The organism is Gemmatimonadaceae bacterium, from assembly GCA_036273715.1.
Lineage (GTDB): Bacteria > Gemmatimonadota > Gemmatimonadetes > Gemmatimonadales > Gemmatimonadaceae > JADGGM01.
This window is the reverse complement of record DASUHB010000018.1, coordinates 1-54677: the sequence shown is the minus strand read 5'-3', so window position 1 is coordinate 54677 and position 54677 is coordinate 1. Positions and strand designations below refer to the sequence as shown.

Genomic DNA, 54677 nt, shown 5'->3' with positions numbered 1-54677 from the left:
GTCATGTTGAGCGAGCCGTCGTCATCGCAGCACTTGGTGGCGCTCAGGAGCGCCGTGTAGTGCTCGCCTAACGACTGGAGGACCTGCTCCTCGGGGAACTTGTCGTGTCCGGCGGGGACCGGGGTGTGCGTCGTGAAGATGCAGCGGCGCCGGACCGCCTCGAAGTCCGCGTCGCCGGCATCCCACGGCTCGCGTCCGCCGAGCTGCCGGTCGAGCAACACGAGCGTGAGGAGTGCGGCGTGTCCTTCGTTGATGTGGTAATGGATGCCGTCGTCGTAGCCTAACGCAGCGAGCATCGCCGCGCCGCCCATGCCGAGCACCATCTCCTGCGCCAGTCGGTAGCGCCGATCGCCGCCGTAGAGGACGTCGGTCAGCGTGCGGTCCCAGGCATCGTTGTCGTCCAGATTGGTGTCGAGCAGGAATACCGGAATCGTGTGGCCGGTGATTCCCTGCACGGCGTAGCGGAACGCACGGATGTGTACGGTGCGTCCTTCGATTTCGATCGTGACGCGCGCATCCGCGGCCTCGAGAATGTCCTCGGGGCGCCATTCCTCGGGCGTCTCGGTTTGCTGTCCCTCGGAGTCGAGCTTCTGGTGGAAGTAGCCCTTGCGGTGCACGAGCGAGACAGCGACCAGCGGCAGCTCGAGGTCCGCGGCGGAGCGGAGGGTGTCGCCGGCGAGCACGCCGAGTCCGCCACTGTAGGTGGCGATGCGTTGCTCGAGGCAAATCTCCATGGAAAAGTACGCGACGATTCCGTTACCGAGCTCGGGCATGCGGGATCGGGTAAGGGTCAGAGGATACTGACGCACGGCCGTGTCCGGCACGTGCGCATCAACCTTGAAGAAATATCGCTGGTCACTGTTTGGCGCCACGATCACACTGAAGCGATTCGCGGACCGTTGGGCTGGAATCGAGTGACTCGATGGGCATCTGCATGCGGCGGGTCCAGCTCGGATATCGGTCCTGGGCGAGACCGGGCATGTTCACGGGTTCGGTTTCGCCCGCGAGGTCGTCGAGGGCAAGGCCCGCGAGCAGTGCGGGGGTGGAGCACAGGAACCGGTGGACGGCCCCGGTGAGGGAGGGTCCCGCGACGGCATCCGGACCGGGCGCGAGCACGCCGTCGGCGGTTAGGAAGCTGACCAGGGACGCGCGATCTCTGGCGCGGGCGGCCAGAGCCGGCGCGAGGTCGGGATCGTCGCGGCGGGTGAGGCCGAGCTCGAGGTCGCGGCCGCGCCAGTATCCCTCGAGGGGCGGCATGTCGTGCGTGTCGGCGGTGACGAGCGACAACGGCTCGTACTCCGCAGCTCGCTTGAACGCGCCCTGGTCATCGCGCTCGAACAGCATGACGCGGGAGCCGAGGATGCCCCAGGAGCGCAGGGTGGCGGGCACTTCGGGCGGGACGGTGCCGAGGTCTTCGCCGACGATGATAGCGCGATGGCGTGCGCTCTCGAGCGCGAGAATGCCGAGGAGGTCGTTGGTCGGAAATCGGACATAGGCGCCATCGCGTCCGGGTCGGCCGGCGGGGATCCAGAATTGCCGGAACATGCCTAACGCGTGGTCGATGCGGAGGGCGCCGCCGTGGCGGAGCGAGGCGCGGATCAGGGCGATCCAGTACGCGTACGCGTCGTCGTGGAGCTGGTGCGGGGAGATGGGCGGCAGGCCCCAGTTCTGTCCATCCCGGGCGTAGGCATCGGGCGGCGCGCCGACGTCGACGCCGGAGAGGAAGAGGTGCTGGTAGGCCCAGGCGTCACTGCCGTCGCCTGACGATCCGACGGCGAGATCCTGGTAGAGGCCGATCGCGAGGCCGGCATCGCGTGCGCGTTGGGCGGCGCGCTCGAGTTGGCGATCGAGCTCGAACTGGATCCATCGATGAAAATCGACCTGCGCCGCGTGCTCGGCGCGGAACTGGGCCACGTGGGCCGAGGCAGGGGTGCGGAACGCGCGCGGCCAGGCCTGCCAGCCGCCATCGATGCCTAACGCAGCGTAGTGGTCGTCCAGCGCGCAGAAGGTGGCGTGCGCGGTGAGCCTGTCGCCTTCGCGCGCGACGTAGTGGTCATACGCGGCGCGCCGCGGATCATCGGGCGACGCATGGGTGGAGACGAACGTGCGGTGCAGCGCCTCGAGGATGGGGCGCGCGAGGCGGGTGGCGCGCTCGTACTCCACGCGGTCGCCGGCGCGGAGTTGGGCGAGCTCGGCGCGAAGGGCGTCGCTCGCGAGCAGCGCGCGGGCTTCTTCGCTGTGCTCGAGCTCGGGGATGGCCTCGACGGCCAGGTAGGCGGCGCTTCGGTAGAGGCGGCTGACGGGGCTGTAGGGCGAGATGGCGGCGCCGCGGTTGCGCAGTGCGTGCAGCGGGTTGATGCCGACGAACGCGGCGCCGTGGGAGGCGCTCCATTCGGCGAGGGTGCCGAGATCGTCGAGGGTGCCGATGCTCCAGTTGGCGGCGCTGCGGACGGCGTAGAGATTCGCTTCGATGCCGAAGTGTTTGGCGGTGGGGGTGACGCAGGCGGGCGGGGCGACGATGAGGGTTTGGCGGGCGTCGGCGCGCGCTCCGCGTCCGCGGAGCGCGAGGTGCAGCCGATAGTAGCCGGCGCCGACGAGCGGCGCGAGGCCGACGTCGACGACGTCGGCCGCGTGCCGCTCGACGGCGCCGGTGTAGGAGGTGCACGCGCCGCGCTCGTCCTCGAGGGTGCACGTGTACTCGACGCGCGCGATAGCGTTAGGCGGAGCCAGGGTGTCGGGCACGCGGAAGCGGAGCGTGCGGTCCCACGCATCGGATTCGCGCACCACGCGCACCGGGGCGAGGATCTGGCGCCGCTCGCGCTCGTCGAGCGCGCGCAGCGCCTTGGCGATCCGCGTTTCGCTCGAGGCGTCGACGCCCATGGCGGCGAGCAGCGCGGTGCTCGTGGCGTCCGAGGTGACGCGGGTTTCGCGTCCGGTCTGGTCGACGTACCGATCGAGAATGCCGAGACGGGCCGCGAGCGCCTGGAGCGACGACACCGCCGTCAGCCGGCGGCGGGGCGCAGCACGAGTGCGCCTAACGGAGGCAGCACGAGCGCCATCGAGTGCTCGAACCCGTGGAGGGGCAGCGGGTCGGTGGCCACGCGCTCGAGCGTGGCCACGCCGCTTCCGCCGTAGCGTTGGGCGTCGCTGGACAACACCTGGACGTACGCGCCCGACGACGGTGCACCGATGCGGTACTGCTCGCGCGGCACCGGGGTCATGTTGAGCACCACCACCAGGTGCTCGTCGCCCGCTCGGCGCACGTAGGAGACGACGGAATTCGCGGCGTCGGCGACGTCGATCCACTGGAATCCGTGCGGATCGTAGTCCTCGCGCCAGAGCGGCGCGCGCTCTCCGTAGAGTTTGCCGAGGTCTTCCACGAACGCGCCGAAGGCCGCGCGCGTGGGATCGGCGGCGAGGTGCCACGGCAGGCTCTCGTCGTGATTCCATTCGCCGGGCGGAGCGAGCTCCGAACCCATGAAGAGCAGCTTCTTGCCGGGCCGCGTGTACAGATACGCCAGGAGCAGGCGAAGATTCGCGAACTGGCGCCACGGATCGGCGTCGTTAGGCATCTTGCCCAGCAGCGACCGCTTGAGGTGCACCACCTCGTCGTGTGACAGCGGCATGATGAAACGCTCGCTGTACTCGTAAATCATCGCGAACGTGAGGTCGTTCTGGTGCCACGAGCGGTACATCGGGTCGCGCGCGAAGTAGCCGAGCGTGTCGTGCATCCAGCCCATGTTCCACTTGAACGAAAAGCCCAGTCCGCCCTGCTCCACCGGCTTGGTGACGCCGGGCCACGCCGTCGATTCTTCGGCGACCGTGATGCAGCCCGGGTGCCGCTCGTGCACCACGCGATTCATCGTCTGCAGAAACGCGATTGCGTCGAGATTCTCGCGTCCGCCGTACTTGTTGCGGAGCCATTCGCCGGGTCGGCGGCTGTAGTCCAGGTAGAGCATCGACGCGACCGCATCGACGCGCAGGCCGTCGATATGGAATTCCTCGAGCCAGTACAGCGCGTTGGCGACGAGGAAATTGCGCACTTCGTTGCGCGCGTAATTGAAGATGAGGGTGCCCCAGTCGGGGTGTTCGCCTAACCGTGGATCGTCGTGCTCGAAGAGCGCCGTCCCGTCGAACCGGCGCAGCGCGAAATCGTCGCGCGGGAAGTGCGCCGGCACCCAGTCGATGAGCACGCCGATGCCGGCGGCGTGCAGCGTGTCCACGAACGCGCGGAAGTCGTCGGGCGAACCGTAGCGCGCGGTGGGCGCAAAGTAGCCGGTCACCTGGTAGCCCCAGCTGCCGGTGAACGGATGCTCGGCGATCGGCATCAGCTCGACGTGCGTGAACCCGAATTGCTTGACGTGCTCGGCGAGGCGGGGCGCGATCTCTCGGTAGGTGAGCACTCGATTGTTTTCTTCGGGCGCGCGCATCCAGGATCCGAGGTGCACCTCGTAGATCGCCATCGGGCGGCGTGCCGGGTCCGCCGACCGGCGCGACGCGAGCCACGCGTCGTCTGCCCAACGGAACCGCGATTCGGCGACGCGCGACGCGCTCGCAGGCGGCATTTCCATTGCGAACGCGAACGGGTCGGTCTTGAGGCGCAGATCACCCTGCTGCGTGAGGATCTCGAACTTGTAGAGCGCGCCCGCGTCCACGCCGGGCACGAAGAGCTCGAACACGCCCGAGCTGCCGAGCGATCGCATGGGCAGGAGGCGGCCATCCCATCCATCGAAGTCGCCGACGACGCTCACGCGTTTCGCGGTGGGCGCCCAGACGGCGAACGACGTGCCGCGTTCTCCGTCGATCTCGCGCACGTGGGCGCCGAGCACGTCCCAGAGGCGCCAGTGCGTGCCTTCGTTGAACAGGTGCAGGTCCACGTCGCCTAACGTCGGCAGAAACCGGTACGGGTCGCCGCGCTCCCAAGAGCCCCCGCCGGCGAAGGCGAACCGGAGCCGGTAGCGGAGCGGGAGCGTTGCGTTGGGCACGAACGCCTGGAAGAGGCCCAGCCCAATGGGATCGAGCGGCACCGTGCCGCCATCGGCGAGCACCGAGTCGACGCCGCTCGCGTCGGGGTGGAACGCGCGGATCACGACGCCGCGTTCGGCGCCGCGCACGGCCGCGTGCGCGCCGAGCATGCGGTGCGGATCGGTGTGCTCGCCGGCGGCGAGGCGCGCCGCATCGGCGCGCGACACCGGCGGCTCGGAGATGATCTCCGGCGCGCGCGACGCGCCCGACTGGCGAGACGCGTCGGCGTAGCGGCGTCGCGGCGGCCGGCTCATGTCCTAACGGTCGCCGCCGCCCGCCGGCCCGTACCGCAGGAGCACGAGGGAGAACGGCGGCAGCGTCGTGTCGTGCTCTCCCGTCGTCGCACCCTGCCGGCCGGCCGTGTGCAGCATCTCGACCCACGTCCCGAGCATCGGCATCGTGGGCAGCGTGAACCGACGCATTTCCTCCTGGTTGTTCACGATGAGCAGCAGGCTGTCGCCCTTGATCGGACGGCCGTGGTCATCGATGTCGTCGGAGGCGTCGCCGTTGATGAGCATGCCCAGCACGTGTGCGCCAGCATCGTGCCAATCGGCATCGGTCATCTCGCGTCCATCGGGATGGATCCACGACAGGTCTTTCGCTCCAGATGCGTCGAGCGCTTGTCCGCGCAGGAAGCTGCGGCGGCGAAGCACCGGGTTCTTCTGGCGGATCGAGAACACGCGGCGCGTGAAGTCGAGCATCGCGCGCTGGCGCGCCTCGAGCGACCAATCGACCCAGGTGGTTTCGTTGTCCTGGGCATACGCGTTGTTGTTTCCGTATTGCGTGCGGCCCATCTCGTCGCCGTGCGACAGCATGGGAACGCCCTCGGAAAACGCGAGGGTGGCCATGAGGTTGCGCATCACGCGCTCGCGGCGGGCCAGGATGCGCGGGTCGTGCGTCGCGCCTTCGACGCCCCAGTTGCGGCTGTAGTTGGCGTCGGCGCCGTCGCGGTTGTCCTCTCCGTTAGGCAGGTTGTGCTTCCGCTCGTAGCTCACCAGGTCGCGCAACGTGAAGCCGTCGTGCGCGGTGACGAAGTTGATGCTTGCGTAGGTCGGCCGGTCGCTCCATTGATAGATGTCGCTGCTGCCGGACAGCCGCGATGCGAGATCGCCCACCATGCCCGAGTCGCCGCGCCAGAAGCGCCGCACGTCATCGCGATACTTGCCGTTCCATTCCGCCCACCCGATGGGAAAGTTGCCCACCTGATAGCCGCCGGGTCCGATGTCCCACGGCTCGGCGATGAGCTTGACGCGCGAGAGCACGGGATCCTGGTGGATGATGTCGAAGAACGTCGCCAGCCGATTGACTTCGTACAGCTCGCGCGCGAGCACGGGCGCGAGGTCGAAGCGGAAGCCATCGACGTGCATCTCGGTCACCCAGTAGCGGAGCGAGTCCATGATGAGCTGGACCGTCCGCGGATGCTGCATGTTGAGCGAGTTCCCGGTGCCGGTGAAGTCGACGTAGTAGCGCGGATTCTTCGGGTCGAGCCGGTAGTACGCCGAGTTGTCGATGCCGCGGAGCGACAGCGTTGGGCCGAGGTGGTTGCCTTCCGCCGTGTGGTTGTAGACGACGTCGAGGATCACCTCGATGCCGGCGGAATGGAGCGTCTTGACCATCGACTTGAATTCACCGACTTGGCGGCCCATGGCGCCGCCGGCGTACCGCACATCGGGCGCGAAGAAGCCGATGGAATTGTACCCCCAGTAGTTCGTCAGGCCGTGTTCGGCCAGCCGATGGTCGATGGCGAAATGGTGGACGGGCAGCAGCTCGACGGCGGTTACGCCTAACGAAAGGAGGTGATCGATGATCGCGTCCGAGGCCAGGCCGAGGTAGGTTCCCCGGACGTGCTCCGGCACCTGCGGGTGCCGTTTGGTCAATCCTTTCACGTGGCACTCGTAGATCACCGTGCGATGCCACGGCGTGCGCGGCGGCCGGTCGCCGCTCCAGGTGAACGCCGAGTCGATCACCACGCTCTTGGGAACGTGGCCCGCGCTGTTGGAGTGATTCATTTCGAGATCTTGCAGCGGGCTGCCGACCTGATAACCGAACAGCGCATCGCTCCACCGGATCGCGCCGCCGATCGCTTTCGCGTAGGGATCGATGAGCAGGCACGATGGATTGAAGCGATGGCCTTCTTCGGGACGATATGGGCCGTGCACGCGATAGCCGTAGAGCTGGCCCGGCCGCACGTCGGGCAGGTAGCAGTGCCAGATCTGGTCGTTGCGCTCGCGCAGGGCAATGCGCGTGCTCTCGACGGCATCATCGGGTCCGCTGAACAAGCACAGCTCGACGCCGCTGGCGTTCTCGGAGAAAATGGCGAAGTTGGCGCCTTCGCCATCCCAGGTCGCGCCGAGCGGGTACGGTTGGCCGGGCCAGACGCGCATGGTCAGCGTTCCTCGAGGCGATAGAGCGCGGCGCTTTCGGGGAGCACGCGGACGCGCGGGGCCCCGTCCATCCGCTTCGTTAGGCGCGGCGTGTCGCTCGGCCCGCCGTAGCGTGCGTTGCGGGTGGAGAACCGGAGCCGCCACAATCGCCCGGAGGGCGGCGTCGGGACGGGGACGAGGTGGTCGGTGTCCGAGAAGTTGTACGCGGCGAAGAGCGTGTGGGCGTGGCCGTCCGTTGGGCGCAACTCGACGGTGAGCCACGCGCCATCCGGAGCGACGGCGGCCGTCAGTGCCGCGCGGCCGGGTTGGAGCGCGCGCTCTTCGCGCCGGATGGCGAGGAGGTCGCGGAACAGCGCGAGCGCCATGCGCGACGTGGCGCCGGCGCCCGCGCGATCGAGACGCGATCGCTCGAACGTCATCGGATCGGCTGGATCGGGCGGCGGCACATCGACGGACTCGCCGCGCTCGACAATTTCGCGCAGCCGGCCCTGGCGGACGGACGCACAGAGCGCGTCGCTCTCGTGGCTCACGAAATACAGGAACGGGCGCGTCTCGCCGTATTCCTCGCCCATGAAGACTAACGGAATGTACGGCGACAACAGCAGCAGCGCCGTTGCCGTGGCGCGCCGCTCGGGCGACACGAGCGCGGCAAGCCGTTCGCCGCGCGCGCGGTTGCCCACCTGGTCGTGGTTCTGCACATAGAAGATGAAGCGGTCGGGCGGCACGTCGGCGGCCGGCGCGCTCGATGCACCGCGCGGCGATCGCTGGGTGGAGCATCGCTCGAGCGCGGCGGCAACGTCGGCGGCGCCGCGCACGCCGCGATACCACGCGGTGCGTTCGCCCGTCAGCGCGACGTGCGCGCCGCGCTGGAAGTCGTCGCTCCACTGCGCGTCGAGGCCGAGCCCGCCTAACGTGACCGGCCGCACGAGGCGCGGGTCCATCACGTCGTTCTCGGCGATCACCTGCACGCGCCGGCCGAGCACTGACGACTCGGCGTGCACGGCAGCCGCGATCTCCTGGACGATGTGCGGCGTGCTGTCGTCGCGGATCGCCGGCACGGCATCGAGCCGCAAGGCATCGATGTGGTATTCGACGATCCAGTAGAGCGCGTTGTCGATCACGTAGCGCCGCACGTCGGCGTGCGATGGCGACGGGCCGTCGAGGTCGAACGATGCCCCCCATGGAGAACGATGTACGGTCGAGATGTACGGCCCGAACTCGTGGAGCGGCGACCCCTCCGGTCCGATGTGGTTGTAGACGACGTCGAGCACGACGGCGAGGCCGAGCGCGTGGGCCGCGTCGACGAACCGCCGCAACCCGTCCGGGCCGCCGTAGCTGTTCTGCGGCGCAAAGAGGTGCACGCCATCGTAGCCCCAGTTGCGCGTCCCCGGAAACTGCGCAACCGGCATGAGCTCGACCGCGGTGATGCCTAACTCTGCCAGCGGGGCGAGGGGCTCGATGGCCGCGTCGAAGGTACCGGCGTGCGTGAACGTGCCGACGTGCATTTCGTAGATGACGTACTCCGACCCGGCGCGCCCGGTCCACCGGGCGTCGTGCCATTCGAACGCGCGCGGATCGACGATGCGCGACGGTCCGCGCACCCCATGGGGTTGGTGCCGACTCACGGGATCGGGCCATGGCGGACCGCCGCCGAGCGAATACGCATAGTCATCGCCGGCGGCCAGGTTCGCGACGACGCCCTCGAAGATGCCGCCGCCTGCCGGCTCGAGGGGGAATCGGCGATTGGACGCGACCACGTCCACGGTTGGTGCGAACGGCGCCCACACACGGAAGGCCGTACCGGCGCGCCGAACGGATGCGCCGCGGTCGAGGGCCCAGGAAGCGCCGGACGCGGCCGCACGCGGGCTCAGCAGCGGAGCATTCAAGTCGGATTGATCAGTATGCATAGTTCCCACGCGCACGGATTCCGCCGCTGAATGTTCAAAACAACCTCGCGATGCCCCGGAGCGGTATCCAGACCCACTCCGGTCGGTTATTGAGCTCATAGCGCAATTCGTAGAACAGCTTTTCCATCTCGAAGAGCGTCACGAGCGGGTGGTCGGACGTGGCGCCGTATCCGGAGAGAAACGCCGCGCGCATCTCGCGTTCCCAGTGCGCAGCGGCGATTTCCGTCTTGGCGTCGATGCCTAACCCACCGTGCTCGGCGGCCGCGGTTGCGGCGGCGTAGGCGAACGACCGCAGCATGCCGGCGACGTCGCGCAGCGGGCTGCTCATTCCACGGCGCTCGGCCAGCGGCCGCGACGGCTCTCCCTCGAAATCGACGACGAACCACACGCCTTTCTCGCCGCGCAGCAACTGGCCGAGGTGGTAGTCGCCGTGGTGGCGCGTCTTGCGGAGTCTCGCGTTGGGTGCATCGAGGATGTTCCGCACTTCCGCCGACACCGCCTGGAGGCGCTCGAGCGCCGCGGCGCGGCGGCCGGCGATGGCGCGGGCCATGGCGCGGTGGGCGGTGGGCAGCGTCGCCGCGCGATCGGCGAGGAGGGCCATCGCATCTTCCACGGTGCGGGTGGCCGCGCGTTCCCAGTCCTCGACATCGCCTAACGCAACGGGGTCGTTGCGGAAGCCCGGCGTATCGGGCGACGACGCGAGCGCGTCGTGCAGCTCGCACGTCACCGTGCCGATGCGACCGGCTTCACCGGCAAACGCATCGGGCGCGCCGTCGCCGCGCAGGGCCGCGCGCGCCGCGTCGAGGGCGATCGCCCATCCGTCGCGGGCGCCGACCACGAAGCGCGACAGCATGCCGGTGACGTAGCTCGCGCCGGCGGAGTCGCGGTACCGGACCACGCCTAACACTGCCGGCGTGTGCTGGAAATGGGTGCGCGTCGTGAGGAACGTGCCGATCTCGACGTCGGGGTTCTCGCCGTGCTCGAGGCGCCGGAACAGCTTGAGCATGGCCCGCTGGCCGAAGCGCACCGAGCTGTTGCTCTGCTCGGCGCGGCTCACCTCCGTGGGAAGGGCATCGAGTCCGCGCGCCGGCGCGCCCACGGGCTCGACGGTCCAGCGCGCGCCGTCGCCCTCGAACACCGCCCCTTCGCCTAACGCAGCGCCGAGCAGCCGGCGAAAGCCCGCGTCCTCGATCGCGTCGACGAGCATCCCGGGCCCATCGTCGGCCGCGATGCGCGCGACGACCGCAGCGGCCGTGCGGTCGTCCGCGGGGTCGCCGGCGCGCGCCACGAGCGGCAGTTGATAACTCTGGTTGGCACTGCTCGCGTGCGTGGTCACGATGCGGGTCACGACGGCGCGTTCGTCGCCCCACCGCACGGGGATGACTTCGGTGATGCGCGCGTCCGTCGGCGGCCGTCCTTTGGCGCCCGACCACCGGCGCGTCACGAGCCAGCCGGCGAGATCGTGCGGCGCCAGCGCGCGCAGCACGGCGGAGTCGAGCGCATCGGTCACGCTGCCGTGCACGCGGAGCACCGGCGCAGGCGCGGTCACGACCCCGCGCCGTCCGGCTGTGGCGCGACGAGCAGAAACCAGTAGAACGTGTGCGGGCCTAACGACAGAAAGTACGGCTGGTCGCCGATCACCGGGAACCGCACGGTGCCGATGAGCTCGAGCGGCGTCCACCCTTTCCATCGCTGCAGGTTGATCTCCACCGGCTGGACGAAGCGCGACAGGTTGTTCACGCAGAGGATCACCTGGTCTTCGTGACGCCGCAGATACGTCAGCACGCGCCGGTTCTCCGGCAGCAGCATCTCGAACTTGCCGCGCCCGAATGCGTGATACTGTTTGCGCACTTTGATGATCCGCCGCATCCAGCGCAGCAGCGACGTCTGCGTGCGCTCTTCCGATGCGACGTTGATCGCCTGGTATCCGTAGGGCGGATCGACGATGAGCGGATAGTACAGGGCCTGTTGGTCGCCCTCGGAAAAGCCCGCGTTCCATCCCGGCGTCCACTGCATTGGCGTGCGCACGCCGTTGCGATCGCCCAGATAGATGTTGTCGCCCATGCCGATCTCGTCGCCGTAATAGATGATCGGCGTGCCGGGCATGGTCATGAGGAGGGCATTCATCAATTCGATCTGGCGGCGACCGTTGTCGAGCAGGGGCGCGAGGCGGCGGCGGATACCGATGTTGATGCGCATTCGCGGATCGCGCGCGTACTCGCGGTACATGTAGTCGCGCTCCAGATCGGTGACCATCTCGAGCGTGAGCTCATCGTGATTGCGCAGGAAGATGGCCCACTGGCAATCGTTAGGCAGCGCCGGCGTCTGCGCGAGAATTTCGATGATCGGGCTGCGGTCTTCCTGGCGCAGCGCCATGTACATGCGCGGCATGAGCGGGAAGTGGAACGCCATGTGGCATTCGTCGCTGTCGCCGAAGTACGGGATCACATCGCTCGGCCACTGGTTTGCCTCCGCGAGAAAGATCCGCCCGTCGAACTCCTCGTCGAGGGTACGGCGCAGCTCCTTGAGCACCGCGTGCGTGGCGGGAAGGTTTTCGCAGTTGGTGCCATCCCGTTCGACCAGGTACGGGATGGCGTCGAGTCGCATGCCGTCCACGCCCATGCGAAACCAGAACCGCATCACATCTTTCACCGCTTCGACGACGGCGGGGTTGTCGAAATTGAGGTCGGGCTGGTGGCTGAAGAAGCGGTGCCAGTAGAACTGGCCGGCGACCGGGTCCCATGCCCAGTTGGACTTCTCGGTGTCGGTGAAAATGATGCGCGCGTCGCCGTACCGCGTGGGATCGTCGCTCCACACATAGAACGCCCGCTCGGCCGAGTCTTTGGGAGCGAGGCGCGCGCGCTGGAACCAGGGGTGCTGGTCCGACGTGTGGTTGATGACCAACTCCGTGATGATGCGGATGCCGCGGGCGTGTGCTTCCTCGAGCAGCCGCTGAAAGTCCGCCAGGGCGCCGTAGTGCGGGTGGATGGCTTCGTACTCCGCGATGTCGTATCCGTCGTCGCGCAGCGGCGAGGGATAGAACGGCAGCAGCCAGAGGCAGTTGACGCCTAACGATTCGATGTAGTCGAGCTTCTCGATCAGTCCGGGGATGTCGCCGTAGCCATCGCGGTTGCTGTCGCGAAACGACTTGATGTGGATCTGATAGATGACGGCGTCCTTGTACCAGAGCGAGCTCATAGTAGCGAGTTGGTGGTCCGCCTAACGCCGCACGAGGAAGACGTGTCCGGGTTCGTTGCGCGGGTCGAGGCGAACGTAGTTGCGGGCGCCGCGCCAGGTGTAGCGCACGCCGGTGAGGAGATCTTCGACGACGTACGTCGCATCGGGGCCCACGCCGAGGGCGTCGAGCGGGACCTCGACCACCGTGTCCTGGGCGCGCAGCGGGTCGAGGTTGACGGCGATGAGCAGATCGTTAGGCGCGCCGAGATCGCCGGCCGTCTTGTGGTAGAAGAGGATCCGATCGTTGTCCGAGTGGTGGAAGGTCAGATTCGTGGCCCGCTGCAGCGCGCGGTTCTCGCGGCGCAGGCGATTGACGCGCACGATGTCGAGGTCGAGGCTCGCCGGCGACGCCCAATCGCGCGCCTTGAGCTCGTACTTCTCCGAGTCGAGGTACTCTTCGCTGCCCGGCCTGAGCGGCACGTTTTCGGCGAGCTCGAATCCGCTGTAAATGCCGTAAAGCGGCGACAGCGTGGCGGCGAGCAGCAACCGGACGCGGAACGCCGCGCGTCCGCCGAGTTGCAGGTACTCGTGCAGGATGTCCGGCGTGTTGGCGAAGAAGTTGGGCCGCAGGTATTCGCGCGCCGGCCGCTGCGTGAGCTCCTCGAGATATTCGCGCAGCTCGTACGACGTGGTCCGCCACGTGAAGTACGTGTACGACTGTGTGAAGCCGAGTTTGGCGAGGTGCTTCATGCGCTTGGGGCGGGTGAAGGCCTCGGAAAGAAAGATCACGTCGGGGTGTCGGGCGTGGATGTCGTCGATGAGCCACTGCCAGAAGGCGAACGGCTTGGTGTGCGGGTTGTCGACGCGGAACGTATTCACGCCATGAGAGATCCAGAACAGCAGAATGTCGCGGCAGGCATTCCAGAGGTTGTCGCGATCGTCGCACCAGAAGTCGAGCGGATAGATGTCCTCGTATTTTTTCGGCGGGTTCTCGGCGTACTTGAGCGTGCCGTCGGGGCGGGCAAAGAACCAGTCGGGGTGCTCGCGCAGCCAGGGGTGGTCGGGCGAGCATTGGAGCGCGTAGTCGAGCGCGACCTCCATGCCTAACCGATGGGCGACGACGACGAACCGGTCGAAGTCATCGATCGTGCCTAACCGCGGCTCGATGGCCGTGTGGCCACCGGCGGGGCCGCCGATGGCCCACGGGCTGCCGGGATCATCGGGCGACGCCGCGAGCGCGTTGTTGCGCCCCTTCCGCTGCGTCACACCCACCGGATGGATGGGCGGCAGGTAGACGACGTCGAAGCCTAACTCGGCGATGCGCGCCAGCGCACGCGCGGCGTCGGCAAAGGTGCCATGCCGCGACGCATCGCCGCTCTGCGAGCGCGGAAACATCTCGTACCAGGCGGCGAAGCGCGCCCGCTCGCGGTCCACCCACACGCGCAGCTCGCGGTCGTACGACGTGAGGTCGTCGGGCGCCAGGTGCTGCTCCATGAGCGCCAAGAGCTCGAGGCCGAGTCCTTCGCGTGCGCGCTCGCGCCACGCGCTCGACGCATCGCGCAGCCGCGCCGACCACTGCGCCAGCTCGCGCCGCGTGTCGCCAAAGCGCACACGGTGCGTTGCCGTGTCCACCAGCTGCGCGCCCTCGAGCAGGTCGAGCGAGACATCCTGTCCCGCATCGATCTTCTTCTCCAGTTGGGCGCGCCAGGTCGCGAAGCGATCGGTCCACGCGTCGACCGTGAAGCTCCAGCCGCCGATGGCATCGAGCGGAAAGCCTCCCGTCCAGCGATCAGAGTCGTAGTCGAAGACCATCGGCGCCGTGCGCCACTCGGCGAGGCCGGGCGGCTTGAAGCGTACGCGCGCCGAGAGGACGTCGTGACCATCTTTGAAGATGTCGGCGCTCACCTCGAACGAATCGCCGAGGATGCGTTTGACTGCCCAACGCGCATCATCGAGCGACGGCGACACGCACTCGATGGCGATGTGCGGCGGCTTGCGGGGCGGTGGGTTGGCGCCGGCGGGAGTGCGGCGCGAGCGCGCCTGTGGCGAAGTGCGTGCGGGGCGAGGTGAGGGTGAAGACGAACGCGGCGCCGCCATGCGATGACAGAGTGTGAAATGGATGCTGACGGGTCTCCACGGCGGACGGCCCGCTCGTGAAACCTTCTCCCCGTATCAGCGTGCGCGCAAGGCAGGGCGTTCTTCGCGTGGGAACTTCCGCGGATCGTGGTGGAGTATGTACTGTGTGGCCATGCTCTCGCCCGACATCTCGGCAATGCTCTCGTCGCGGCCCGTGGTTGCGGTGCCGTTGGTGTTCCTCGGGGGGGTGCTCACCAGCCTGACTCCGTGCATCTATCCGATGATTCCGATCACCGCGTCGTTGGTCGGCGGGCAGTCGACGGCGGCGGCGGCATCCCGATGGCGGCCGCTGACGCTGACGTTGAGCTACGTGCTGGGGTTGGCGCTGGTGTACGCGGGGCTGGGATTGTTCGCCGGGCTGAGCGGGACGCTGTTCGGGACAGTGAGCACGAACCCGTGGTTGTATTTTGGGATGGCGAACTTGCTGATCATCGCGGCGTTGGCGATGGTGGACGTGATTCCGGTGCGGGTGCCGCAGGGATTCGTGCAGCGGGCGTCGGCGGCGGGACGGGGCGGGCAATTCGCGGGGACGTTCGCGATGGGGGCGGCGTCGGGGCTGGTGGCGGCGCCGTGCTCGGCGCCGGTGATGGCGGCGGTGCTGACGTGGGTGTCGACGACGCACAGCGCCGTGTTAGGCTTTCTCTATCTGTTCGTCTTTTCGTTAGGCATGAGCACGCTGTTGGTGGCGGTGGGCGTCTCCGCCGGAACGCTGTCGCGGCTGCCGCGGGCGGGCTCGTGGATGATGTGGGTGAAAAAGGCGTTCGCGATCATCATGCTCGGCGCGGCCGAGTATTATCTTATCAAGATGGGGCAACTGTTGATATGATGTGGACCCGGGTGGCAATGCTCGTGGCGTGCGTGGCCATGGCCGCGGCGCCGGCGCTCGCTGCGCAGGACGAGATCGGGGTGCCCGTTGGCGCCGCGGCTCCCGGCGCGGTGGTGCACACGCTCGACGGCAAGAGCGTGAATCTCGATCAATACATCGGCAAATCGCCGGTGGTGCTCGAGTTCTGGGCGACGTGGTGCAGCAACTGTAAGGAGCTCGAGCCCAAGTTCCTCGACATGGTCAAGAAATATTCTCCGAAGGTGACGTTCGTGGACGTCGCCGTCTCGGTAAATCAGTCGCCCGAGCGCGTGAAGCTGTACGCGCAGAAGTACCACTACACCCAGGCGATGGTTTACGACACGGACGGGAACGCGGTGAGCGCGTACAACGTGCCCGCGACGTCGTACGTCGTGGTGATCAACAAAGCCGGGAAGGTGGTGTACACCGGGTTAGGCGGCGACCAGGATCTCGAGGGCGCAATCAAACGGGCGTTGTAGTCGTCCGCGCAGAGAGCCATCGACGTTCCGCTACTGAAGACGCGGACACAAAACCGAGAGGGCCTTCGCCTGCGCGCGAGCCGAGCCGGCGGGGATGTTCGGGCTCCAGCTGCATGAAATGCTGCTGGAGCCCGTTGCTTTTCGACTATCGTCTGAGCCATGAGTTCGACCAGTCTTGTCGAAAAGCAGCTCACCGGTTCGGTGATCGGCGCGTTCCTCGAAGTGTATGACACGCTTGGTCACGGCTTTCTCGAACACATCTACAAGGCCGCGCTGCATCGTGAGCTCGTGGCCAAGGGCCATCAGGTACTGCGCGAAGTTGGCGTGACGGTGCTCTACAAGGGCGAACCGTTGGCGGATCAGCGCCTCGACATGCTTGTCGATGGCCGACTCATCATCGAAGTGAAGTCGACCACGTTGCGGCCGGAGATCGGAAGTGCGCAGCTGTTCAACTATCTCCGAGCTACCAAGCTCGAGATCGGACTCCTGCTGCAGTTTGGCGAGCGTCCGGTATTCAAGCGAGTGATCTGCCTTAATTCGTGGCGTAGGGCGTCCGGGCGTGAGATCGCGGCGGGGCCTCCGAGTTCAGAGGCAGGGGAAGATTCGGAGTAGGCATCTACGCTCATGAAGACGCGGACACAGCACGGACACATGGGACACGACACGGGAAAAACTGAATAAGAGGCGTCGACCAATCCTGTTCGAGGCGCCTGGCGGGTCTACTTCGGTCATGGTTTAAAGGATAACAAAGCGATAATGAAAGACACCATGCTGCGCGGCGGTGGCGACGTTGCCTAACGGATAACCGAGGCGTTTTTTTATGAAGAGCACAACACAACCACCAACAACGTGACGCCGACCCCGAGGGAACGCCGTTCGTCATCCGCCTTCCTGCTTCACTGTTGTTGTCTTTCAATCATGAGCGAAGAGACCCGCCAGGCGCCTCGAACCGGATTGGTCGACGCCTCTCGTTGCCTTTTTTCACCGTGCCGTGTCCGTTGTGTCCGTGCCGTGTCCGCGTCTTCATGAGCGTAGATGCCAGCGCCGGATCTCAACGTTCTACACTTGTTGACCACCAGCTGCGACGCCTGAACGTGCTTCTCGCTGCATCGATGTGGCTTCCTCGGACAGCCCGTCCAGCAGCGCGACGATATGGCCGCGCGACGTGCGCGGATTCATCACCGTCACACGCAGCACGCGGCGGCCGCCTAACACCGTGGTCGTGATCCAGCCGCGGCCGCTGCGGTTGTAGCGCTCGCGCAGGACGCGGTTGAACTCGTCCACGGCGGCGGCGTCTTCGCCGGCCGCGCCCACCCATCGGAAGCAGAGGATGTTCGACTCGGGCTCGTGCAGCGCGACGAACCGGCTATGCACGGAGATCGCGCCGTAGAGCTCGCGCGCGACGCCGCACAGGTGATCGTAGATCGCGCCTAACCCGGAAGCGCCGTAGCGCTCGAGCGCCGCCCACACCTTGAGCGCATCGGCGCGGCGGGAGCACTGAAAGCTGCGCGTGCCCTGGTCCCACACCCGGCCGTCTTCGTCGCCGTGAAAGAGATACGGCGCGCGTTGGGCGAACGCGCCATCCAGGTCGCGCTCGTCGCGCACCAGGAGCATGCCGGCCGAGAGCGGCAGCAGCATCATCTTGTGCGCATCCCACGCCACCGATCGCGCGCGCGCGACGCCGCGCATACGGTCCCGATGCGTGGACGAGAGCAGCGCCGACGCGCCGTGCGCCGCGTCGACGTGGAACCAGACCCCGTGCGCCTCGCACAGTGCGCCGATCGCGTCGAGATCGTCGAACGAGCCGGTCGCCGTGCTGCCCGCCGTGGCGACCACCGCCATCACCGGCACGCCCTCCGCGGCCAGCGCCTGCAACCGAACGGTGAGCGCCTCCACGTCCATGCGCCAATCGCGCGACGGGATGGCGATCGCGCGGTCGAGCCCGAGGCCTAACTGCGCCACCGCGCGCGTGACGGCGTAGTGCGCGTGCTCGCCGCACACCACCACCGGCAGCGGCCCGTCGGCGGCCGACACGCCGTGCTCCCACGCGTTAGGCAACGCCCGCGCGCGCGCGGCCAGCAGCGCCGTGAACGTCGCCTCCGTCCCGCCCGACGTCAGCGTGCCGCCCGCGCCCGCGTGCCATCCGATGAGACCGGCCATCCACCTGATCAGCTGCGTCTCGAGCACCGTCGCGCTCGGCGACATCTCGGCGACCGCCACCGATTGATTCATAGCCGCGATCACCGGTTCCATCCAGACGGCAATCGGCAGCGGCGCCGACACCTGATGCCCCATACACATGGGATGCGCCAGCTGGTTCATCGCATTCATGACGTCGAGCTCGACGCGACGCGCCACTTCATTGAGTGGATGGCCGCTCTCCGGGAGCGGTTCGTCGAAGCGCGGGGCGATCTCGGCGGAGCCGAGCGCCGTCGAGACGGGATCCGTGCCGTCGCGCGTGCGCAGGAAGTAACGCGCCGCGAGATCGACAAATGGGAGCGCAGCGTCGCGCTCCATGTCCTGCTCGAGCAGGTCGAACACGGGATGTCGCATGTAAAGAAAAAATGACGAGGTGATGCGCCGGCGCGGCGCGCGCCTTACGCCGCGCCGCCGAGCGGAATGTCGAGGATGCGGCGCCCGCCAACGGGCTCGACGGTGAGGTAGCACTGCACCCGGTCAATTGTGACCGGCTCATCCACGCGCACGCGCAAGAGCCGGCGTTCGCCCGCGGCCGTCAACGTCGTGAAGAAGCTGAGCGTGCAATGGGGCGAAAACGCAAAGCGCGCGCGCTCGAAGCGCAAACGCCGACCCGCGATGCGCTCGTGCAGCGCGCGCAGCGCGCCGTGCGGATCGAGCGGCAGCACCACGATGTCCGTCTGCATGAAGCGCATGGGACGCCCGAATTGCAGCGTGAGCGGCAGCGTCTGCGCGGCTGCAGTCGTGAGCTCGTCGCGCAACTGGTCGAGCGGTGTGTCGGCGGGAATCGGGCCGACGCCTGAAGATCCGACGAGCGTGATGTGCGGTGTGGTGTCCTTGGCGAGTTTCGGATCCGCCCATCGTTGCACCTCGAGCACCGCGTCGCGTGACGGCCCGGTGAGCTCCGCAACGATGAAGAATCCGCGTTTCATAAGGAAAAACTATCGAGAAATCGGTCATCAGGACACTGGATTTCGATGCGGACAAACGATCGTGATTCGAGCGCATGTTCCGGTCAACGCGGCCATTTCCTAAGCGGTTCTAACATCCGCGCGCGACATCGCGTGCTCTGACGGACGATGCTCCATCGGGCATGCCCATTGCCCTTTGGCCGTCCCGCCTCTCCGCGATGAGCACACAGCTGCATGCCTCGCCGAAGTGAGGCCGGAGCTGACTCCGACGGAGGAACCACGCGCCGTCGCGCAGAGCGTCGTCGCGCATCCATGCACCGATCTCGCACCCGTCATCGATGCGGACACAGATAGAGTGGATAATCATCGGGACATATGCGGCGGCGCTGTTCGTGCTGTCGCTCTTCAGTCTCAATCGCTATGTGATGATCTCGTTGTTCCGGCGGTATCGCGGCCATCCCCGCGCGCGCCCGCCGGAGCCGACGCCGATGCCGCGTGTCACCGTGCAACTGCCGGTGTACAACGAGCTGTTCGTCGCCGAACGATTGATCCGGTCGGCATGCGCGCTCGACTACCCGCGCCACTTGCTCCAGGTGCAGGTGCTCGATGATTCGACGGACGAGACGCTGACGCTGACGCGGCGCCTGGTACGGCAGTATCGCGCGAAAGGGTTTCAGATCGAGCACCTGCACCGCGAAGATCGCACGGGCTACAAGGCCGGCGCGCTGGAATACGGACTCGAGCGCGCGATGGGAGAGCTCGTCGCGGTGTTCGATGCCGATTTCGTCATCCCGCGCGATTTCCTCCGCAATACCGTTCCGTACTTCAGCGACCCGAACGTCGGCGTCGTGCAGGCACGGTGGGACTACCTGAACGAAGATTACTCGCTCCTCACGCGGGTGACTGCGTTAGGACTGAGCGGACAGTTCGTGATCGAACAGCCGGCGCGCGACCGCGGCGGGCTGTTCCTCACGTTCAACGGCACCGCCGGCGTGCTGCGCACCCGCGCGATCCGTGATGCGGGCGGCTGGCAGCACGACACGCTCACCGAAGATCTCGACCTCAGCTATCGCGCCCAACTGGCGGGATGGCGCATCCAATATCTCCCGGCGCTGCCGTGTCCGTCGGAGCTGCCGCCCGACATGCACGCGCTCAAGACGCAGCAGTACCGTTGGACGAAAGGCTCCCAGGAGACGGCGCGCAAATTGTTTCTTCCGTTGTGGCGGGCAGCGATCCCGTTGTGGCAGAAGCTCCAGGGCACGGCGCACCTGCTCGGCAACTCCGTGTATCCGTTTCTGCTGGTGGTGGGCATCCTGAATCCGATCGTAATGTTCATCGCACACAAGGATCGGGTGAAGCTCTCCTGGGCGATCTCGGCGTACTTTCTGATTTCGTTAGGCGGGACGTTCAGTTATTACGCGGCGGCGATCAAGGAGATTCGCGTCGATTGGCGCCGCCGCATGGCGTGCTTCCCCCTGTTCCTCGCCGCGTCGATCGGACTGAGCGTCTACAACGCGCAGGCGGCGATCGAGGGATTTTTGGGCAAGCGCACGCCGTTTCTGCGTACACCCAAGTACAATCTGAACACCGGCCAGTCACAGGCGGCGCGCCGCAAGCGCTATCGGAGCTCGTTCACCAACAGCACGCTGTTCGAGCTGGCACTGGGTATATACACGGCAACGGCATTTCTGTACGCGCTGTACGTGGGTGAATGGGGCGCGCTGCCGTTCCTGCTGCTCTTCGCCACGGGCTACTTGCTCGTCGGCGGTTATTCGGTGGCGCACGTCATGAACATCAGCCGAGTGAAACTGGCCTCGACGACGCCGCAGGTGGTGATAGACGAAACCGCGATGTCGCAGCAGCTGCCCGCGGCGGCGGCTAACGCGGGTCGGTCCGACGTCGCACGCGTCGTCCGACCGGTGACGACGCTGCTGCCGCTCGTGCTCATGGCGCTCCTGCTCCATTGCGACCGCGGCGACATGACGCTGCCCGCCGCGTACACGAGTCAGCGGCCGGGTCCGGCGGTCTTGCCGGCGGGAACGGTGGGACTCGATTCCCTTCCGTTGGTGCAGAAGGATGCACAGCTCAGTCCGGTCGCGCCGCAACCCGGCGACCCGACCGGGATGTTCTGGTTCGTGTCCTCGGGCCCGACGTTCGACTGGCGCATGCGCGCCAGCGGCCTAACGAGTGGGCGCGCGTATCGCGTACAGCTGTCGGTGGACGGTCAGTCCTTCGACGTCGCGAGCTCGCGGGCGGATTCTACCGGCGCGCTCATTGCATCAGGCCGGTTATTCGCGTTCATGGACCAGGTGTGCATGGGCGGGAGCCAGCACCCGAGCATCGCGTTGGCGGGGCATCACGTGATCGGCGTGGTCGTGAAGAACGACGGCGCGCCACGCCGGGGCGGCGAGACCGGCGGTTCGGTGACCGGCAGCAGCGGGTCGAGCGTCGCGTGCTCCGGCAATGGCGATGGAGATTTCGGCGCCGCGCTTTCGGAGCTTCACAACTTCCAGTTCAGCGGCACGTAGCGCACCGACCGTCACCCGGAGCGTTCTACGGCCGGGTGGGAGTCGTGTCGGTCGAGACGTCGCCGCACGCGGCGGCGGGCACGGCGAGCACCAAGCGGACTCCTGCTCCGCTCGCCGCATCGTACACATCGCTCTTCACGCAATCCCCTAACGCGGACGCGAGAGAATCGGGAGACGACCCATAGAGCGGCGAGCGGTAATCGATGACGACGAACACGGGTGCGGCGCCGGCGCCGGCGATCACCGGCGCGAGTGGCGCGCGTTGGGCAGCGCGGCGGATGGGGAGATCGAGACGGCCGTGCAGGTAGTACGAGAGCGGCTCGTACATCTCCGAGGGTTGCACGACGACCGCGGCCGCCTGATGCTGCCGGGCGAGCAAGTCGTGCGCGATGGATCGGTAATCGCTGTCACGCGATTCGACGGCGTAGGTGCGCCACGAGCCGAGGCAGATCGCGGCGGCGATGCAGGCGAGCGCGAATGCGCAGGCGCGTCGAGACAAGCGGGCGAGCCCGGCGCCAAGCAACAAAAACAGGAACGAGGTGGAATACAGGAAATAGCGCGAGAGGTCGACTTGCCGATGTATCGAAATGACCGCACCAAGGATGACGGGGATGAGCACCGCGAGCGTGAGCGCTCGCGCCCGAGCGCGGTAGGCCTGGCGCCACACGCGCGCCACGGCGACCACGACGACGGCCACGATCACCGGTTGGGCAAGCAACAGCGACAGGAATCGCCGAATCGAGTCGCGGCTCGGCGTGTAGCGGACGTCGGAGAACGCGCGCACCAATTCATCGGAATAGAAGTACACGCCGTGGATGGCGGTCACGGGGTATTGCAGCAACGCTTGCGCGGCGCCGACGATGCCCAACGCACCGCGCCAGGCCTGGCTGGATGCGGCGGCGTGCGGCGCGGCGAACGCCACGATGCCCAACGCAGCGACGACGATCGCGCCGTTGGCACCGGCCCACTGCGCGAACGCGCGGCGCCGGCGCGAGAGCGGGATCTCGCGCCCGATGACCAGCAGCGCATCGAGGTTGATGGCGACGAGCAGCGGGCCCGACACGACGTTGGTGCCGAGCATCGCCATGGAGAGGATCGCGTAGGCGGCGAGCGCGCCGAGGGCGCGGCGCGGCGGGATGTCGTGCGCGGACACGACGTCGTCGCGCCACACGAGATAGGCGAGCATGACGCCGGCAGCGACCAACGCGAGCGGCATGTACATGCGCGCTTCCTGCGCGAAGTAGAGATCGAGCGGCGAGAGCGCCGCGAGCGCGGCGCCAATGCACGCGGCGCGGCGGGACACCGTGCGCAGGCCCAACGCATAGACGAGCGGAATGAGTGCGATGCTCGCGATGAGCGATGGCGCGCGGAGCGCGGCTTCGGACGCGCCGGCCACGTCGATCCACAGTTTGAGCGCAACGAAATAGAGCGGGCCCAGCGGACTGGCGCGGAGGTTCGCCCAGAGGTTGGGCCACGGCAGGTGGGCAACGTACCATGAGTTCGCTTCGTCGAGCCAGAGGTTGGCCTTGCCTAACCCATGCACCCGCAATACGAGGGCGGCCAGCATGAGAGATCCGATGAGCAACGACGTGCCGGCGCCCGTCCGTTCGCGCCCCACCGGGTGGGCATCGGTGGTGGGGCGTGCGGTGGTGCCGGCAGTCGTCACGATCGTGGTTGCCATGTTCCTCTACGGACCGAAAGGCTTGCTGACGCGGCACGCCTCGTCGTCGGACAAGAACGGCGTGACGCGGATCGCCATCGCGACCAAGGACAGCGCGTTCAACGTGGTCCCTCCTTCGCGCGGCGGCGCGAGCGGCTCGGTGTGGTTCAAGGCGCGTGCGCCGTCGCTCGCGCTACAACTGCGCGCTGCGGGGCTCGTGCCATCGAAGCGCTACCAACTCGAACTCTCCACGGATCAGGCCGTCTACACGGTGGCGAGGCTGACCTCGGATGCCCAGGGTCGCCTGGCGTTCGACACGACGTTGACGCAGCTGGCGGACGACGCCTGCGTCGTCGCGAATCGTGTGCCGCCGCTCCCGTTGCGGGGGCGCGTGAAGATCAAGTTCTGGGTCCGCCGTGACGCGAGTCCGGCGGTGGCAGGCAGCGCGTGCTCTGGTAACGGCGACGGGGACTCCACCTACGCGCTGCTGGAAGAGAACGTCGGGACGTTTTACGGGACGCAACATTAGCGTCGCTAACGGTCGGCGCGTCCCCGCCACCGGATTTCGGTGGATGACGCCAGGTCGGCCAGGTACATCTCGACCGCCGCTTCGCCTAACGCAGCATCCTCGATGAGCGCGTCGAGCTCGTAGTTGATCGCGATGCCGAGCGGGTTGAAGTCGGTCGACCCGACGCGGACCCAGTGGCCGTCGACCACACTCGTCTTGGCGTGCATCATCGCGCCGTTCCACTCCCAGATGCGCACGCCGTTGCGCAGCAAGCGATGGTACACGCGTCGCGTGAGGCGACGGACCCATGGGTGGTCGTACTTGCTCGGCACCAGCAAGCGAACATCCACGCCGTCCTGCGCCGCGCCGGCCAACGCCTCCAGCTCGGCCGCCGACGGATAGAAGTAGGCGCTCGCGATCCAGATGAACTTCTCGGCCGAGGCGGCTTGCAGCTGCAGCGCGCGCGCCACGCGCAATCGCCACGGCTCACCCTCGACGATGCCCACCACCGCTCCCCGTGCCGTCTGCGGATCGGTATCGGCGCCGCGCGCCGGGCGCACGAGCTGCCGGCGACGCCAGCGGCGGGGGCGCTGCTCGAAATTGGCCCGCCGCCACATCACCTGGAACGCACGCGACATGTCCACCGCCGCGGGTCCTTCGATCCGGACCGCCGTGTCGCGCCACGGCGCCGTGCGATGCCGGCGCATGATGCCGGACCATACTTCGCTCAGCCCGAAGCCGCCGGTGATGCCGATGGCGTCGTCGGTGACCAGAAGCTTGCGGTGGTCGCGCGGCAGGAAGCCTAACCAGGTACGAATCCCGGGCGGATTGAACATGCGCACGTGCACATCGGCATCGCGCAGCCGCTTCCAGTACGCACGCCCTGCCCCGCGGCTTCCCACCCAATCGGCCACCATGCGCACGCGCACGCCGCGCTTCGCCGCGGCGATCAGCGCGTCGGCAAACCGGTTGCCGACGGAATCGGCGCGCACCAGATAACATTCCAGCGCCACGCTGTCGCGCGCGTCGGCAATCGCCGCGAGCATCGATTCGAACGCCTGCCCGCCGTCGCGCAGCAGCTCCACGCGATTGCCGGCCGACGCGCCAGCGGATGCGATCCGCCACAGTCCGCGCGTGAACGACAGCATCCGGATGGGCATAGGCACCCGGGCCGCGGATTGGATCGGCGTGACGTCGACAGACAATGGTGAGGGCGAGCTCATGACTGGAACCGGCCGGTGGTATCGCGTATAAGGTAGTGTCGCCGGCGAGAACCGGGCCAGCGACCCCATCACTTTCTTTCGTCGAACGCACTCACACCCAATGCCAGACGCACCGACAGGAACGTATCCGCGCTCCCCGCTCGATCTCGACGCCGACACCATGCGGCGACTCGGCTATCGCGTCACGGACACCATCGCCGAGCATCTGTCGACGCTGCGCACGCAGCGTGTGTTGGACACGCTGCCGCGGCGGGCGACCGAGCGGCTGATCGCGGCGCCGCCGCCCGCGGCGGGTTCGGACATCGACGCGCTGCTCGCATTCTTGCGCGAGCGCGTCTTCGCGCACGCGGCGCGGGAACCGCACCCGGGATTCATCGCGTACGTCCCGAGCTGCCCCACGTTTCCGGCAGCGTTAGGCGACTGGCTCGCCACCGGCTACAACTTCTTCGCCGGCGTCTGGCCGGTGGCGGCGGGCCCCAACCAGATCGAAGTCCTGGTCCTCGAATGGTTCCGCACCTGGCTCGGCATGCCTAACGGGGCGGGCGGGCTGCTGACGACCGGCGGATCGGCGGCCAATCTCACCGCGATGATCGCCGCGCGCCACGCCGTGGTGGGCGACGATGGGTCCCGCATCGCGCGGCTCACCGTGTACGCCTCGGACCAGACGCATTCGTCGGCCATCCGCGCCGCCTGGGTGGCCGGCGTGCCCCGTCCTAACGTGCGCCTCATCACCTGCGACGCCGCATTTCGCCTGCCGGTGGATCGGCTGGCCGACGCCATTGCCCGGGATCGGGCGCAGGGTCTCATCCCGCTCATGATCGTGGCCAACGGCGGCACGACCAACACCGGCGCCGTGGATCCCCTGGGGCCGCTGGCCGACCTCGCGGCGCGCGAAGGCATCTGGCTGCACGTCGACGCGGCGTACGGCGGGTTCTCCGTTCTCGCCGACGACGGCCGCCGAGCGCTCGCGGGGATCGAGCGCGCCGACTCGGTGACGCTCGACCCGCACAAATGGCTCTACGTCCCGTTCGAGTGCGGATGCGTGATGGCGCGGGAGCCCACGCGGCTCAAGGCCGCGTTCCGGATCTATCCCGACTATTTGAAGGATGCCGAAAGCGATGGCGACGAGATCAACTTTGCCGACTACGGCGAGCAGCTGACGCGCTATGCGCGCGCGCTCAAAGTGTGGCTGAGCGTGAGCTACTTCGGCACCGACGCGCTGCGGGCGGCGATCTCGTACAGCCTGTCGCTCGCCGCGCACGCGGAAGCCCTCGTGCGCCGCGAGCGGGACCTGGAAGTGCTCGCGCCGGCGACGTTAGGCATCCTGTGCTTCCGGGCGCATCCTGCCGGCACGGACGACGCGGCGGCGCTCGACGCGCTCAACGAGCGCATCAACGCCGCCGTGAATGCGGGCGGACGGTTCTTCATCTCGAGCACGCGCATCCGCGGCGCGCTGTCGCTGCGCATCTGTCCGATCGGATTCCGCACGACGCGCGAGGACATGGCCGACTTCGTGCGCGAGGTCGCCGGGTTGGCGTCCTCCGTTAGGCGTTAGGCGGCTCGGCACGCGTCGCCATGCCCATCGCGTGGTAGCCCTTGTCCACGTACACCACCGCGCCGGTGATACCGCTCGCATGCCCGCTCGACAGAAACGCCGCCGTCGCCCCGACCTCCGCGGGCGTGAGCGGCTCCGTGAGCGGCGCATTGGCCGACGCGTAATCGACCATCTTCTCGATGATGCCGATGGCGCTCGCCGCGCGCGACGCGAGCGGGCCCGCCGAGATGCAGTTCACGCGCGCGCCGAACCTGCGTCCCGCTTCGTAGGACAGCACGCGCGTGTCGCTCTCCAGCGCCGCCTTCGCCGAGGACATGCCGCCGCCGTAGCCCGGAATCACGCGCTCGCTCGCCAAATACGTGAGCGAGAGAAACGAGCCGTGCGGCCGCAGGAGCGGACCCAAGCGCTGGACGAACGCGACCATGGAATACGCGCTCACGCCCACCGCCGTGAGGTATCCGGCGCGACTCGTGTCCATCAACGCCTTCTTCACCTCGGGCCCGTTAGCAAGCGAGTGGATGACGATGTCGATCGGCCGTTCGCCGAAATCCGACACGAGGCGCGCGGCCAGGCCGGCAATGGTGAAGTCGCCGGCGTTCGCGTACCGCTTGTTGGTCCGGATGTCGTCGGGGACATCGGCCATCGTGTCGAACGCGGCGTCGAGCGGATAGATGCGCTCGAAGTCCATCATTGCGCCGCTCGACAAGCGGCGCGACGCATCCATCTTGCCGCGCTCCAGGAGATTGTTGAAGATGTTGAGCGCGGGCGGCCACGTGCCGACGACAACGGTTGCGCCGCATTCCGCGAGCGCCTTCGCGATCGCGAAGCCGTAGCCGCCGTCGTCGGCCACGCCTGCGACCAGTGCGCGCCGGCCCGTGAGATCGATGGTGAACATACGCGGAGGAAATAGCGATTCGCGGTGGCGCCCACAAGGGATAAAGGCGGACACGGCGTGGACAACGACGACAACGACGGAATAAAGGCGGACACGGCGTGGACAACGACGGACAACGACGGAATAAAGGCGGACACGGCGCGGACAAGGACGGACAAGGCCGGACTCCTCGGCTGCAAGGTAAGACGTTCTGCGAGGGGCGGCCAAGGGCGGAGAATGAAAGCGATCGTGCTGCGTGGCGGCGGGGCGTGGCCTAACGGATAGACGATCCGTATCTTGGTGACGGTGATTGACCAAGACGGTCGTGCCGGTTCCGAGGTGACGTCATCACCTCGAGGCCGATTGGACCTGGGCCGTTACTCGCACGCCATGGGGCCCGCGCTTATCCTACGGACATGCCGAACAAGCTCCTCACCTTCCCGATTTCGGAGCACACCCTCGCGAACGATCTTCGCGTGATCGTCGTGCCGACCGGCCTGCCAGACGTCGTGTCCGTGCAGATACCCGTGCAAGCGGGCTCGCGCAACGAAGTCGAGCCCGGGAAGACGGGCTTCGCACATTTCTTCGAACACATGATGTTCCGCGGCACCGAGGCGTATCCTCCGGCGCGCTATCAGGAAGTGCTCACGCGCGCGGGCGCCCGGTCCAACGCGTACACCACCGACGACTACACGAACTACCACACGACGTTCTCGCGCGACGATCTGGCGCGCGTGCTCGAGATCGAAGGCGACCGGTTCCAGCGCCTGCGCTATCCCGAAGAGGACTTCAAGACTGAAGCGCGGGCGGTGTTAGGCGAATACAACAAGAACAGCGCCGATCCCACCGAAAAGTTGTTCGAGGTGATGCGCGACCACGCGTACACCACGCACACCTACAAGCACACCACGATGGGCTTCCTGCGCGACATCGAGGACATGCCCAACCAGTTCGACTACTCGAGGCTGTTCTTCGACCGGTGGTATCGGCCCGAATACACGACGATCCTCGTCGCCGGCGACGTGACGGCGAGCGACGTGCTTCCGTTAGTCGAACGCTACTGGGGCGCCTGGCCGCGCGGCAGCTATCATGCCGACGTGCCGCGCGACCCGGCGCCCTCCGGCCCGGTGTACGCGCACGTGCCGTGGGACACGCCGACCCTGCCGTGGGTCACCACCGCATTCCGCGCGCCCGCGTTCGACGCGACGAGCCGCGCATTCGCGGCCACCGATCTCATGGTCGACCTCTGGTTCGGCCGCACCTCGGCGCTGTACCGCCGGCTCGTCGACGATGAGCAGGTGGTCGACACGCTCTTTGCCTACAATCCTGGCAACGTCGATCCCGGCCTTATCATCATTGCCGCGCGCGTCAAGCAGCAGAGCGATGCGGTACCGGTGCGCGATGCGATCCTCGATACGGTGCGCAGCGCGCGCGAGATGCAGGTGACCGCGAAACGAGTGGCAGACGCCAAAGCGCATCAGCGCTACGGCTTCGTGCGCGAGCTGGACGACACGGAAACCATCGCCGCGACGCTGGCGCGGTTCGCCCACTATGCGCGCACGACGCAGACGCTCGAAGATCTGTTCGCCACGTACTCGCTGGTCACACCGAGCGACGTGCGCGAGGCGGCTCGCGCGGTGTTCACCGATGCGTCGCTCGTCCTGACGACGCTCTCCCATCAGTCGCTGCCGGACGCGATCGCGCATCCGCCGTCGATCGAGCGCGCGACGGCACGGCCGCGCCGCAAGCCGTTGGACATCCTCACGCAAGCGACGCCGCATCCATCGCTCGACGTCAAGTTGATGTTCGGCGTCGGATCCGCACACGATCCCGAAGGCAAGGAAGGGCTGGCTGCCCTTGCCGCATCGATGATCGCCGAGGGCGGCTCGCGAGAGCGGCGAGCCGAGGATGTGCGCGAGGCGCTGTTTCCGATGGCGGCCACATTCACCGCGCAGGTGGACAAGGAAGTGACGACCTTCACGGCGCGCGTCCACCGCGAAACGTGGCGCCCCTTCGCCGACCTCGTGCTGCCGCTGCTCACCGCCCCGGGGCTGCGCGAGGAGGATTTCGCCCGCCTGCGCGATGCCCAACGGAACGCGCTCGTGCAGGACCTGCGCTCGAACAACGAAGAAGAGTTGGGCAAAGAACGACTGCAGTGGAACGTCTTCGCGGGCACGCGCCTGGCGCACCCGGTGTTGGGCACGGAGGCGGGGCTCGCCGCCATCACGCTCGAAGATGTGCAGGCGTTCATCAGCCGGCACTACGTCCAGTCGGCGCTCACCATCGGCGCCGCCGGCGACGTGCCGCCGGCGCTGCTGTCGCGCGTTCGCACGGCGGTCGCGACGCTGCCGGCCGGCGCGCCCGCGCCCGCGCCCGCCGCCAATGTGGCGAGACGCTCGGGTATGCACGTCGAGATCATACAGAAGGAAACGCGCGCCATCGCCATCTCCCTCGGCCACCCGATCGCGGTCACGCGGGCGCACCCCGACTTTGCGGCGCTGTGGCTCGCCCGAACGTGGTTAGGCGAGCACCGGTCCTCGGTGTCGCACCTCTATCAGCGCATCCGCGAGATCCGCGGCCTCAACTACGGCGACTACGCGTACATCGAAGCGTTCCCGGGCGGCATGTTCCAGTTCTTCCCCGATGCCAACCGCCCGCGCCATCATCAGTTGTTCGAGATCTGGATCCGGCCGGTGCCGCCGGAGACGGCGGTCATGACGCTCAAGATCGCGCTCCATGAACTCCGCCGCCTGATCGCCGAGGGACTCACGAACGATCAATTCGTATCAACGCGCGACTATTTAACGAAGAGTGTGCCGCTGTTGACCGCCACCCAGGACCACCGCCTCGGCTATGCGCTCGATGCCCGCTGGCATCGGACCGGCGATTTTACGAGCGACATGCGCGAGAGACTGCGCAGCCTCGACGCAGCGGCGGTCAATGCCGCCATCCGCCGCCACCTCTCGGCACGCGATCTCGAGGTGGTGATGATCGCGCCGGATGCCAGGTCGCTTCGCGAGTCGCTGCTCTCCAATGAGCCGACGACGCTCAGCTACGATGCGCCAAAACCCGCCGAGTTGCTGGCCGAGGACACCGTGATCGGCGCGCAGCAGCTGGGACTCGCGGAAGGCGACGTGCACATTACGCCGGTCGACGAGGTCTTCGCGCGGTGAGCGGCATTACACGCGTGGCATGCGGGTCGTCCTCTCAGGTGCCGCGCGTGATCCTTTCTCGTACTTCTTCGTGTCGACGCTGACCACCGAGCCGGCCCCGCAGATCGGCGCAACGCCGCCGCGCAGTTTGCGGCCGCGCCGAGCGGGCGCCGTGGCGCTGGTCATCGCGCTCGTCGCGTCGTTAGTCGTGGTGACGGCGGCCGCGCATTTCGGCCAGACGTGGGATGAGCCCGCGCACCTCGCGGCCGGCATGCAGTGGCTCGCGCGCGGCACGTACGATTACGACCCACAGCACCCGCCGCTCGCGCGCGTCTTGATCGCGCTCGGTCCACGCCTCGCCGGCGCGACCGCGCACGGCCAACCGACGATGTGGACCGAGGGCAACACGATTCTGTTAGGCAGCGGCCCCTACGCGCGCACGCTGCTCCTGGCGCGACTCGGCGTGCTGCCGTTCTTCGTCCTGCTGCTGGCCGTGACCTGGGGATGGACGCGGTCGCTGTTCGGCGATGCGGCGGCGGTGGTCGCGACGCTGCTCGTGTCGACGACGCCGCAGCTGCTCGCGCACGCGGGCTTCGCGACTAACGATCTCCCGCTCACGGGAACGCTCGTGGCGGCGTTGTGGGCGTTCACGCGATGGCTCGGCCGGCCGGACGCACGCCGGACCGTCGTATTCGCTGTCGCCGGCGCCGCGACCATCGCGACCAAATTCTCGAGCCTTCCCTTCTTCGCGGTAGCGGCGGCGCTCATCGTGTGCGCGTGGTGGGCGATCCCGGCGCCGCGCGACGGTGGAGCGCCGCGCCGCGTCGCATGGCCCGATGTCAAGCGATTGGCTCCGATGGTCGGGGGCGCGGCGGTGCTCGTTGGGCTTCTGGTGTGGGCGGTCTACCGGTTTCACACCCGGCGTGCGTTGGGCGGCCGGCTGCTGCTGCCGGCACCGGAGCTCGTCACCGGGCTTCGCGCGCTCGCCCAACACAACCGCGAAGGCCACACGTCGTACCTGCTGGGCCGGGTAGGCACGCACGGATGGTGGTGGTACTGGTGGATCGCGCTGGCGGTGAAAACGCCGCTGGCGTTGTTGTCGCTCGGTTCGTTAGGCATCTGGTGGGTGCTCGGATCGGCGCGGCGCATCGATTGGCGCATGCTGGCGCCGCTCTGCGGCGCGGCCGCCGTGATGATCGTGGCGATGATCTCGCACATCGACATCGGCGTCCGCCACCTCCTCACGATCTATCCGCTGCTGTCGATTCCGGCGGCCGGCGCGGTCGTCTCGCTCTGGGAGCGCGTCCCGGCGCGGCCGATCGTGCGCGGCGTGTTGGCCGCACTCATTGTATGGGAGACGGCCCAGGCCGTCATCGCCTACCCGGAATTTCTTGCCGACTTCAACGCGCTGGCGGGACGGCACCCCGAGCGCATTCTCGTCGACAGCAACCTGGACTGGGGACAGGATCTCGACCGGCTGGCCGATACGCTGCACGCGCGGCAGGTGCACGCGGTGACGCTCTTCTATTTTGGTTCGGCGCCGATCGGCTCGGTGAACCTCGCCGACACGGTTCGGTTAGGCGGGCAGGCGCCGGCCTCGGGATGGGTGGCTGTGAGCCAGACCTACCTGCAGGGAGACTACCTGTCGTGCTTCACGTGGCTGCGCGAGCACACGCCCGCCACGCGTATCGGCCGATCGATCGTGTTGTACGACATCCTGCCGGATACGGCGCCGCGGCTGCCGCCGCTCACCGGGCCGACGCGCTCACCGGCCGAGTCGTACGGGCCGGTGTTGGCCGGCGCGGCGTCGCGCGACATGTTGTGCTCCGCCCCACGCGTGGCGATCGACGGCGGCCGCGGCACCTTCGTTACGCCTAACGCGGCACCGCCGGTCGCGGCGGCCGGGTCCGGAGCACCGCCGGCCGCCGGTGCTCCGCCCGCGGCGGTGACCGACGCCATGCTGCTCCACGCCGGCAGCGATGCCGGCGCATGGCTGACCAACGGACGCGACTACTCCAACTCGCGCTATTCGCCGCTGTCGCAGGTCTCGACCGCCAACGTGCACTCGCTCTCGCTCGCGTGGGCACACCAGGTCAACACACCGATCGCCGGCCAGGAGAGCACGCCCCTCGAGTCCAACGGCGTGTTGTACTACACGGCGCCACTCGGCGTCGTGATGGCGGTGGACGCGCGCACGGGCCGAGAGCTCTGGCGCTTCGATGCGAAAACGCCGGGCGTCGCCAGCTGCTGCGGCCCGAAGAATCGCGGCGTCGCGCTCTATCACGATCTCGTGTACGTGTCGACGTTCGACGACCATCTGCTCGCGCTCGACAGCCGGAGCGGCCGGGTCGTGTGGGATGCACAGACCGCGGACCCCGACTCGAGCTACAGCATGACCAGCGCGCCGCTCGCGGCTGACAACCTGATCATCGTCGGCATCGCGGGGAGCGAGTTCGGCATACGCGGACACGTCGATGCGTACAACGCGGAGACGGGCGCGCGGGTCTGGCGGTTCTACACGATTCCATCGCCGCAGGATGGCGGCTGGTGGGGACACTGGTCGCGCACCACGCCGGATGGCGATCGGCTGCCGCGCGACATGGCGCGCGAGCACCAGGACAGCGCGCGGTACGCGACGGCGTGGCAGATCGGCGGCGGCGGCGTCTGGAACACCCCGTCGTACGACCCCGCGCTCGGCCTGATTTATTTCGGCGTCGGGAATCCGTCGCCTAACATGGATGGCAGCGTGCGACCGGGGGACAATCTCTATACCACGTCGATCGTGGCGCTCGACGTTCATACGGGCAAGCTGCGCTGGTACTATCAGGAAGTGCCGCACGACGAGTGGGACTACGACGCGACGAGTCCGACGCTGTTGTTGGACGTGACGGTGGACGGCCAGCGCGTGCCCGCGGTAGCCGAAGCGGGAAAGGTCGGATGGATTTACGTGCTCGACCGCCGCACCGGCGCACGCATCCGTCGCACCGACGAGTTCGTGCCGCACGAGAATACGTTCGCTGCGCCGACGCTCGCCGGAACGTTGATCATGCCCGGCATGGGCGGCGGCAGCAGTTGGACGCCGCTGTCGTATTCGCCGCTCAGCGGATTGTTGTACGTGGCCGGCCAGGTGCAGCCGATCAAGTTCACGCTCAAGCCGGCGCCGTTCCAGGTGGGGACGAAGTGGCAAGGCGGGTACCACGTTCCGGCCGGCCCAACGCACGGCACGTTCACCGCGATCGATGCCGTCACCGGCAAAGTGCGCTGGCAGACGGTGACTGCGGAGACGATGCAGGGCACGGCGTCGCTGGCGACGGCCGGCGGCATCGTGTTCTACGGCGAGTCGAACGGTCTCTTCCACGCGGCGGATGCGCGGACGGGCGCGCTGTTGTGGACCGTCCGGTTAGGCGGCGCGCCGCGCGCGCCGGCGATCACGTACGCGCTCGACGGGCGCCAGTACATCTCGGTCGCGGCGGACCAAACGCTGTTCACGTTCGCATTGCCGCAGTAGGCGTCCCGGGCCGATCGGCCGGGCAGAAAAACGAACGGGGCCGGCTGCGAAGGCCGGCCCCGGTTCGTCGTCGCCACTGCCGCGCGCCTTACCAGATGCCGCGCGGGTGCAACCCCTGCCCGCCTAACGATGGCCGCTCCGGCGCCACGCGGGCCATCCCGCCCTGCTGATGGATCTGGCAGTGATCGTCGTCCGCGATGATGCCGCCGCGGAAGATCGAACCCAGCGAGTTGGGCATCGGCCGCGGGCCCGCCATCGGACCGGGATCGGGCGACTCCGCCACCACGGTGGGCATCGGCGCGCGACGCGGCGTGATCGCGCTCACCGCTTCCACGGTCGGCGTCAGCGTATGGCGGGCGCGCGGGACGTGCGCCTTCCGCGGCGCCTCCTTCCCCTGGTTCCCGTTGCCCAACCCGAGCTCCACGTTCGACGCCGGTTGCGTCGGCCGGTAGCGCGACAACGCGAGATCCGACGTCGGTGCCGCCGCACGATCGAGATCCTTCCGCAATTGCGCGTTCATTGCCGTGGACGACGTCGCGGTCGGTCGACCGCACGCCACCATGATCAATCCGGCCATCGGCAGCAGCGCCAGCGATTTCATCGCGCCCATACCTCTCCTCCTCATCTCCGGACAACAACGTGCGACCGCCTCGGTGGCTCGATGCCTGGCATCACTTTCGCCATGCGCGCCCAACACGCCGACGCGCTCGCGATCTTCGATGGCGCCGCGCACATTGAGAATGTCCAGGGCGACGTGCCGCATGCACCAAGCGCGCCATCACGCGAACCGCGCGAGCCGCAACGGCCTGGGTCGAGCGTCCACTCACGGAGACGTGCGCTGTCCTTCGCCTCGTACAATCACTATAACCACGCCGCGGAACCATGACCACCATTCGGCGGTGCATCGCCTTCAGCGCTGCGCTGGGCCTGGCTGCCCAGCTCGCTTGCTCGCCCGCCTCGGGCGACGCGACCCTCACGGCCCAACAGCGCGCCGCCATTGCCGACACGCTCCGCGCCCGCATGCGAGCCGCGTGCGACCTGTCCGCACCCAACTTCGTCGATCGGCTCATGAGTCTCTACGCGGACACCGGCCGCGTGATCTCGGCGACGGGCGGGCGCATCACCACCACACGCGCGGCGCTCGAGCAGAACATCCGCACGTTCTGGGAAAGCACCGGACAGAACATGCGCCAGCCGCGGTGGGTGTGGGACACGATGGCCGTGGATGTGCTCGCGCCCAACGCAGCGGTGCTCACCGCCACGTACCGGATCCCGCACCTCACGCCGCGGGGCATGCCGCACGTGGTCGGGGGCGCGTGGACCGCCGTGTTCGAGCGGCGCGGTTCGCGCTGGGTGATCGTGCAGGAGCACCTGTCCGACGCGCCACCCATCGGGTGACGTTCCGTTAGTCCGCGGCCGTGTCGACCGGCGCGGGTCCCGTGCGCACGCGCTCGAAGGCATCGAGCCGGTCCATGTCGATGCTCACCACTCCGTCCGGCGTGGGCGGGTTGAACATCGACGTGAACTGCGCGTTCCAGATGATCTCGTCGTCGCGGTACGAAGAACGCGCGTGCACCGTCTGCGAAAACGTCTCGTCGATCCCTTTGAGCAGCACGAGGCACTCGGCGTCCATCTCGCGCAGGTCGGCCGGCGTTAGGCCATAGAGCGGACTCGTCTCGTCGATCGGGTGCACGATGGTCCACGCGAGCGGGAAGAACACGACGTGGCGCCGCTCCAAGCCGAGCTCGTCGAACACGCGCGCCGTTCCATCGTCGGCGGAGCGCCGCGAGAACAACACCTGTGCCTCGACTTCCACGATCTGGTTGCGGCGCTCGTTGACGATGCGAAGCATGAGCGCCGTGATGCCGCGGTAGGGCGCCACCACGGCGTTGGTGCTGAACCGGATCCGCGCCGTCGGACGCGAGAAGCGCGCGAAGATGAGCCCCGTCGACATCGCCAGCACCAGGAGCCCCGTCAACGCTTCCACCACCATCACCAGGCCCGGCAGCACCCCCACAGGATAGACGTTGCCGTAGCCAATGGTGCCGAACGTCTCCACCGAAAAGAAAAACGCCTGGAGAAACCTGCCCTCGGGCATTCCGGTGGGCGGTGTGTTGAGCGCGCCGTGTCCGCACAACAGGAACGCGCACGCGAACGCGATGTTGATCACGAGGTACGTGCTCACGACCGCGGCGAGAAACCGCGGCCACGAGATCGAGAGCGCCGTGTGATACAGGCTCAGCGATTGAAAATATCCAAGCCCGCGACGCTCGACATTGAACGTCCCGTCGCGATTGAGCAGTCGTTTCCGGCTCTCGCGTGCGACGACGCTGCCGAAACCGAGGTCGCGTTCTTCCTGAGCCGTCATGCGCTGCCATCTCTCCGGGTGAAAGCCCAACGACAACGAGCGGTCGCGCTCGTTTCCGAACCGATCAATGATACCGCGTCCAAACGCGGCGACAACGGTCCGCTGTACGCCACTGTGCGAAGGACGAGGCCGCGGTGCGCGTCAGTTCCCCGAACCGATCCGGCGGTCTCGACCAAAAAAATCTTTCGATGCGCCGGTGTCCGGGCTCGTTACGTGTAGTGCAATTTTGCTGGGGGAACGCTTCGTCATCGTGGTTCCATGTCTTTGCCGCTCACGGACTCGATTCGCACAGTTGCCTGGTGGCGTCAGCTGGAGGGACGCGGGGTAACCGCGCGGCGCGCCGGGATGGCCGGGGCAGTGGTCGGCGTCGCAACCGTTCTGGCGCTGCTGTTCGCGCTCGGGCGATACTTGGCAGCGCCGCACCGCACGCCCTCGTCGCTTCTTCCCATTCTCGTGTGGGAGCTGGCCCGCTGGTACGTGTGGCTCTTGCTGCTCCCGGTGCTGCGTCGCGCGCTCGACGAATCGGTTGCGACGCAGTTCGCGGCGGTGTTCGGGATCTCGGCGCTCCATACTCTGGTGATCGTCGCCGTCGAGCAAGTGGTTCCCGAATTCCTCGCCGGGGCCGCCTCCGGCGCGATCGCATCGTTCGCCGGACACGCCGGCATCATGGCCGCATCGGACCTGCTCGCCTGCGCCGCGCTCGTCGCGGCGCTCCATGCGATCCGGTATCGCGACCGCTTCCGCGAGCGCGACCAGCGCGCGACGGCGCTGCAGGCGCAGCTCGATCGCGCCGAGCTCGAGCTGCTCGGCCTCAGGATCCGTCCGCATTTTCTCTTCAACGCGCTCAACGCCGTGTCGGGATTGATGCACGACGACGTCGATGCGGCCGACGAGATGCTGTCTGCGTTAGGCGAACTGCTTCGCTCGGCCCTCGCGGCCGGCGGCGCGCAGGAAATTCCGCTGCGCGAGGAAGTGGACTTCCTGCGCCGCTATCTGGCGATCATGCGGCTCCGCCTGGGCGACCGGCTGACGACGAACATCGAGCTCGACGCCGGCGTGGTGGACACGCTCGTCCCGAATCTCGTGCTGCAGCCGTTGGTCGAAAACGCGGTGCGCTACGGCGCGTCGCGTCTCACGGGCACGGTGCACGTCGAGGTTCGCGCCGAGCGATGCCCGAGCGGCGTCCGGCTCCGCGTGATCGACAACGGCCCTGGCCTGCCGGCGCTGCGCGAGGGCGGCCGCCGCCGCGACGGCATCGGGCTCCGCACGACGCGCGAGCGCTTGCGCCAGACGTACGGCACCGCGTACCGGCTCGAACTGATCAACCGGCCTCCGCCTAACGGAGGTGTGGAGGCCGTCCTCGTGCTGCCGTTCCGTCCCGACGTGCGCCGCCGCGTCTCCTGAGCCGTGGGTCCCGGACGCCGCATCCGAATCATGATCGTCGACGACGAGCCGCCGGCGCGCGCCCGATTGCGCCGGCTGCTCGAGAGCGAAGACGGCGTCGAATTGCTCGCCGAATGTGCGAACGGCGCCGACGCGATCGCCGCCATCGAGCGCGATGCGCCCGACCTCGTGTTCCTCGACGTGCAGATGCCTGGCCTCGACGGTTTCCACGTGATCGAAGCGCTCGACGTGGCGCGGCTGCCGGCGATCGTCTTCGTGAGCGGCTTCGACGAGTACGCGCTGCACGCCTTCGACGTGCACGCCGTCGACTACCTGCTCAAACCCGTTGGGCGAGAACGCTTCCGCACCGCCCTCGCCCGCGCCCGCGAGCGCTTGGCGTTAGGCGACGCGGCCGCGCCCGATGCGCGCCTCTTGGCACTCGTGGCCGAGCTGCGAGCGGCGCGCGCCAGCCGCGAACGGCTCGCCGTCAGGCACGAAGGCCGGGTTCAGTTCGTCCGCGTGGGCGACGTGGACTGGGTGGAAGCAGCGGCGAACTACGTGCGGCTGCACGCCCGCGGCGGCGTGTTCGTGCTCCGCGAAAGCATGAAGCGCATGGAAGCCCGCCTGCCGAGCGACTCCTTCCTGCGAATCCACCGCTCGACGATCGTGAACTTCGATCGGGTGCGCGAAATCCAGCCTTGGTTTCACGGTGAATACATCGCCCTGCTCACCGACGGGACGCGGCTCGTGGTCGGCCAGGCATACGCAGGCCGGCTGAGAGAGCTCATGGGCTGAGGGCTACGACCGTTGCCGATGGCATATATCTAACGTAGTATATATGTCATGAAGCGCACCAGCATTTTCCTCGACGCCACGTTGCTCCGGCGAGCCCACGAGTTTGCGCGGCGCGAAGGAAAAAGTTTCGCGTCGGTCGTGCGCGAAGCCCTGGCTTTGTATATCGCGACGCCAGGCAAATCGCAGTCGCGGCTACCGAGTGTCGCCGGAAGCTTTGCGAGCGGGCGCAGCGACACATCCGAGCGGGTCGACGAACTGCTCTGGCCGGAGCCCGATCGCTGACAGTCCTCGCCGACTCCGGCGTCTTGTACGCGCTCATCGATCGCGACGACGCGTGGCACAGCCGCGTTCGCACCTGGTGGGAGCGGTCACGAGAAGATGTTCTCGTTCCGGTCGTTGTGCTGCCCGAAGTGTCCTATCTCCTGGGCCGGCGTATCGGTGCAGACGCCGAGCTTGCGTTCACGCGAGCGATTGCAGATGGCGAATTCACGCTCGAGGGACTCACGTCCGAAGATGTCGAGCGGGCGGCTGATCTCATGAGCATCTATCTCGACACGCCGCTCGGCCTCGTCGATGCGTGTGTGGTTGCGGCCGCCGAGCGACTCGACATCGTGAAGGTGTTGACGGTGGACCGCCGCCATTTTTCGTTGGTCAGGCCGCTTCACGTTCCATCGCTGAGGCTTCTGCCGTAGGTGATCCGAAGGCTCTCACGGAGCGGCGAGGTCGGCCGCGGCGTTAGGCGCCGGCGCGCGGGTGGGCGACCCGCGATTGGTGTTCCTCACGGTGGGCAGGCAACGAGATGCTCGTTCCGCAACAGGACGACCGCACCCGAAAAAATCTGATGTCGCTCGCCGATCCGGGCGGAACGATCGTGCGCCATGCGCACTTGCCATCCCCGTACGCCGAGCAGAGCCTTATGGGTATGCCACATACCGCCGAGCACTGGACCGCGGACCGCGTACGCGCGTTGCCTGACGACGGAAACCGGTACGAGCTCATCGAGGGTGCGCTGGTTGTGACGCCGGCGCCTCGCGGACTTCATCAAGAGGCCATCATGGGCCTCGTGACGCGACTGGAGCCATGGCTCCGAGAGACTCGTATCGGCAGAGTGTTGTTTTCGCCGGCCGATCTCTCGCTCGGCGAAGACGAAGTGCTCCAGCCCGATCTGTTCGTGTACCAAACTGCCACGGGCGCTCGGCTTCGCGACTGGGATGACATCGTTGCGATGCTGCTGGTCGTAGAAGTCATCTCCCCGTCCACCGCGCGATACGATCGGCAGCTCAAGCGAAGGCGCTATCAGCGCGCGAGCATCCCTGAGTACTGGATCGTTGATCCGGATGCGCGGCTGATCGAGCGCTGGCGCGCCGGCGACGATCGTCCGGACGTGATGACGGACCACGTCCTGTGGGCGCCGGATCCCAACCATCCCGCGTTCGAGCTGGACGTGTCCGCATACTTCGCGGACGTGTTGGGCGACTGAGGCCGGCCGAGGCTGGTCGGTAGCCTAACGGGACGAGGGCCGTTGTCGGCTGCTCACTGAGCCGAAGGCCTGCCGGCCCAGCAGCAGCCTGCCTAGCGACCGGCGTCCCTCGCGGCGCCGCTCCTGTCCCTCACCCCTCCGGGTTCGTCCCGAATTCGTTGTTCCCGTTGCGTCGAGCACGGGATACTACGCCTCCCGGCGTCGCGCGCGGGCAGCGACCAGCGTGCGATGCGCATGCCGTCCTGTACCGTGGAGGCACGTATGCGATGTTGCTCGTCAGTGCTCGCCGCCTTTGCCACCCTCGCGATTGCCGCGGTGGCGGGGGCACAACAACCCGGCCAGCAAGAAGCCGTGATCACCGGAACGGTCGCCACCGCGGCAGGCGCACCGTTGCCGTACGCGAGCGTGTTCCTCAAGGATCTCAGACTGGGTGTCGTCACCGGCACGGACGGCACGTATCGCCTGGTGATCCCGGCCGCGCGCGTCAGCGGCAAAACCGACAGCCTCACCGTCCGTCTCATCGGGTATCAGGAGAAGGCGGTGGCCATGGCGATCACGCCCGGCGCGCACGCGGAGAACTTCGTACTCGAAGCCAATCCGCTCCGGTTAGGCGAAGTGGTGGTGACCGGCGAGGGGACGTCGACGACGCGCGAAAAGTTGGGCAACGTCATCAACACCGTCGACACGTCGCTCATCTCGCGGTCCAACGAATCGAACGTCGTGTCCGCGCTCGCGGGCAAAGCGCCGAACGTCGAGGTCAACTCGTCGTCGGGCGACCCGGGCTCGTCGTCGTACATCCGCATTCGCGGACCCAAGACGATCACGGGCACCGGCCAGCCGCTGTTCGTCGTGGACGGCGTGCCGATCGACAACTCGACGTACTCGACCGAAATGAATCCGCTCGCCGGGACGACGGCGCCGAATCGCGCGTCCGACATCAACCCCGCCGACATCGCGTCGATCGAGATCCTCAAGGGCGCCGCCGCCGCCGCGATCTACGGCGCGCGCGCGGGACAGGGCGTGGTGCTCATCACGACCAAGAAAGGGCAGTCAGGCCAGACGCGATACTCGCTCAACTCGAGCTATTCGTTCGACAACGTCAATCACAAGATCCCGTTGCAGACGACGTACGGCCACGGCAACGACGGCGTGTTCCCGTCCTGCGACGCGTCGAATCCCGACGGACTGCCCATGGATTCGCTGTTGGATTGCGGCCCGTCGACCAGCTCGAGCTTCGGGCCCGTCCTCGCGCCCGGCACCCCGGTGTACGATCACTTCGACGAGCTGTTCCACACCGGTCACGAGTGGAACAGCACGCTCTCGCTCTCCGGCGGCAACGACCAGACGCTCTACTATCTGTCCGCGGGCCGCGACAACGACAACGGCGACATCAAGGGGCCTAACGACTTCTACGACAAGACCACCGTTCGGCTCAACGCGTCGCACCGGATGTTCGACAATCTCAACGTCGGCATGGACATCTCGTACGTCAACACGCAGGGTCACTTCCTGCAGCAGGGCTCGAACGTCGACGGGCTCCTGTTAGGCGCACTCCGGACGCCGCCTGAGTTCAACAACCAGCAGTTCCTGTCGCCCACGACCGGGCTCCAGCGCTCGTACCGGTTCCCGTTCCCGTCGGTCAACTCGGCGCTGGACACGCGCGGATACGACAACCCGTTCTACATCATCAACCAGGATCTCGCGCAGAGCCAGCTGAATCGCACGTACGGAAACCTCAACGCGACCTGGGACGCACTCGACTGGCTCAACTTCAAGGAGACGTTCGGCGCCGATTACTACGGCGACGAGCGACTCGAGGGATTCCCGCAGTCGAGCTCCGGTCAGCCCACGGGCCAGGTGATCCGCGCCGACTTCAAGTCGTTTCAGCTCGACCAGAACCTGACCGGCACGGCGTCGCACACGTTCAGCCCCAGTGTGTCGGGGTCGCTGACCCTTGGGCAGAACATCAACGCGCGCGACTTCCGGCAGATCGCCGTCACCGGCATCACGCTCGTGGCGCCGCAGCCGTTCGACCTGCTGAACACCGCCAACTGGACGCCTAACGATTCGCAGTCGGTGATCCACAGCGAATCGTACTTCGGCCAGGCGGACATCAATCTGGCCGACCGCGTTTTCATCAGTGCGGCGGCGCGCAACGACGGGTTCTCCGAGTTCGGCGTCAGCTCGCGCCGGCACTGGTTCCCGAAGGCCAGCCTGGCGTACAACTTCGTCCAGCAGTCCAGCGGCAACAGCGGCATTCTGGATTACGGAAAGTTCCGCTTCGCCTACGGCGAGACGGGCACCGAGCCGGCGGTGTATTCGACCACGCAGTTCTATGCGTCGGGTGTGTTCTTCGCCGATGCCGGCTGGGGCAGCGCGCTGCTCGAGAATCAGAACGGCAACGGCGGCCTCTCGCAGAGCGCGCAGAAAGAGCAGCCCGATCTCGCGCCCGAGCGCACGAAAGAATTCGAGACCGGCTTCGACCTCGGCTTGTTCAACAACCACGCGGACGCGTCGGCGACGGTGTATCAGGACAAGACGGTCGGCGCGATCTTCCAGGCGCCGCTCGCGGCGTCCACCGGGTTCGTGGTGCAAGCGCAGAACGCGGGCACCATTCGCAACCGCGGCATCGAGACGTCGTTCAACTACCGTCCGATCATGAGCAGCAACCTCACGTGGGAGATCGGGCTGCAGTGGTCGAAGAACGAGAACCGCGTGCTGAGCCTGAACGGGCAGCAGTTCGTGGATCTCTCGGCCGGCGGCGGCGGCGGATTTGCCGGCACCGTGCCGACGGCGTGGCTCGGCTCCAGCGTCGGCGTGATTCGCGGCAACGATTTCGCGCGCTGCGGGCGCGGTCTCAACATCAACGGCATCGACATCGACGCCGGGTGCGGCAGCGCGCCCAAGGGATCGCTGTACATCGGGGCCGATGGATTCCCGGTGCCCGATCCGACGACGCGCGTCATCGCCGATGGCAATCCGGATTGGTTAGGCAGCCTGCGCACGGCGATCACGTACGATCACGTCACGGTGTCCGGCCTGCTTGATGTCAAGCACGGTGGCCAGATCTGGGACGGCACGCGCGGCGCTCTCGACAATTTCGGCACGCACATCGATACCGACGTGCGCGGCCAGAGCCTGGTGTTCGGCAAGAGCTTCATGCCCGGTCCGACCGCGGGCCCGGGCGCCGGAATGCCGGTGGTGATCGACCAGTCGTGGTTCCAGGGAAACGGCGGCGGCTTCGGACCGGTGTCGGCGCAGTTCGTCGAGCCGGGCGGCTACACCAAGCTGCGCGAGATCGCGGTGGCCTACTCGTTAGACCAACCGTGGGTGCGGCAGTTCGGTTTCAGCAGCATCGATCTCCGGTTGGCGGGACGGAATCTGTACACCTGGACCAAGTATCGCGGCATCGACCCCGAGGCCAACCTCGCCGGCGCCGCGGTGCTCATTCAGGGCGTTGACTACTTCAACAACCCGCAGACACGGTCGTTCGTGATCTCGCTGGGCTTGAACCGCTGACCCGAGACGAGAGAGCGACAATGCAGAGACATCTGACACTCGCGGTGAGCGTAGCGGCCTGCGTCGCCATGTGCGCAGCATGCAACGACTGGCTCAGTGGGTCGCAGCTCACGCAGAATCCGAACGCGCCGTCGACGGCGGGACGCGATCAATTGCTCACCGCAGTCGGCGCGGGACAGACCGTGTTTCAGACCGGCGACCTGGCGCGCGTATTCAGCACCTGGATGCAGCAGATGGCGGGCACGGACCGCCAGTTCATTCCAATCAGTCTCTACCAATATCCGGAGGATCAATTCTCGCCCGACTGGACCGAGGTCTACGACGCAGGTGGTCTGATCGATGAGCGCGCATTGGAGAAGGATGCGCTTCAGGCAGGCGACACCGCGTACGCCGGCATCGGCATGATCTGGGAAGCGTTCACGATGGGCACGGCAGCAGACATCTGGGGCGACATTCCATACTCGCAGGCCGTGAGCTCGGTGCTGCAGCCTGCGTTAGACCCGCAGCAGATGGTGTTTGCCGAAGTGCAGTCGAAGCTGGACACGGCACTGGCGTATCTCCGCTGCACGTCACCGACCTGCACGGGCCCGTCGCCGACCGTGGATCTGTGGTTCGGCGACACGCTGCAGTACTGGGCGGAGCTCGCTCACACGTTGAAAGCGCGCTTCTACCTGCATACTGCGACCCAAGACCCCAGCGCGTACGCGCTCGCACTGGCACAGGCGGACTCGGGGCTGTCGGCGCCGACGCACGATTTCGTCTCGTGGCAGAGCAGCGACCCGAACGAATGGAATCTCTGGTACCAATTCATGGTCATCGACCGGTCGGGGTACATCTCGGCCGGCGCGTTTCTGGTGAATCTGCTCAAGAGCACCAACGATCCGCGGCTTGCCATGTACTTCTCTTCGAATGGAGGGACGTTCCTGGGAGCGCCGCCGGGAGGCGGATCCGGCACGTTCTCGACGTTGAGCGCGACGCGTCTCGATCCGGCATTCCGTCAACCGATGGTGACGTACGCCGAGAACGAGTTGATCATGGCGGAAGCAGCGCTGCAGACGGGTCAGCAGAGCATCGCGGATGCCGCATTCAACGCCGAGCGCGCATCGCAGGGGATGCCGTCCAAGTCTGGAGTGACGTTGAACGACATCATCACGGAGAAATACATCGCGCTATTCCAGGAGATCGAACCCTGGAACGACTACAAGCGGACGTGCCTGCCGGCCATCACGCCGGCGCAGCCAAGCGGTGTGCCCGGCCGGTTGTTGTACCCGGAGTCTGCGGAGCGAAACGCGAACAAGAACGTGCCGCCGCCGGCGCAGCAGCCGGCGCGGAACTGGGATCAACCCAATGCGTGTCCGAGTTAGGAAGAAGTGATCGGTGCCGGTGGTGTGGGTGCACGGTTAGGCGGGCAACTCCTTGGCCCGGTGCGCTCACCTTCCAAACCCCGGACAGCCGAGACTCAGGGGGTGCGCGTCGTCGTTCGACGCGCTCCCCCTGAGTGCCTATTGGGAATCGCCCTGGTGCGCATGGGACAGCACGAGTTGCTGGCATCTACGCTCATGAAGACGCGGGCACAGCACGGACACAGCTGACACGACACGAGCAACACCAAGGCGTTGATTCTTTTCTCGGTGCTTTGTCCCTTGTGCCCTGCTTTGTCCGCGTCTTCATGAGCGTAGCACTCCGCCCGTCCGCCCTGCCTCACGATCCATCTATCGTTTGTTCGATTTTTTTTCGCGGTCACGTTTCCCGGAAATTCCCGACGAACCTTTCATGTTCATCGTCATTCCGAACGGAGCGCTACGATCGGGTCGACGCGTGTGGCACGGCGCGCCGGAACGTAGCACGCGGCGATCGCGACACCCATCAGCAACGCGGCGACGGCGGTGAACGTGAGCGGATCGTGTGCCGTGACGCCGAAGAGCTGGTGCGCCATGAGGCGGGTGAGCGCGAGCGCGACCACCGCGCCTACCACGGCTCCGGCGAACGCCATGCGCGCGCCATCGCCGACCACGAGGCGCAACACATCCGAGCGTTGGGCGCCGAGCGCCATGCGCACGCCGATTTCGTTCGTGCGCTGGTTGACGAGATACGAGATCACGCCGTAGATGCCGACGCACGCGAGCACGAGTGCTAACGCAGCAAACACGCCGAGCAGCATCATGAGGAAGCGGCGCGCGGCGAGCGAGTTCGCGAGCACGTCGCGCATCGTCGATACGTTATAAATGACGTCCCGCGGATCGAGCTGCGCCACCGCCTGGCGCACGGGGCCCATCACGGTCGCGGGGTCGCCGGTCGTGCGCAGCACCACCGCGACGCCCGTCGCCGCGAGCCGCATGATCTTGTCGGGCAGCTGCATGAACGGGAAATAGAACTGCGCTTCGATGGCGGACGCGGCGTCGGCATCGAGGCCCCACTGCCTGACATGGTCCACGACGCCGACGATTTCCGCTTCCACGCCGAACGTCGCCAAGTGGACGCGTTTGCCGATCGGATCTTCGTTCGGAAAATAGGTGTGCGCGAACACGCTGTCGACGACGATCACCGTCGGCGCATGTTCGTCGTCTTGCGGCGTGATGAACCGCCCGCGCTCGAGCCGCACGCCCATCGCACGCTGAAACCCATCTTCGGCCAGATAGAACAACGCTTGCGGCATCTCGTTCAGGTTGGCGGGCTTCGGGCGGCCCTCGATCCAGAACGATTCCGTCGAATTGTGCACCATCGGACGCGAGCCGAGCGTTGCCGAGACGGCGTCGACGCCGGGGAGCGTGAGCATCTTGGCATCGAACGCGCGCAGTCGCGCTCGCGTGTCGGCAGGCTCCGTGGAGTACGAGGCCGGCAGGGAGAGGCTGAACGTGACCGAGTGACTGGCGTTGAATCCCGGATCGACGCGCCAGAGTGCGGCGAGGCTCCGCATCATGAGGCCCGCGCCGACGAGGAGCACGAGCGCCATCGACACTTGCGCGGCGACGAACGTGCGTTGCAGCCGGTGGCGCGTGCCGCTCGACCCGCGTCCGCCTTCCTTGAGCACGTCCTGCAAGTTGATCCGCGATGCCTTGACCGCGGGCGCGAGGCCGAACAGGACGCCGGCAAGGATCGAGATGACGAACGTGAATCCGAGAACGCGCGGGTCGAGCGAGATGTCATGCGAGTGCGGAAGCGCGGCCGGCAGCGCTCCGAGCACTGCGCGCATGCTCCAGGTAGCGAAGAGCAGTCCGAGCGCGCCGCCTGCGCCCGCGAGCAACAAGCTTTCGCCGAGCAGCTGCCGGACCACGTGGCGGTGGCTCGCGCCTAACGACACGCGGATCGCGAACTCGCGCGCCCGGGCGGACGAGCGCGCGAGGAGCAGGTTGGCGACGTTGGCGCAGGCGATCAGCAGCAGGAATCCGACCGCGCCCAGCAGCACGAAGAGCACCGGCTGGACGCTGCCCACCTGGTCCTGCTGCAGCGATACGATCGACGCGCCGACGCCTTTGTTCGCCTCCGGATATTCGGCCGCGAGGTGCCGGGCGACGCCTTGCATGTCTGCGTTCGCCTGGCCGAGCGTGACGCCGGGCGCGAGGCGGCCGACCATGCCGGAGCTGAACACCGCCTGTCGGTCGAGGAACGTCGGATCGTTCCACTGACCGATCGGCGTGTACACGTCGCGGTCGTGGCCGTAGAACGTGAAGTCGGGCGCCATCACCCCGACCACGGTGTAGGCGGTGCCGTTGAGATCGATGGAAGTGCCGATGATCGCGGGCGACCCGCCGAAGCGGCGCTTCCAGAATCCGCCGCCCAACACGACAACGGGCGCGGCGCCGACCACATCCTCTTCCACGCGAAAGCCTCTGCCTAACATTGGCCTCACGCCTAACGTATGGAAGAAGTTCGCGGAAATCATGTAGCCGGAGACGCGCTCGGCTTCGCCGGCGCCGGTGAAGTTGTAATCCTCGTTGTGGTAGAGCGCGAGCGACGAAAGGGTGCGCGTGTCACGCTGCCAGTCGCGGAAGTTCGGGTACGAGATCGGCCCGTGCGCAAATCCGGGCGTGCTCCCGTACACGGCCACCAGGCGGTCGGGCGCCGGATACGGCAACGGATCGAGCAGCACGCCGTTGACGACGGAGAACAGGGCGGTGTTGGCGCCAATGCCGAGTGCCAGTGTGAGAACGGCGATGATCGCGAATCCGGGTGCGCGAAGGAGCGTTCGGATCGCGTAGCGCGCATCGTGAAGGAGTGTGCCCATGTATGGATCCGATCGGTGATGGTGATGGACGAGGCCGTGATCCGTGCCGAACGCGGTCCTAACCGCACGAACTCGGCAACGACGTCCTCCACCGTAGCGCCGTGTTCGGCACGGGTTTTCATCGCGCCCGCTCTAACGCAGGACCACCAATTTACACCCGGCCCGGGTGACCGATAGCGGCGAACGTGCGCGCCGCCGGGAGCCGCGAGCCCTGGACCTGTGTCCCGAGCGCTCGTATTGTAGCCGGCCACGTACCGCAGAACCTGCACTCTCTCCTCGAGCACGCCATGCGACCACTCGTTGCTTTCGCATTTCTGACATTCGCGGCGTCGGCCGCGACCGCGCAAACGCCACAGGCGATCGCCGCGGACCCGCCGCGCGATTCGGCGCATCCGGCTCGAATGGAGGTGTTGCACATTCCGTCGGGCAGCGTGCGCATCAACGGCGTCGCGTATCTCGCATCGGGCGCGGGAGCGCATCCGACCTTCGTGCTGCTGCACGGCCTGCCGGGCAACGAGAAGAATCTGGACCTCGCCCAGGCGGTGCGTCGCGCCGGATGGAACGCGATCACGTTCAACTATCGCGGCTCATGGGGCAGCCCGGGCTCGTTCCGTTTCGGCAACAACCTGGCAGACGCGAACGCGGTGGTCGCGTTCCTGGCCGACTCGGGCAACGCGCGGCGGTTAGGCATCGATCCGCGCCAGGTCGTCATCGCCGGCCACAGCATGGGCGGCTGGGTGGCCGTGTTGACGGCGGCGCACCACCCGGAATTGCGCGGCCTCGCCCTCATCTCGGCCGCCGACATGGGACGGGCCGCCGCCTCGTCGTCGCGCAAGGAGCTGATCAGCCTCATGGCGGACAACATGGAATCGCTCGCCGGCGTCACGGCGCGCAGCATGGCCGACGATCTCGCGGCCGGGGCCGCGGCCTCGCACTGGACGTTCGCCGAGGCCGCTCCCGGCCTAACGCAGATGCCGATGCTGGTGATCACGGCGGATGACGGATTGGCGGCCGAGTCCGATTCGCTCGTCGCGCGGCTTCGCGCGCGCGGCAACGCCGCCATCACCACGGTGCACGAGCCCACCGATCACTCGTATTCGGACAAGCGGATCGCGCTCGAAACCGCCGTGCTCGACTGGCTGCAGCGCCTGGAGCAGCGCTAGCGCGCGGGCGATCTCCGCGGCCAGCGATGCGGCCGCCGGGGTCCTCGATCCCGGCGGCGCATCGCGCTGCGCGTCCCGCGGTCCGAGCCGGGCGTCTCTTGACAGGCGGCCCGACCGATGGCATATGTGGTACTGCCACATATTGGACTCCACTATGCTCACGCCCGAGCTCAAAAAGGGAAGCGCCGAGTTTCTCGTGCTGTCGCTGCTCGAACACGAGCCGCGGCACGGATACGACCTGAGCAAGCTCATCGCCTCTCGATCGCGCGGCGTGCTGACCTTCCACGTCGCGTCGCTCTATCCCCTGCTCTACCGGATGGAGGCGCGCGGCTGGATCCGCGGCCGGTGGGTGGAAAAGGCCGGCGAACGCCGCCGCCGATTCTACAAGATCACGCCGGCCGGCGCGCGGGTGCTCGATGCGCAGCGCCAGAGCTGGCGCGAGTTTGTCGCGGCCGTCGCCAACATCGCGGCGCACCATGCCTGAGTGGCGCGCCGTCCTGCGCGAGCGCATCGCGCCCCTCGGCCTCCGCGCGAGCGACGAGGCCGAGCTCATCGAAGAGTTGGCGCAGCATCTCGAGCAGGAATACGCCGAGCTGGCGCCGCGCGTCGGCGGCGACGAGGCAGGCGGCCGGCTGCTCGAGCGGCTGACGGAACCCATGCTGCGCGACGTCGTGCGCAGCCGCCGAACGGCGCGTCCGGAGCGCCCCGCCGAGCGCGGCGCGTCGTTGGCCACCATCTGGTATCGCCTAACGCAGGACATCCGCGTCGCGCTCCGGCGGTCGCGGCATCGCGCGGGCTTCACGGTCGTCGCCGTCCTCTCGCTCGCGTTAGGCATCGGGGCGAACACGGCCATCTTCACGCTCGTCGACGCCGTGCTGCTCCGCCGGCCGCCGGTGCCCCACCGCGAGCGGATCGCCGAGATCTACGATCATCAGCCGTCGTTCTCGTACGCGCCGTTCTCGTATCCCGACTACGTCGACCTGCGCGATGCGGCGCACGGCCTCTTCTCGCAGCTGTCGGCCGCCGAATACACCGCCGTGCCGCGCGACCTCGGCGACCACGAGGAGACCTTGTTCAGCGAGCTCGTGAATGGCGACTATTTCCCGCTGCTCGAGCTGCGGCCGCAAGCCGGGCGCCTGATCGGGCCCGAAGACGATGTCGCCAACGGTGCGAGTCCGGTGGCCGTGCTGTCGAGTGACTACTGGCATCGCGCCTTCGGCGCCGATCCCCACGTCGTTGGGCGACAGATCCGGCTCGCGGGACGGAGCTACACCATCATCGGCGTCGCCCCCGCCGGATACGAGGGCACCTTTCCCGGTGTCGTGCCGGCGCTGTTCCTGCCGCTCCGGATGGTCAACCAGCTCGAGTCGACCTCCGTCGATGAGCTAACGGACCGCGACAGCCACAACCTCTTCCTGAAGGCTCGACTCGCACCCGGCGTATCGATAGCGCGGCTGCGAGCGATGGCCGGCGCCTTCACGGCCGAAATGCAGCGGCGGTTTCCTTCCTACTGGCCGGGCTCGGCGTCGACCCTCGTGATTCCGGAAACCGAGATCGTCGTCAACCCGCTTCTCGACAACATTGTGGTACCGGCGGCCGCTGCGCTCATGGCCGTGGTCGCGCTGGTGTTATTGGTGGCGTGCGCGAACCTCGCGAGCTTCCTGCTGGCGCAGGCGCGCGATCGCCAACGGGAGATCGCGATTCGGCTGGCCCTCGGCGCGACCCGCTGGTCGCTCGTCCGGCAACTGCTCGTGGAAACTGTCGTGCTGGCGGCGGTCGGCGGTCTGGCCGGCGTCTTCCTCTCGCGGCTTGCGTTAGGCGCGCTCTTGCACGCGGACCTGCCGCTGCCGCTTCCGATCACCGTCGACGTGCACCTGGACGCGCGGATCCTCGGCTTCGCTGTGTTGGCGGCCGCGGCCGCGGCGATGTTCGTGGGCGTGCTGCCGGCGCTCCAGGCCACACGGCCCAACATCGTCGACGTCATCAAGAACGAGAACACCGGCGGCGGTCCGCCGCGCCGCGTCACGATGCGGAGCGCGCTCGTGGTCGGCCAGATCGCGGTGTCGCTCGTGCTGCTCGTCACGGCGGGTCTCTTTTTGAGAAGTCTCGAGTCGCGCGAGCACATCGATCCCGGCTTCGGACGCGCGCCGGCCGGCGTCGTCTGGTTCGGGTTCCCGGGCGATCGAAAAACGGGGCCGCAGGAGCAGCGGATGGTGGACGACATCGAAGGGCGCGCCCGCCGGATTGCCGGCGTGAACGCCGTCGGCGTGACGGACAACCTGCTGCTGTCCATCATCACCACGCAGACCGCTCTCGTCAACATCGCCGGCTTTCAGCCGCCCAAAGGCGAGCCGGGGTTTACGATCGACTATGCGGCCGCCGACTCGGGTTTCTTCTCCGCCGCTGGCGTTAGGCTTCTGCGCGGCCGCGGCATTCAAGCGTCTGACGATTCGGCATCGCCGCTCATCGCCGTGGTGAACGAGGTGATGGCGAAGGAGTTCTGGCCGGGCAGGGATCCGATTGGGCAGACGTTCCGCCGCGATTCCAACGTGTATCGAGTCGTCGGCGTCACGCAAACCACCAAGGTGCGCTCGCTCGGCGAAGAGCCGCGACCGTTCATGTTCCTGTCGTTCGCGCAGAGCCCGAACCCGGATGCGATGCTCGTCGCGCGCACGACTCCGGGACGGGATGAGTCGCTGACGCCGGAGCTGATCGCCATGCTGCACGACGTGGATCCAACGATACCGGTGCTGCAGGGAACGACGATGGCGCGACACATCGGCGCCGTCATGCTGCCGACGCGGCTCGGCGCCATTGCGTTCGGCGTGTTTGCCGCGCTCGCGCTGGCGCTGGCGATGATCGGCGTCTACGGCGTCGTGAGCTACGCGGTGGCGCGGCGCGCGCGCGAGGTGGGCATTCGGATGGCGCTGGGTGCGGAGCCTAACGAAGTCGTCCGGCTCCTCATGCGGGAGGGACTCGTGATGGTCGGCGGCGGCGGCGTGCTTGGTCTGGTGCTCGCCCTCGCGGTGACGCGCGTCCTCGCGAGTCTCTTGTCGGGCGTGACGGCCGTGGATCCGCTGACGTTCGTCGTCGCGCCGGTTGTGCTCGTGACGGTGGGCATCATGGCGGCGCTGCTGCCGGCACTGCGGTCGGCGCGCACCGATCCGGTGCGCGTGTTGCGCGCTGAGTGAAGGCGGACACCGCGCGGTGTCCGCCCTTTCTCTCTCACTCGACTTCGGCTACCTCCTTCTGCGGCGGCTCGGACGTGGACGGCACGAGCTCCTTCTGTCCCGCGCCGCGCAGCATGGCGTTGAGCGGCGGCAGCCCGGACGCCAGCGTCGTCTTGAGCTCGGCGAGCTCGCGATCGAGCTGGCCCGAGAGCAGCGTGTACACGGCGTAGTCCTGCGCCGTCGGCCTGGCGTCGGCGCTGGCGATCGAGCCGCCTAACGCTGCGATCTTGTTGTTCAGCCGGATCGGGAAGTTGAGCGGATCCTCGCTCGCGCGGTTGTGCACCTGGTAGATCGCCGCCTCGATCGTGTCGAGCTTCGTCTTGAGGGCGCCTGCCGCGTCGGCGAACCCGGACGGCGCGGACGACCCGTGCTGGTCCATCTGCCACTCGAGATTCCGGATCGTGCGCACCGCATTGTCGGCGGCCGAGAGCCGGTCGCGCACTTTCATCAGGAGGGCGAACTGCGCCTCGAAGTCCGCCTGCGTGGCATGGACGCGCGGATCCTTCTTGAGCACGAACGACTGCGTCTGCGAGCGGCCGTTCACCGTTAGGCGAACCGAGTAGGTTCCCGGCACGGCGAGCGGCCCGCGGGTCGAGCCGGCCCACATGATGAGGTTCGTGAATCCGACCGCGTCGGGATAGCGCAGATCCCACGCGAACATGTTGAGCCCCGCCTTGTTGGACACCCGGGGACGCGTCGGACGCCGGAAGCCTCCCTCGGCGGCGGGCTCCTTGCCCTTGTTCGCTTTCTTGATGCTGTCGGCGCGCACGCTGTCGGCGAGCCCCGCGCTGTCCAGTTCGCTCGAGAACGACTGGATCACCGCGCCCTTCGCATCGAGGAAGTCGAGCGTCACCTTCTGGTTAGGCGACGAGAGCGTGTAGTACACCACGGCCCCGCTCGGCGGATTCTTGCCGACGGGGTGCTCGCGTCCGCCGCCGCCGCCGAATCCGCCGCCCCAATTGACGCGATATGCCGTGCGCGGCTTGAACAGATGCATGGGCGCCTGCGCGATTTCCGGCGTCAGCTGCCGCAGCGCCGACAAATCATCCAGAATGTAGAACGATCGCCCGTGCGTCGCGGCGACGAGATCGCCCTCAGTCACCTCCAGATCGTGCACCGGCACCTTCGGCAGATTGCGTTGCAACGACTGCCAGTGCGACCCGTCGTCGAAGCTCACCCACACGCCGCGCTCGGTGCCGACGTACAGCAAGCCGCGGCGCTCCGGATCCTCGCGAATCGTGCGCGTGAACTGCGTGCGATCGATGCCCGCATCGATGCGCGTCCACGTCTTGCCGTAGTCCGACGTCTTGTAGAGATAGGGAGCGTCATCGTCCAGCTGATAGCGGTTGGCCGCGACGTACGCCGTACCCGCGCCGAAATGCGACGCATCGATGATCGAGATGCGCGTGAACGGCGGCAGATCCTTCGGCGTCACGTTGGACCACGTCTTCCCGTTGTCGCGCGTGACGTAGATCAACCCATCGTCCGATCCCGTCCAGATGACGCCCTTCACCACGGGCGACTCGGCGATGGCGAAAATCGTGGCGTAATACTCGACCGACGTCTGGTCCTTCGTTATTGGCCCGCCGGACGGGCCTAACGTAGCCGGATCGTGCCGGGTGAGGTCAGGACTCGCGATTTCCCAGCTCTGGCCGCCGTTGTGCGTGCGGAACAGCACCTGCGACCCCAGGTACAGCGTGTTCGGATCGTGAGGCGAGATGAGAATCGGGAAGGTCCACTGGAACCGGTACTTCAGATCCTCAGCCGAGTGGCCCATGGGATTGTCGGGCCACGGGATGATGTCGCGCTGCTGTCCGTTAGACAGGTCCATCCGCGACAGGTACGCGTAGCTGCCTGCGTAGACGATGTTCGTGCTGTCGGGCCGTACCTGGATGTAGCCCGACTCGCCGCCGCCCACTTCCCGCCACTCGCTGATGGGAATGCCGCCCGGCCAGCGGCTCGGCCCGCAGAGCGTCGAGTTGTCCTGCTGCGCACCGCAGACCTTGTACGGGAAATCGGTGGTCGTGGTGACGTGATAGAATTGCGCCGTCGCGTAGTCCTCATCGCTCCAGGCCTTTCCGCCATCGAAGGTGACGGTCGCGCCGCCGTCGTTCGATTCGATCATCCGCTTGGGATCGTTAGGCGCGATCCACAGGTCGTGGTTGTCGCCGTGCGGCACGGAGATCGGGTTGAACGTCTTGCCGCCGTCGGTGGACCTGAAGAACGACACGTTGACCACGTACACGGTGTTGGTGTCCTTCGGGTCGGCGAAGATGCGCGAGTAATACCAGGCGCGCTGCCGCAGCTTCCGCTCCTGGTTCGTGCGCGTCCAGGTGGCGCCGCCGTCGTCGGAGCGGAACACGCCGCCCGAGTCGGATTCGACGATCGCGTAGACGCGCTGCGGATCGGCCGGCGAGACGGTGATCCCGATGTCGCCGATGATGCCC

The 54677-nt window shown here is 67.2% G+C and carries 36 protein-coding genes; 19 read left to right on the top strand and 17 right to left on the bottom strand.

The window, feature by feature from the left end; genetic code table 11:
* The 8 genes from glgP to VFW04_03310 form a co-directional block, all read right to left on the bottom strand.
* Positions 1 to 773 (bottom strand): alpha-glucan family phosphorylase (glgP, locus tag VFW04_03345; protein HEX5178343.1); only part of this gene is annotated, 773 nt, incomplete at its 3' end.
* Between the two features lie 82 nt (positions 774 to 855).
* Positions 856 to 2997: a 4-alpha-glucanotransferase gene (gene malQ, locus VFW04_03340; protein ID HEX5178342.1), complete on the bottom strand. Its 2142-nt coding sequence runs from the start codon at positions 2995 to 2997 to the stop codon at positions 856 to 858.
* Between the two features lie 5 nt (positions 2998 to 3002).
* A complete protein-coding gene (glgB, locus tag VFW04_03335; GenBank protein HEX5178341.1) occupies positions 3003 to 5279 on the bottom strand; it encodes a 1,4-alpha-glucan branching protein GlgB in 2277 nt (758 codons plus the stop codon).
* 3 nt (positions 5280 to 5282) lie between these two features.
* Positions 5283 to 7409, bottom strand: coding sequence for a glycogen debranching protein GlgX (glgX, locus tag VFW04_03330; GenBank protein ID HEX5178340.1), 2127 nt, complete (start codon positions 7407 to 7409; stop codon positions 5283 to 5285).
* A 2-nt stretch (positions 7410 to 7411) separates the two neighbouring features.
* On the bottom strand, positions 7412 to 9295 hold the full coding sequence (treZ, locus tag VFW04_03325; GenBank protein ID HEX5178339.1) for a malto-oligosyltrehalose trehalohydrolase: 1884 nt from the start codon (positions 9293 to 9295) through the stop codon (positions 7412 to 7414).
* Positions 9296 to 9350: 55 nt separating this feature from the next.
* Positions 9351 to 10865, bottom strand: a complete 1515-nt coding sequence (locus VFW04_03320) for a hypothetical protein (GenBank protein HEX5178338.1) — start codon at positions 10863 to 10865, stop codon at positions 9351 to 9353.
* On the bottom strand, positions 10862 to 12514 hold the full coding sequence (gene treS / locus VFW04_03315; protein HEX5178337.1) for a maltose alpha-D-glucosyltransferase: 1653 nt from the start codon (positions 12512 to 12514) through the stop codon (positions 10862 to 10864). Before treS ends, VFW04_03320 begins: the two co-directional genes overlap by 4 nt.
* A gap of 21 nt (positions 12515 to 12535) precedes the next feature.
* Positions 12536 to 14590, bottom strand: coding sequence for an alpha-1,4-glucan--maltose-1-phosphate maltosyltransferase (locus VFW04_03310; GenBank protein ID HEX5178336.1), 2055 nt, complete (start codon positions 14588 to 14590; stop codon positions 12536 to 12538).
* A gap of 151 nt (positions 14591 to 14741) precedes the next feature.
* On the opposite strand from VFW04_03310, the gene VFW04_03305 reads away from it, so the two are divergent.
* From VFW04_03305 to VFW04_03295, 3 genes are all read left to right on the top strand, one after another.
* Complete coding sequence (locus VFW04_03305; GenBank protein HEX5178335.1) at positions 14742 to 15455, top strand: cytochrome c biogenesis protein CcdA; 714 nt, start codon at positions 14742 to 14744, stop codon at positions 15453 to 15455.
* On the top strand, positions 15452 to 15952 hold the full coding sequence (locus VFW04_03300) for a TlpA disulfide reductase family protein (protein HEX5178334.1): 501 nt from the start codon (positions 15452 to 15454) through the stop codon (positions 15950 to 15952). Before VFW04_03305 ends, VFW04_03300 begins: the two co-directional genes overlap by 4 nt.
* 159 nt (positions 15953 to 16111) lie before the next feature.
* Positions 16112 to 16564, top strand: coding sequence for a GxxExxY protein (locus VFW04_03295; protein HEX5178333.1), 453 nt, complete (start codon positions 16112 to 16114; stop codon positions 16562 to 16564).
* Between the two features lie 447 nt (positions 16565 to 17011).
* Here VFW04_03295 and VFW04_03290 read toward each other — a convergent pair whose 3' ends face one another.
* Positions 17012 to 18505: a pyridoxal-dependent decarboxylase gene (locus tag VFW04_03290; protein HEX5178332.1), complete on the bottom strand. Its 1494-nt coding sequence runs from the start codon at positions 18503 to 18505 to the stop codon at positions 17012 to 17014.
* 44 nt (positions 18506 to 18549) lie between these two features.
* Positions 18550 to 19080, bottom strand: a complete 531-nt coding sequence (locus VFW04_03285) for a 2'-5' RNA ligase family protein (protein HEX5178331.1) — start codon at positions 19078 to 19080, stop codon at positions 18550 to 18552.
* 317 nt (positions 19081 to 19397) lie between these two features.
* Between VFW04_03285 and VFW04_03280 the strand changes: the two genes are divergently transcribed.
* Positions 19398 to 21587: a glycosyltransferase gene (locus VFW04_03280; GenBank protein ID HEX5178330.1), complete on the top strand. Its 2190-nt coding sequence runs from the start codon at positions 19398 to 19400 to the stop codon at positions 21585 to 21587.
* Between the two features lie 25 nt (positions 21588 to 21612).
* On the opposite strand, the gene VFW04_03275 is transcribed toward VFW04_03280, so the two are convergent.
* On the bottom strand, positions 21613 to 23154 hold the full coding sequence (locus tag VFW04_03275) for a hypothetical protein (protein ID HEX5178329.1): 1542 nt from the start codon (positions 23152 to 23154) through the stop codon (positions 21613 to 21615).
* Between VFW04_03275 and VFW04_03270 the strand changes: the two genes are divergently transcribed.
* Positions 23153 to 23776 carry a hypothetical protein gene (locus VFW04_03270; protein ID HEX5178328.1) on the top strand — a complete coding sequence of 208 codons (624 nt, stop codon included), beginning with the start codon at positions 23153 to 23155 and terminating at the stop codon, positions 23774 to 23776. The genes VFW04_03275 and VFW04_03270 overlap by 2 nt on opposite strands.
* Before the next feature lie 5 nt (positions 23777 to 23781).
* On the opposite strand, the gene VFW04_03265 is transcribed toward VFW04_03270, so the two are convergent.
* Entirely contained in the window at positions 23782 to 24915 is a 1134-nt protein-coding gene (locus VFW04_03265; GenBank protein HEX5178327.1) for a phosphatidylserine/phosphatidylglycerophosphate/cardiolipin synthase family protein, read from the bottom strand.
* 163 nt (positions 24916 to 25078) lie between these two features.
* Between VFW04_03265 and VFW04_03260 the strand changes: the two genes are divergently transcribed.
* Positions 25079 to 26533, top strand: a complete 1455-nt coding sequence (locus VFW04_03260; GenBank protein HEX5178326.1) for an aminotransferase class I/II-fold pyridoxal phosphate-dependent enzyme — start codon at positions 25079 to 25081, stop codon at positions 26531 to 26533.
* On the opposite strand, the gene VFW04_03255 is transcribed toward VFW04_03260, so the two are convergent.
* The gene (locus VFW04_03255) at positions 26523 to 27428 is read right to left on the bottom strand and encodes an enoyl-[acyl-carrier-protein] reductase (GenBank protein ID HEX5178325.1); all 906 of its coding nucleotides are present in this window, start codon (positions 27426 to 27428) and stop codon (positions 26523 to 26525) included. The two genes, VFW04_03260 and VFW04_03255, sit on opposite strands and share 11 nt — an antisense overlap.
* A 395-nt stretch (positions 27429 to 27823) precedes the next feature.
* Between VFW04_03255 and VFW04_03250 the strand changes: the two genes are divergently transcribed.
* Together VFW04_03250 and VFW04_03245 are read left to right on the top strand one after the other, a co-directional pair.
* Positions 27824 to 30580, top strand: a complete 2757-nt coding sequence (locus VFW04_03250; GenBank protein ID HEX5178324.1) for an insulinase family protein — start codon at positions 27824 to 27826, stop codon at positions 30578 to 30580.
* 19 nt (positions 30581 to 30599) lie between these two features.
* A complete protein-coding gene (locus VFW04_03245; GenBank protein HEX5178323.1) occupies positions 30600 to 34067 on the top strand; it encodes a PQQ-binding-like beta-propeller repeat protein in 3468 nt (1155 codons plus the stop codon).
* A gap of 88 nt (positions 34068 to 34155) precedes the next feature.
* On the opposite strand, the gene VFW04_03240 is transcribed toward VFW04_03245, so the two are convergent.
* Positions 34156 to 34677 (bottom strand): hypothetical protein, encoded by a 522-nt coding sequence (locus VFW04_03240; protein ID HEX5178322.1) that lies wholly within the window; start codon positions 34675 to 34677, stop codon positions 34156 to 34158.
* Between the two features lie 272 nt (positions 34678 to 34949).
* On the opposite strand from VFW04_03240, the gene VFW04_03235 reads away from it, so the two are divergent.
* Positions 34950 to 35465 (top strand): nuclear transport factor 2 family protein, encoded by a 516-nt coding sequence (locus tag VFW04_03235; GenBank protein HEX5178321.1) that lies wholly within the window; start codon positions 34950 to 34952, stop codon positions 35463 to 35465.
* Between the two features lie 7 nt (positions 35466 to 35472).
* Here VFW04_03235 and VFW04_03230 read toward each other — a convergent pair whose 3' ends face one another.
* The gene (locus VFW04_03230) at positions 35473 to 36435 is read right to left on the bottom strand and encodes an ion channel (GenBank protein HEX5178320.1); all 963 of its coding nucleotides are present in this window, start codon (positions 36433 to 36435) and stop codon (positions 35473 to 35475) included.
* Between the two features lie 258 nt (positions 36436 to 36693).
* Here VFW04_03230 and VFW04_03225 point away from each other — a divergent pair, with 258 nt between their 5' ends.
* From VFW04_03225 to VFW04_03195, 7 genes are all read left to right on the top strand, one after another.
* On the top strand, positions 36694 to 37839 hold the full coding sequence (locus VFW04_03225; GenBank protein HEX5178319.1) for a histidine kinase: 1146 nt from the start codon (positions 36694 to 36696) through the stop codon (positions 37837 to 37839).
* A gap of 30 nt (positions 37840 to 37869) precedes the next feature.
* Positions 37870 to 38613: a LytTR family DNA-binding domain-containing protein gene (locus tag VFW04_03220; protein ID HEX5178318.1), complete on the top strand. Its 744-nt coding sequence runs from the start codon at positions 37870 to 37872 to the stop codon at positions 38611 to 38613.
* Positions 38614 to 38661: 48 nt separating this feature from the next.
* Positions 38662 to 38895: a hypothetical protein gene (locus VFW04_03215; GenBank protein ID HEX5178317.1), complete on the top strand. Its 234-nt coding sequence runs from the start codon at positions 38662 to 38664 to the stop codon at positions 38893 to 38895.
* Positions 38793 to 39305 (top strand): PIN domain-containing protein, encoded by a 513-nt coding sequence (locus VFW04_03210; GenBank protein HEX5178316.1) that lies wholly within the window; start codon positions 38793 to 38795, stop codon positions 39303 to 39305. Before VFW04_03215 ends, VFW04_03210 begins: the two co-directional genes overlap by 103 nt.
* 149 nt (positions 39306 to 39454) lie before the next feature.
* Positions 39455 to 40093, top strand: coding sequence for a Uma2 family endonuclease (locus VFW04_03205; protein ID HEX5178315.1), 639 nt, complete (start codon positions 39455 to 39457; stop codon positions 40091 to 40093).
* Positions 40094 to 40354: 261 nt separating this feature from the next.
* Positions 40355 to 43612, top strand: a complete 3258-nt coding sequence (locus VFW04_03200) for a SusC/RagA family TonB-linked outer membrane protein (GenBank protein ID HEX5178314.1) — start codon at positions 40355 to 40357, stop codon at positions 43610 to 43612.
* Between the two features lie 20 nt (positions 43613 to 43632).
* Positions 43633 to 44976: a SusD/RagB family nutrient-binding outer membrane lipoprotein gene (locus VFW04_03195; protein ID HEX5178313.1), complete on the top strand. Its 1344-nt coding sequence runs from the start codon at positions 43633 to 43635 to the stop codon at positions 44974 to 44976.
* A gap of 419 nt (positions 44977 to 45395) precedes the next feature.
* Here VFW04_03195 and VFW04_03190 read toward each other — a convergent pair whose 3' ends face one another.
* Positions 45396 to 47837, bottom strand: coding sequence for an ABC transporter permease (locus VFW04_03190; GenBank protein HEX5178312.1), 2442 nt, complete (start codon positions 47835 to 47837; stop codon positions 45396 to 45398).
* 287 nt (positions 47838 to 48124) lie between these two features.
* On the opposite strand from VFW04_03190, the gene VFW04_03185 reads away from it, so the two are divergent.
* The 3 genes from VFW04_03185 (at position 48125) to VFW04_03175 (ending at position 52191) form a co-directional block, all read left to right on the top strand.
* Complete coding sequence (locus tag VFW04_03185) at positions 48125 to 49000, top strand: alpha/beta fold hydrolase (GenBank protein ID HEX5178311.1); 876 nt, start codon at positions 48125 to 48127, stop codon at positions 48998 to 49000.
* A gap of 154 nt (positions 49001 to 49154) precedes the next feature.
* The gene (locus VFW04_03180) at positions 49155 to 49484 is read left to right on the top strand and encodes a PadR family transcriptional regulator (GenBank protein ID HEX5178310.1); all 330 of its coding nucleotides are present in this window, start codon (positions 49155 to 49157) and stop codon (positions 49482 to 49484) included.
* Positions 49477 to 52191 carry an ABC transporter permease gene (locus tag VFW04_03175; protein ID HEX5178309.1) on the top strand — a complete coding sequence of 905 codons (2715 nt, stop codon included), beginning with the start codon at positions 49477 to 49479 and terminating at the stop codon, positions 52189 to 52191. The genes VFW04_03180 and VFW04_03175 overlap by 8 nt, the downstream gene beginning before the upstream one ends.
* 34 nt (positions 52192 to 52225) lie before the next feature.
* Here VFW04_03175 and VFW04_03170 read toward each other — a convergent pair.
* Positions 52226 to 54677 (bottom strand): glycosyl hydrolase (locus VFW04_03170; protein HEX5178308.1); only part of this gene is annotated, 2452 nt, incomplete at its 5' end.

Bases quoted from the DNA above. Each gene is read 5' to 3' on its own strand.
- glgB (HEX5178341.1), bottom strand. From the start codon at position 5,279: ATGAGCCGGCCGCCGCGACGCCGCTACGCCGACGCGTCTCGCCAGTCG.
- glgX (HEX5178340.1), bottom strand. From the start codon at position 7,409: ATGCGCGTCTGGCCCGGCCAACCGTACCCGCTCGGCGCGACCTGGGAT.
- treS (HEX5178337.1), bottom strand. From the start codon at position 12,514: ATGAGCTCGCTCTGGTACAAGGACGCCGTCATCTATCAGATCCACATC.
- VFW04_03310 (HEX5178336.1), bottom strand. From the start codon at position 14,590: ATGGCGGCGCCGCGTTCGTCTTCACCCTCACCTCGCCCCGCACGCACT.
- VFW04_03305 (HEX5178335.1), top strand. From the start codon at position 14,742: ATGCTCTCGCCCGACATCTCGGCAATGCTCTCGTCGCGGCCCGTGGTT.
- VFW04_03300 (HEX5178334.1), top strand. From the start codon at position 15,452: ATGATGTGGACCCGGGTGGCAATGCTCGTGGCGTGCGTGGCCATGGCC.
- VFW04_03295 (HEX5178333.1), top strand. From the start codon at position 16,112: ATGAGTTCGACCAGTCTTGTCGAAAAGCAGCTCACCGGTTCGGTGATC.
- VFW04_03290 (HEX5178332.1), bottom strand. From the start codon at position 18,505: ATGCGACATCCCGTGTTCGACCTGCTCGAGCAGGACATGGAGCGCGAC.
- VFW04_03285 (HEX5178331.1), bottom strand. From the start codon at position 19,080: ATGAAACGCGGATTCTTCATCGTTGCGGAGCTCACCGGGCCGTCACGC.
- VFW04_03280 (HEX5178330.1), top strand. From the start codon at position 19,398: ATGCGGACACAGATAGAGTGGATAATCATCGGGACATATGCGGCGGCG.
- VFW04_03270 (HEX5178328.1), top strand. From the start codon at position 23,153: ATGAGAGATCCGATGAGCAACGACGTGCCGGCGCCCGTCCGTTCGCGC.
- VFW04_03275 (HEX5178329.1), bottom strand. From the start codon at position 23,154: ATGCTGGCCGCCCTCGTATTGCGGGTGCATGGGTTAGGCAAGGCCAAC.
- VFW04_03265 (HEX5178327.1), bottom strand. From the start codon at position 24,915: ATGCCCATCCGGATGCTGTCGTTCACGCGCGGACTGTGGCGGATCGCA.
- VFW04_03260 (HEX5178326.1), top strand. From the start codon at position 25,079: ATGCCAGACGCACCGACAGGAACGTATCCGCGCTCCCCGCTCGATCTC.
- VFW04_03255 (HEX5178325.1), bottom strand. From the start codon at position 27,428: ATGTTCACCATCGATCTCACGGGCCGGCGCGCACTGGTCGCAGGCGTG.
- VFW04_03250 (HEX5178324.1), top strand. From the start codon at position 27,824: ATGCCGAACAAGCTCCTCACCTTCCCGATTTCGGAGCACACCCTCGCG.
- VFW04_03245 (HEX5178323.1), top strand. From the start codon at position 30,600: ATGCGGGTCGTCCTCTCAGGTGCCGCGCGTGATCCTTTCTCGTACTTC.
- VFW04_03240 (HEX5178322.1), bottom strand. From the start codon at position 34,677: ATGGGCGCGATGAAATCGCTGGCGCTGCTGCCGATGGCCGGATTGATC.
- VFW04_03235 (HEX5178321.1), top strand. From the start codon at position 34,950: ATGACCACCATTCGGCGGTGCATCGCCTTCAGCGCTGCGCTGGGCCTG.
- VFW04_03230 (HEX5178320.1), bottom strand. From the start codon at position 36,435: ATGACGGCTCAGGAAGAACGCGACCTCGGTTTCGGCAGCGTCGTCGCA.
- VFW04_03225 (HEX5178319.1), top strand. From the start codon at position 36,694: ATGTCTTTGCCGCTCACGGACTCGATTCGCACAGTTGCCTGGTGGCGT.
- VFW04_03220 (HEX5178318.1), top strand. From the start codon at position 37,870: ATGATCGTCGACGACGAGCCGCCGGCGCGCGCCCGATTGCGCCGGCTG.
- VFW04_03215 (HEX5178317.1), top strand. From the start codon at position 38,662: ATGAAGCGCACCAGCATTTTCCTCGACGCCACGTTGCTCCGGCGAGCC.
- VFW04_03205 (HEX5178315.1), top strand. From the start codon at position 39,455: ATGTCGCTCGCCGATCCGGGCGGAACGATCGTGCGCCATGCGCACTTG.
- VFW04_03200 (HEX5178314.1), top strand. From the start codon at position 40,355: ATGCGATGTTGCTCGTCAGTGCTCGCCGCCTTTGCCACCCTCGCGATT.
- VFW04_03195 (HEX5178313.1), top strand. From the start codon at position 43,633: ATGCAGAGACATCTGACACTCGCGGTGAGCGTAGCGGCCTGCGTCGCC.
- VFW04_03190 (HEX5178312.1), bottom strand. From the start codon at position 47,837: ATGGGCACACTCCTTCACGATGCGCGCTACGCGATCCGAACGCTCCTT.
- VFW04_03185 (HEX5178311.1), top strand. From the start codon at position 48,125: ATGCGACCACTCGTTGCTTTCGCATTTCTGACATTCGCGGCGTCGGCC.
- VFW04_03180 (HEX5178310.1), top strand. From the start codon at position 49,155: ATGCTCACGCCCGAGCTCAAAAAGGGAAGCGCCGAGTTTCTCGTGCTG.
- VFW04_03175 (HEX5178309.1), top strand. From the start codon at position 49,477: ATGCCTGAGTGGCGCGCCGTCCTGCGCGAGCGCATCGCGCCCCTCGGC.